This is a genomic window from Kitasatospora sp. NPDC001660 (genome assembly GCF_053596725.1).
The window spans coordinates 115,344-158,033 of sequence record NZ_JBSFGU010000016.1; the positions used below are offsets into that span (position 1 = coordinate 115,344).

The following is a 42,690-nucleotide window of genomic DNA, read 5'->3' on the forward strand; positions in this document are numbered from 1 at the left end:
CCTTCCCCGGGCTGCGGCTGGACTGGCGGCCGGTGCTGTGGGGCGTCGCGATCCTCACCATGGTGGTCGGCGCGGTGCTCGCGGTCACGCAGCAGGACGTCAAGCGCCTGCTCGCCTACTCCTCGATCGCGCACGCCGGGTTCATCCTCACGGGTGTGATCGCCACCAGCAAGCAGGGCCTCGGCTCGGTGCTGTTCTACCTGCTGGCGTACTCCTTCGTGACGCTGGGCGCGTTCGCCGTGGTCACGCTCGTGCGCGATTCCAAGGGCGAGGCGACCCACCTGTCCAGCTGGGCCGGTCTCGGCCGACGCTCCCCGCTGGTCGCGGCGGTGTTCGCGCTGTTCCTGCTGGCCTTCGCGGGCATCCCGCTGACCTCCGGGTTCACCGGGAAGTTCGCGGTCTTCCAGGCGGCGGCGGCCGGCGGCGCGACGCCGCTGGTCATCGTCGGTGTGCTGAGCTCGGCGGTGGCCGCGTTCTTCTACATCCGGGTCATCGTCCTGATGTTCTTCTCCGACCCGCAGCCCGGCGGCCCGACGGTCGCGATCCCGAGCGCCTTCACGGCGACCGCGATCGGCGTCGGCGTGCTCGTCACGCTCGTCCTCGGGCTGCTGCCGCAGTACTTCCTGGACCTCGCGTCGAAGGCCGCGCTCTTCGTCCGCTGAGCGTGCAGGAGTGCAGGAGTCGGGGGAGACTCCGCAGCGTCCGGGCCACCCCTCGCGGGGCGCGGTCCGGACGCGGCGTTCCCGCCGCCGCCGTCCTTTATTTCCAGCCGAATTCACATCCGGGGCCCGAGTGCTCCCACAGCCGCCCTGACCTGGGACTCCAGCCCGATCATGACAGGATCCGCACGCCCGTGCAGTGATCCACTCATGACCGGATACCCTGCCTGTATGGCCAGCGGCGGCACTCAGGGACCAGGCCGCTAGAACGACCAGGGACAGAGGAGTGGTCTTCGTGACCGTCGTGGGACCCTTCGGGCTCAGCGTGCAGGACCGCGACCTGACCCGGGACGTCCAGGCCGGGCTGGACGCGGTGGAGGCGGCGCTCGCCGAGGCCGTCAAGAGCGACGTCCCCTTCATCACCGTCACCGCCAGCCACCTCATCGAGGCCGGCGGCAAGCGCTTCCGCCCGCTGCTCCTGCTGCTGTCCGCCCAGTTCGGCGACCCCGGCGCGCCCGGTGTCGTGCCGGCTGCGGTCGTCGTCGAGCTCACCCACCTGGCCACGCTCTACCACGACGACGTCATGGACGAGGCCCCGGTGCGCCGCGGCGCCCCCAGCGCCAACTCCCGCTGGGACAACTCGGTGGCCATCCTCACCGGCGACTTCCTGTTCTCCCGCGCCTCCCAGGTCCTCGCCGACCTCGGCCCCGAGGCCGTCCGGCTGCAGGCCGACGCCTTCGAGCGGCTGGTCACCGGCCAGATCCTGGAGACCCAGGGCCCCGGTCCCGACGGCGACCAGCTGACCCACTACCTGGACGTGCTCGCCGGCAAGACCGGATCGCTGATCGCCGCCTCCTGCAAGATAGGAGCGCTGATGGCCGGTGCCGAGCCGCGTGTCGTCGACACCCTCAGCGAGTTCGGCGAGCGCATCGGCATCGCCTTCCAGCTCGCCGACGACGTGCTCGACATCGCCAGCGACGGCGACGAGTCCGGCAAGACCCCCGGCACCGACCTGCGCGAGGGCGTGCCGACCCTGCCCACCCTGCTCCTCCAGGGCATGGCCGCCGACCCCGCCGATCCCGAGGACACCCGGCTGCGCGAACTGCTCGCCCAGGACCTCGCCGACGACGAGCTGCACGCCGAGGCGCTGCGCCTGCTGCGCCACCACCCGGCGCTGGAGCTCGCCCGGCGCGAGACCCTGCGCCAGGCCGAGGAGGCCCGCGCCCTGCTCGCTCCGCTGCCGCGCTGCCCGGCCAAGGACGCGCTGGAGGCGCTCTGCGATTCGGTGGCCATCCGCACCATGTGACGGGCCGGGAGGCGCGCCGGGCAACAGCCCCGGCGCGCCACCGCCCGGGCGCGCCACCGCCCCGATAGGGAAGACTGGCCCCGTCAGCTCACGCCTGCCGGGAAGGTCGCCATGCGTCGCGTCGTCATCGCCGAGGACTCCGTACTCCTGCGGGAGGGCCTGACCCGGCTGCTCACCGACCGCGGCCTGGAGGTCGTCGCGGGGGTCGGGGACGGCGACGCGCTGCTGAAGACCGTCCACGACCTGGCCGCCGGCGGCGACCTGCCCGACGTCGTCGTCTCCGACGTGCGGATGCCCCCCTCCCACACCGACGAGGGCCTGCGCGCCTGCGTCGAGCTGCGCGGCCGCTACCCGCAACTGGGTGTGCTGGTGCTGTCACAGTTCGTGGAGGAGCGCTACGCCTCCGAGCTCCTGGCCGGATCCACCCGGGGCGTCGGCTACCTGCTGAAGGACCGGGTCGCCGAGGTGCGGGAGTTCGCCGACGCGGTGCTGCGGGTCGCCGAGGGCGGCACCGCGCTCGACCCGGAGGTCGTGCAGCAGCTGCTCAGCCGCAGCCGCAAGGGCGACGTCCTGGCCAATCTGACCCCGCGCGAGCGCGAGGTGCTCGGCCTCATGGCCGAGGGCCGGACCAACGCGGCGATCGCCAGGCAGCTCGTGGTCTCGGACGGCGCGGTCGAGAAGCACGTCAGCAACATCTTCCTCAAGCTGGGCCTGGCCCAGAGCCCGGAGGACCACCGCCGGGTGCTCGCGGTGCTCACCTACATCAACTCCTAGTGCCCCTGCCGATTCGTGGTCGCGGAGCCCGGGCCGGAATGATCTCCGGCCGCCGTGCGTTGAAGATCCTGTGGGCGTGAACCGGTCATTTCCCGCCGCACGCGGGAGTTCCGGCCCGGGCAGGTAAAGCCCGCATAGGATGCGAGAGGTGCACCAGGCGGACGGGGCACAGGGTCACGCCCGCGGTGGCGTGCCCACGAGGAGGTCCGCGGCAGTGACCAGTCAGGTCGATCAGTCAGAGGCAGTGGACGGCCCGGAGGGCGACGAAGGCCGCGCGGGTTCCGGTGGCGGCCGCTCCGGCACGGCCGCGCCGGCCGGTGCGCAGCGCAGACCCGCCAAGCCGATCCGCCGCCTGGACCGGGTGATCATCCGGTTCGCCGGCGACTCCGGCGACGGGATGCAGCTGACCGGTGACCGGTTCACGTCCGAGACGGCGTCCTTCGGCAACGACCTCTCCACCCTGCCGAACTTCCCGGCCGAGATCCGGGCCCCGGCCGGTACCCTGCCGGGCGTCTCGTCCTTCCAGCTGCACTTCGCCGACCACGACATCCTGACGCCCGGCGACGCCCCGAACGTCCTGGTCGCGATGAACCCGGCCGCCCTCAAGGCGAACCTGGCGGACCTGCCGCGCGGCGCCGAGATCATCGTCAACACCGACGAGTTCACCAAGCGCGCGCTCGCCAAGGTCGGCTACGCCGCCGACCCGCTCGGCGACGGCTCGCTGGAGGCCTACCACCTGCACAAGGTGCCGCTGACCACGCTGACGCTGGAGGCGCTCAAGGACAGCGGCCTGGCCCGCAAGGACGCCGAGCGCGCGAAGAACATGTTCGCCCTCGGCCTGCTGTCCTGGATGTACCACCGGCCGACCCACGGCACCGAGGTCTTCCTGCGCAGCAAGTTCGCGAAGAAGCCGCAGATCGCCGAGGCCAACATCAGTGCGTTCCGGGCGGGTTGGAACTTCGGCGAGACCACCGAGTCCTTCGCCGTCTCCTACGAGGTGGCCCCGGCGAAGCTGCCGGCCGGGCGCTACCGCAACATCTCCGGCAACCTGGCCCTGTCCTACGGCCTGATCGCCGCGTCCCAGCGCTCCGGGCTGCCGCTGTACCTCGGCTCGTACCCGATCACCCCGGCCTCGGACATCCTGCACGAGCTGAGCAAGCACAAGAACTTCGGCGTGCGGACCTTCCAGGCCGAGGACGAGATCGCGGGCATCGGTGCCGCCCTGGGCGCGGCCTTCGGCGGCTCGCTGGGCGTGACGACGACCTCGGGCCCGGGCATCGCGCTCAAGAGCGAGACGATCGGCCTGGCCGTCTCGCTCGAACTCCCGCTGCTCGTCGTGGACATCCAGCGCGGCGGCCCGTCCACCGGCCTGCCGACCAAGACCGAGCAGGCCGACCTCCTCCAGGCGATGTTCGGGCGCAACGGCGAGGCCCCGGTGCCGATCGTCGCCCCGGCCACGCCTGCCGAGTGCTTCGGGGCGGCGCTGGAGGCGGCCCGGATCGCGGTCACCTACCGCACCCCGGTGTTCCTGCTCTCGGACGGCTACCTGGCCAACGGCTCGGAGCCGTGGCGGATCCCCGGGGCGGACGAACTTCCCGAGATCGACCCGGACTTCGCGACCGGCCCGAACCGCGAGGACGGTGCCTTCTGGCCCTACCAGCGCGACCCGAAGACGCTGGCCCGCCCGTGGGCGCTGCCCGGCACCCCCGGCCTGGAGCACCGCATCGGCGGCATCGAGAAGCAGGACGGCAGCGGCAACATCTCCTACGACCCGGCCAACCACGACTTCATGGTCCGCACCCGGCAGGCCAAGGTGGACGGCATCGTCGTGCCGCCGGTCGAGGTGGACGACCCGAGCGGAGAGGCCCGGGTGCTGGCGCTCGGCTGGGGTTCGACGTACGGGCCGATCACGGCGGCGGTGCGCCGGGTGCGGGCCGACGGCGGCGAGATCGCCCAGGCGCACCTGCGCCACCTGAACCCGTTCCCGGCCAACCTGGGCACGGTGCTGAGGAGTTACGACAAGGTCATCGTCCCCGAGATGAACCTCGGCCAGCTGGCGCTGCTGCTGCGCGCCAGGTACCTGGTGGACGCGGAGTCCTACAACCAGGTGCGCGGGCTGCCGTTCAAGGCGGCGCAGCTGGCGGACGTGCTGTGGGCGGCGATCGGCACCCTGGACGAGGAGGACCACCGATGACCGAGCAGTTCCCCTCGCTGCGCCTGGTGCCGAAGGCCGAGGAGCGGCAGAGCGCGAAGGACTTCAAGACGGACCAGGAGGTGCGCTGGTGCCCGGGCTGCGGGGACTACGCGATCCTGGCGGCGGTGCAGTCGTTCATGCCGGAGCTGGGGATCAGACGGGAGAACACCGTCTTCGTCTCCGGTATCGGCTGTTCGTCGCGTTTCCCGTACTACATGAATACCTATGGGGTGCACTCGATCCACGGGCGGGCGCCGGCGATCGCGACGGGTCTGGCGTCGTCGCGGCCGGACTTGAGCGTGTGGGTGGTGACGGGTGACGGTGACGCGCTGTCGATCGGCGGGAACCACCTGATCCACGCGCTGCGCCGAAATGTCAATCTGAAGATCCTACTGTTCAACAACCGTATCTACGGCCTGACCAAGGGTCAGTACTCGCCGACCAGCGAGCTCGGCAAGATCACCAAGTCGACGCCGATGGGTTCGCTGGACGCGCCGTTCAACCCGCTGTCGCTGGCGATCGGCGCGGAGGCCTCGTTCGTCGCGCGGACGATCGACTCCGACCGCCAGCACCTGCAGTCGGTGCTGCGGGCGGCGGCACAGCACGAGGGCACGGCGCTGGTGGAGATCTACCAGAACTGCAACATCTTCAACGACGGCGCGTTCGAGGTGCTGAAGGAGCCGGGCACCCGGGACGAGGCGCTGATCCGGCTGGAGCACGGCGCGCCGGTGCGCTTCGGGGCGGACGGCGGCCAGGGCGTGTTCCGCGGGCCGGACGGCGAGTTGTTCACGGCGGCGGTGACGCCGGAGAACGAGGGGTCGGTGCTGGTGCACGACGCGCACGCGGCGAGTCCGGCGGCGGCGTTCGCGCTGTCGCGGATCGCGGACGCGGACACGCTGCACCACACGCCGATCGGCGTGCTGCGGGACGTGCGGCGGCCGGTGTACGACGAGTTGATGGCGAACCAGCTGGCCACGGCGGTCGCGCACCGGGGTCCGGGCGATCTGGCCGCGCTGCTCGCGGGCAACGACACGTGGACGGTCGACTGACGTTCTCCGTGCCGTAGCGGCGCCCCCTCGCTGAACTGCCGAGGGGGCGCCGTCGCGTGTTCCTGCTGCCGGACCCACCCCGGAAGGCCCGAAGGCGGGGCTCCCGGGGTGGGAGCCCCGCCTTCGGCGCGGTGGGTGAGGTGCGTCAGAAGACGCAGGGGATGCCGCCGTCGGAGGTCGCGTCGACCCCCGGGCCCTGCATGGGCAGGTTGGCGGCCGGGTCGGACGGGGCCTGGGGGGCGCCGGCGCCCGGGGCGGCGGCCTTGTCACCGGCCGGGCCGGTGAAGGACGTGCCGAGGGTGACGGTGACGTGGTCGGCCGAGGAGGCGGCCGACTCCGTGGCGGTCACGCCGTAGCGGGCGGCGATCTGGTCGGCGGCGTCCTTGGCGCCCTTGCCGTAGACCACGGTGGTGGCCTTCGGCTTGGTGGCCGCGCGGTCGACCTTGCCCTCCTTGAAGCCCATCGCCACGAGCGCCTTGGACTCCGAGGTGGCGGCGCCCTTGACGGAGGAGGCGTCGTAGACGTTCACCGTCGCGGCCGAGGCGGCCTTGGCAGCGGGGGTGGTGGGCGCCTCCGTGGGGGCGGGGGCCTCGGTGGTGGGCGCGTCGCCCGGGGCGTCGCCGGGGGCGGGCGCGGAGGAGTCGGCGTAGCCGAAGACCTGCTTGACGACCTTCTGGACCTTCGACGGGGTGACGAGGTTGACGTCCTGGCCGTTCCTGGTGGCGAAGCCGTCGAACGTCAGGGTGTTGAACTCGACGTTGCCGCCGGCCAGGTTGGGGGCCTGCTGGGCGAAGTCGAGGACGTTCCACTCGTTGTCGATGACGAGGTCCTTCTGGATCACGCCGAACAGCGACTTCAGCTTGCCGATGTCGCTGATGATGCCGTCCTGCTTGAGCTTGTGCACGACGGAGGAGATGAAGGCCTGCTGGCGGTGGGTGCGGGCGAAGTCGCCGCTGTTGCCGTGGCCGTCGTCCAGGTTGTGGCGCTGGCGGACGAAGGCGAGCGCCTGCGAGGCGTTGAGGTGGTTGATGCCCTTGTGGAAGTCGGCACCGGAACCCTGGCCCTCCTCGGCCGGGTCCTTGGTGTCGTGGGTGAGGCAGACGTCGATCGGCTCGACGGCCTTCGCGATGTCGTAGAAGCCCATCAGGTTGACCTCGGCGACGTGGTCGACGGGCTGGTCCAGGAACTTCTGGACGGTGCGGATGGTGGCCGCGCGGCCCGCGTCGCGGCCGGCCTTCTCCAGGTCCGCGCCCTTGAGGCCCTTGGCGGCCAGGCTCGGGTTCACCTTCTCCTTGGCGATCCCGTAGGCCTCCTTGATCTTGTGCATGCCCTGCTGCGAGCCGTCGCCGTTGTAGGTCATGACGTAGTCGTCGCGCGGGATGGAGACCGCCTGCACCTTGCCGCCGCCCGCCGGTATGTGCAGCAGGATCAGCGAGTTGGTGTTGTAGCCGCCGATGTCGGAGCTGTGGCCGGCGTGGAGTTCGTCCTGGACGAACTCCGGGGGCAGGTCCGAGCCGTCCATGTTCTTGCGGCTGTCGAGGCCGATCAGCAGCAGGTTGACCGAGTTGTCCAGGTGCTTGGGCGCGTCCTTCTTCGTCTCGGCGATGACGTTGGTCGTGGTCATGCCGTCGGTGAGGGACGTGTACTCGTACCAGACCACCCCGCTGGAGACGAACACCGCGAGCGCCATCGAGACGGCCACCGTGCGGCCGGCGATGAGCAGTGGGGAACGCCGCGTGACCGGGGTCTCCGGGGCCTGCGCGGCACGTCGGGCGGCGGCGCGGCCGCCGTCCCGGTTCTCGCCGCCGCCTGCGTTCTCAGCCATGGTGTTTCCTCCTGTCCAGGACCACCCGGACCACGATCACCAGCACGGCAGCCCCTGCGGCTGCGGCCATCACGGGAAAGCCGTGGACGACCCACTTCGCGGAGCCGGTCGCCAGGGCCTTGCCCTTGTACGCGTCGCCGTTGGCCGCCAGTTCGGCGGCGGCCGTCACGCCGAGGACGAGCAGGGGAGAGGCACACAGCACCCACCACCAGCCGCTGCGGCTGCTGAGCGCTGCCGCCAGGCCCGTCCCGAGGACGGCGCCGGCCGCGAACGCGAAGCCCATGCCGGGGCCGGAGAGCTCGTCGACGCCCGCGCCCAGCGCGGGCAGTACGACGGCCAGCGCCGCGGGCAGGAGAGCGCCGCCGGGGCGGGTCCGCGCCGGTTCGGCGCTCCGCGCGGGTGCCGCGGCCCGCCCGGGCGGCCGCTCCGCTTCCTGGGTGGAGGACGTCCGTCCTCGCTTTCCAGCCACGCACTCACCCCCGGTGTCTTCCGCGCCCGTGCGTCATGGCGGCGGCCTCAGCCGTTCCTCGGCGGGACGGCGTCGTGGTCGCTGTCGATGATCTGGACGTCGGGTTCGGCCGGCCGGTTCCCGCTGTCGGTCGGGGGCAGGCTCGCATACAGGTTTCCTCTACACGGGTGTAGAGATCGAGCGCAGCATATAGCACCCCTGTTCGGCGCAGGTTTCGGACTGTGGCTTCCCGGCGGCTTCCCGGCGGCTTCCTCATGGGGCGCGGCGGGTGCGTGGTGGGTGCGCGGCGGGCGTGCGGCCGATTGTCGCGGATGAGAAGGCGGTGAGAAAAGCGGTTCCCGGAAAAATGCCTCTGACCTGCGATGATGCCGGTTCTTCGGGGCCGTTCGGGGCCGTTCGCGGGCGCCTCGGGCGGCGGGCTCAGGACTTGTTGAAATCCGGACAGCACAATGGCGCTCCTCGACGGCACCCGGAGGCGAGAGGAGGGCGCGCAATGGCGACCACGGTCACATCCGCGCCGCCCGCAACGGCCCGGCCCGGCGTCCCGGACGGCCTGGTCCCCGGCGCGGTGCTCGCCGCCGTCGCCCTCGGCGCGTTCGGCGTGCTGGCCCTGTGGTGGCGGGACACCGCCTTCGTGTCCGGCGCGGCGGCCTGGCTGACCGGGGCCGGGCGGATCACCGGCCTGCTCGCCGGGTACGCCGCACCCGTCCTGCTGCTCCTCATGGCCCGGATCCCGCTGCTGGAACGGGAGGTCGGGGCCGACCGGCTGGCCCGCTGGCACGCCTTCGGCGGCCGGTACCTGGTCGGCCTGGTCACCGTGCACCTGCTCACGATCATCTGGGGCTACGCGCTCACCGACGGGCGCGGGGTGGTGGGGGAGGGCGTGCAGATCGTCTTCCACTATCCCGACATGCTCAAGGCCACCGCCGGGACGCTCCTGCTGCTCGGTACCGGCGCGGTCTCCGCCCGGATCGCCCGCCGGCGCCTCGGCTACGACGCCTGGTACTACCTGCACCTGGCCACCTACCTCGCCGTCGCGCTCGCCTTCGCCCACCAGCTCACCACCGGCGCCGACCTCGGCGAAGGCCCCGCCCGGCTCGCCTGGTACGCGCTCTACCTGGGCACCCTCGCACTGCTCGGCTGGTACCGGCTGGCCCTGCCCTACCTGCGCGACCGGCGGCACCGGCTGCGGGTCGCCGAGGTGCGGCAGGAGGGCCCCGGCGTGGTCTCGGTGTTCCTGGTCGGCGAGCAGGTCGAGCGGCTGCGGGCCGAGCCCGGGCAGTTCTTCCGGCTGGAGTTCAAGGCGCCGAGCCTGCGCTGGGCGGCCAACCCGTACTCGCTGTCCGCGCCGGTGCGACCGCCGTTCCTGCGCTTCACCGTCAAGGACCTCGGCGACCACAGCGCCGCCGTGGCCCGGTTGCGGCCCGGCACCCCGGTGCGGGCCGAGGGCCCGTACGGGGCGTTCACCGGGCGGCGGCAGCGGCGGCGCAAGGTGCTGCTGCTGGCGGCCGGGGTCGGCATCACACCGCTGCGGGCGCTGTTCGAGACGCTGCCGGGGCAGGTGACGCTGGTCCAGCGGGCACGCCGGCCCGAGGACCTGCTGTTCCAGAAGGAGCTGGCCGAGATAGCCGCCCGCCGCGGGGCCGCCGTGCACGCGGTGGTGGGCTCCCGGGCCGAGGTCGGCGACCTCGGGAGGGTGCTGCGGCGCCTCGTCCCGGACCTCGCCCGGCACGAGGTGTTCCTCTGCGGCCCCGAGGACTTCTCGGCGGACGCCGTCGAGGCGCTGCGCGGGGCCGGGGTGCGCCGGATCCACCACGAGGCCTTCGGCTTCTGACCGTCCTTCATCCGACGAGCAAGGAGAGTAGTCACCGTGCGCAGAGCCGTCGTCGCCGGCAGCGCCACCGCCGCGGGCGTGATCCTGCTGCTGTCGCTCAAGCCGCACCAGGGCGCCGCGAGCGCCGCCGCCCCGATCAGTTCGGGGGCCTCCTCCACCGACGCCCCGTCGACCACGCGGGCCACGGACGCGTCGGCCTCCCACGCGATCACCGGGGACTCGATCGACACCCGGTACGGGCCGGTCCAGGTCAAGGTGACGCTCGCGGGCAAGAAGATCACCAGGATCGACGTCGTCAGGTACCCGACCGACAGCGGGCGGGACCGGTCGATCAACAGCTACGCGCTGCCGGTGCTCAACCAGGAGGCGATGTCGGCCCAGAACGCCCAGATCGACGTGGTCTCCGGTGCCACCTACACCAGCGACGGCTACACCCGCTCGCTGCAGAGCGCCCTCGACAAGGCGGGCGCATGAGCGGGCGTAGGGAGCGAATCATCGAGAGGTGCGCGTGGGCGAATGCCCCTGCCGGGCGCAGCGAGCTGGGCGCATGAGCACCGCGGCCGTGCCGGACAAGGTCCGCCGGCACGCCGAGCACGTGATGGGGACGGTGTTCTCGTTCGCCGTGCACGGCGGCGGGCGGAGGCTGGACGACGTGCTGGCCCGGATCGTCCTGCGGCTGCACCGGATCGACGAGGTGTTCTCCCCCTACCGGGAGGACAGCGACATCAGCCGGTTCGGGCGCGGGGAGATCGGCCTCGGCGGGTGCGACCCCGAGGTGGCGCAGGTGCTGGCGCGTTGCCGCGAGGTGGCGGCGCAGACGGACGGCTTCTTCACCATGCGGCCCGGCGGGGTGCTCGACCCGAGCGGGTGGGTCAAGGGCTGGGCGGTCGAGGAGGCCTCGCGGGAGCTGCGGGAGGCCGGCTTCGAACGGCACTGCGTGAGCGGCGGCGGCGACGTGCAGACGGCGGGCGGGCCCTGGCGGGTCGGCATCGCGCACCCGCTGCGGCCGGGGGAGGTGGTCGCGGTGGTCGCCGGGAGCGACGTCGCGGTGGCGACCTCGGGCGTCGCCGAGCGCGGCGCCCACGTCGTCGACCCGTACCGGGGCCGCCCGGCGGAGGGGCTCGCCTCGCTGACGCTGGTCGGTGAGGGGCTGGCGAGCGTGGACGCGTGGACGACGGCGGCTTTCGCGATGGGCCCGGACCGCGGTCTCGCCTGGGTGTCCGCGCGGCCGGGCGTCGAGGCGCTCGCAGTCCTGCCGGACGGTGGCACACGGTGGACGCCGGGCTTTCCGACGTACGTGGAGGCGGCCCGTGCACTCGGCTGACACCCCCCCCCGGCCCACCGCCACCCCGGCCGCCCCCGGCCGTTGTACACTGCACCGGCTAGTTTCAGAGCTCGGGAAATGGAGTGGCCGTGGCGGTGACGGGCGGATCGGGTCGGCCGGAGAAGCGGGTGGCCATCACGCGGGCCGCGACGGCGGTGTTCGGGCGTGAGGGGTACGTCCGCGCGAGCATGGACGCGATCGCCGCGGAGGCGGGCGTCTCGAAGCGCACGGTGTACAACCACTTCGCCGACAAGGAGACGCTCTTCCTGTCGGTCGCGCTGGAGAGCTCCGGCGAACTGACGGGCAGGATCCGCGAGTTGGTCGACCGCCACCTCGGCAAGATCGTCGACCTGCGCCAGGACCTCACCGACTTCGCCGTCGACCGCGCGCACGCCGTCCTGTCCGCCGGTGACCACGGCGCGCTCGGCCGGGCCATCCGCGCGGAGGTGGCCAACATCCCCGCGGACGTCCTGGAGGCCTGGCTGGAGGCCGGCCCCATCGCCTCGCTGCGCGACATCGCCGGGAAGTTCACGGTCCTGGCGGATCGGGGGCTGCTGGCGATCGACGATCCGGCGCTGGCCGCCGAGCAGTTCACGCTGCTGACGTTCCACGGCGTGGCCGACCGCTCCTTCTGGGGCGCGCTGCCGGTGCCGGAGGCGGAGGTCGAGCGGATCGCGGCGCTCGGGGTGGACGCGTTCCTGAAGGTCTACGGGGTGCCCGCGGGCACCCCGTAGACCGGGAGCGTCACTTCCAGTCGACGCCCTTGCCCAGGGTGTACGGGTCGGCCCAGTACTCGGCGCCCGCGACCTTGGAGGCCGCCGGGGCGAGCGACACCTGGCAGCCGGTGGCGGACTGGCCGTTGGTGAAGCCGCTGGGCAGCGACCTGGCCGTGCACTTCGGGAAGGAGCCGAAGAGCGCCACGTCCTGTGCGCCGGAGCCGTCCGCCAGGAGCCCTCTGATGCTGGTCAGGCTGGAGTACGACAGGTCGGTGGCGCCGACGTTGGTGAACGTGTAGTGGATGTAGTACGGCACCATGCCCTTGGCCTTGTCGCCGAGCTTGAGGCTGTCCAGGTCGGCCTGGGTGCCCTGCTCGATCGAGGTGATGGTCAGGGTGATGTCGCCCTTGGTGCTGCCGGAGCTGAACGGGACCTGGACGGTGTCGCCGATCTTGGCGGTGGTTCCGGGCGCGGCGTCCTTGCCCGTACCGGCACCGGCACCGCCCCCGGCCGCCGGGGCGGAGGTGGCGGGCGCGGCGGCCGAGCTGGTGGGTGCGTCGGCGCTCGGGGTGGCGGACGGCGCGGCCGGGGTGCCGGCCGGGGTCGCGGTGGTCGGTGCGGCCGGCGCGGCGGTCTTCGCCGTGTCGGACGAGGAGTTGTCGTTGCAGGCGGTCAGCGTCAGCACGCCGACCACGGCCAGTCCGGCCAGTGCGCGCACGCTCGTTCTGGTGGCGAAGGTGTTCATGTGACGTCCCCCGTGGCTGCGGACCGTCGGACGGCGGCCCTCTCGGTGAACGTTGATAGCGCACGCCGGGTCGCGAACACCACGGCTTTGACGGCCTTTTGACCTCGCCGTGACAGGTTGGGGATGCGGTTGGCGCAACGCGCGACCTGGCGAGCGGGGTGGTGAACACCCCGCTCCCGTAGGCAGGTTACGGCAGCGTGGCGTGCTCGGCCCGGCTGGCGGCGAGCCGCTGCGCGGCGAGAGCGCGGGCCTGCTCGGGGTCGTCCCCGGTGACCCGGGCGAGGATCGCCGCGAGCGGTCTGACCTGCCCGGAGGCGCCCCAGTGGCCCTCCGGGATCTCGGTGGGGAACACCCAGACGCGGCCGGGGTCGCGCGGCCAGGCGCCGTCCTCGGCGTCCAGGACCGCCTCCGTGACGTCGGCGATGACGCCCGCGCGGATCTTCGCGCCGAACTGCCCTTCGGGGACGGACGGGACGACCCGGTAGCGCGGCGCGTCCGCGGGCTTGCCGCCGACGTGGACGGCGGCGGGGCGGTGCAGGAACAGCCAGGACACCTCGCGGACGGCCGGGTCGGCCGGGATCGGCGCACGCCGAGGCGCGGGGGTGTGGGGATCGTCACCGTTACGGTCGGATGTTCGGGCCCCTACGATCGCGAGCGTGACCGACAGCTATTTCGAGCGCACCGGCGAGCGTTGCTTCAAGCCCACGGTTCATGCGGGCGGCGCCTGGAACGAAGACGAACTGCACTTCAGCCCGGTGGGCGGCCTCGTCGTCCATGCGATGGAGCGGCACCGCGCGGAAGCGGGAGCGGACAGCGGGCTGGCGATGGCCCGGATCAGCTTCGACATCCTGGGCCGGATCGCCGTCGACGAGTGCGAGATCACGGTGGAGACGGTCCGGCCGGGGCGGACGGTCGAGCTGGTGGAGGCAGTGCTGGTCATCGGTGGCCGGGCGGTGATCCGGGCCCGGGCGTGGTACCTGGCTTCCCTCGACACGGCGCTCGTGGCCGGCAGCCCGGTGGAGCGGCTGGCCGCGCCGGAGGAGTTCGAGCCGTGGGCGATGAGCGAGCTGTGGGACGGGGGGTACATCGCCTCGATCGACGTCCGGCGCCGGGAGTTGGCGCAGGGCCGGTCCCAGGCCTGGATCAGCAGCGGGGTCGAGTTGGTGGCCGGGGAGGAGATCAGCCCGCTCGCGTCCTTCGTGGCGCTGATCGACACGGCGAACGGGATCGCCGCGCGCCAGGAGCCCACGGAGTGGATGTTCCCGAACGTGGACCTGACCATCCACCTGCACCGGCAGCCCGAGGGCCGCTGGACGGGGATGGACACGACCGTCAGCTTCGGCCCGGCGGGTCACGGCCTCACCGGCACCGTCCTGCACGACGTCCACGGTCCGGTGGGCTCCGCGCAGCAGGCGCTCACCGTGCGGCCGCTGGGGGCGTGAAAACCGCTGGGTGTTCGGCGGCCGTCGACCTACCATCGCGCGAATGATCACTCATGAAGCGATACTCGACGCCGCCCTCGCCCGGATCGCCGCCGGCTACGTGTTCCCCGAGAAGACGGACGCGATCGAGGCGGCGATCCGCGGCCGGCTCGCCGAAGGCGCGTACGAAGGGCTGGACGAGCGGCAGTTGTGCGAGCGGGTCACGGAGGACCTCCAGGAGGTGTGTCCGGACAAGCACCTGCGGCTGTTGTGGAGCGAGGAGCCGCAGTCGATGGACGAGGAGCCGGAGGACGTCGCCCGCGAGCGGTTCGCCCGGTACGCGCGGGAGGCGAACTACGGCGTCCGGCGGGTGGAGCAGCTCGACGGCAACATCGGGTACCTCGACCTGCGCATGATCCCGCCTGCCGGGCTGGGCGGTCCCGCGATCGCTGCCGCGATGCAACTGCTGGCGCCGACCGAGGCGTTGGTGATCGACCTCCGGAAGTGCAGCGGTGGCGCGCCGGAGGGTGTGCAGCTGTGGTGCAGCTACTTCTTCGCCGACGACGAGGTGCACCTCAACGACATCTACGACCGGGCGACGGGCGTCACGCGCCAGTTCTGGACGCTCGGCGACCTCGCCGCGCCGCGCTACCTGGACCGCCCTGTCGCCGTGCTGACCAGCGACTTCACGTTCTCTGGCGGCGAGGAACTGGCCTACAACCTGAAGGCGTTGAAGCGCGCCACCCTGGTCGGAGAGGCGACCCGCGGCGGTGCCCACCCGACGGCCCGCATCCCGGTGGCCCCGCACGTGACGGTGACCGTGCCGGCGGCCCGCGCGATCAACCCGGTGACGGGCACGAACTGGGAGGGCGTCGGCGTCGTGCCGGATGTGGCGGTCGCGTCCGAGGACGCCCTGGAGCGGGCGCTGAACCTCCTGCGCTGAGTTCCGTCCCCGGCTGTCGGCTCGCCGCCGACAGTCGGGGCATAGCGTTCACGTTCAATACATTGCAACGAACGGGGCCCATCGTTGCATTACTCTTCAGGGTCTCTGCAACGATTTAGTGGCTCTCACCTGCGATGATGCTGATTTCTCGCAACAAGTGTGTTGTCTGGTATTGGAAAGCAACGTAGCTTTTCCGTCATAAGAAACGGCGGGCCGACAAAGTGCCTGCCGCAGAGACAGGGAGAGCACGATGCAGAAGTTCGACACCCCCGCCCCGGTCGCCGCCGTCCTCGACGTTCCGGCGGGCCGGATCCGGTTCATCGCCGCCGACCGCGCCGACACGACCGTCGCGATCCTGCCCGCCGACGCCTCGAAGAGCCGTGACGTGAAGGCGGCCGAGCGGGTCGAGGTCGCCTTCGCCGACGGCGTCCTGCGGATCGAGGCCCCGGAGGCGAAGAACCGGGTCCTCGGCAACTCCGGCTCCGTCGAGGTGACCGTCCAGCTGCCTTCCGGTTCCCGCGTCGAGGCGAAGGCGGCCGACGCCGAACTGCGCGGTGTGGGACGGCTCGGCGACGTCGTCTTCGAGGGCGCCCGGGCCACGGTCAAGCTCGACGAGGCCGCCGAGGCCCGCCTCACCGTCCAGGCCGGCGACGTCACCGTCGGCCGTCTCACCGGCCCGGCCACGGTCACCACCCAGAAGGGCGACATCCGCATCGCCGAGGCCGTGTGCGGCGCGGTCGTGCTGAAGACCCAGTCCGGCGAGATCGCGGTCGGTGCCGCCCGCGGAGTGTCCGCCTCGCTCGATGCCGGCACCTCCTACGGCCGGATCCACAACGCGCTCCGGAACACCGACGGCGCCGCCGCCGGCCTGCACATCCAGGCGACCACCGCCTACGGCGACATCACCGCGCGCAGCATCTGAACCGCACCCGCTCCCACAAGACCACGTCCGAACTCCCCGAAGCGAGGCACGCCATGAGCAGCAACCACTCCGCCTGGACCGGCATGGTGCAGGTCGAGGACACCGCCCTGGCCGTCACCGACACCGGCGGGTCCGGCACCCCGGTGGTCTACCTGAACGGCTCCTACGCGGACCAGTCGCACTGGCGGCGCGTCATCGCCGAACTCGGCCCGGGCTACCGGCACATCACCTTCGACGAGCGCGCCCGCGGCAAGTCGAAGCAGTCGACGGACTACTCGTTCGAGGCGTGCCTGCGCGACGTCGACGCCGTCCTGAAGGCGCGGGGCGTGGAGCGGCCGATCCTGGTGGGCTGGTCCTACGGTGCGCTGATCGCGGTGAACTGGGCCGCCCGCAACCCCGAGCGCGTCGCGGGTGTGGTGTCGGTGGACGGTGCCATGCCGAGCCCGAGCGATTGGCTCGACGACGCCATGCGGGAGAAGATCCGCAAGCTGTTCCGCCGGCTCAGCCCGCTGTTCCCGATCTGCCGCCCGCTCGGGATGGCCGCCCGAATGGACGCCGCCCAGCACGCCGACATCAACTTCCAGGCCATCGAACTCTGCGCGCCCGCCGCCCTCGACCCGGTCCTCGACCGCCTGACCGCACCGACCCGCTACGTGGTCGCCTCCGGCGGCAACCTCGGCGCCAAGGAGAAGGACATCGAGCAGTTCCGCGCCAACCTCGAACCGGTGCTCGCCCGCAACGAGAACATCAAGGTCAGCGCCAAGGTTGCGAGCAACCACTCCAAGATCCTGCGCAAGGACTTCCGGGCCGTCGCCGACACGGTGCGGGAGCTCGCCACCGCCCACATGACCGCATGACACGGACGGAGTTCTACGACGACGATGTTCGGCAGATACCCCCCGGTGGCGATGCCCCGGGGGGTAGGGCCGGTCTCAGGTCAGATGGTCGAACTCGCCGGCCTTGGCTCCGAGGATGAGGGTTCGGAGCTTGGCAGTGGATGTGGTGATGACGACCTCGGGGGCGTCGGACTCGCGAAGATGGCAGACAACGTCGGCGCCGCTTGCCAGCTCTAGGCACGCGTTGCCGGCATCTCCGCCGCTGAACGAGGACTTCTGCCAAGAGAGTTCAGACATGGTTGGCGCCTCTCATGCGCGTAGCGGGTACAGGAGGTATTGGAGAAGTCCCCACGAGTTCTGAGAGTCCTGCCGGTATGACGTCGCAGCGTCGATGGCAGGCAAGGCGATCTCACTCAACTGCTGGAACTTCCAGTTGTATGCCGCAATGCTCTCAGGGGAGCCGTCGTGCTTCGCACTCCCAGGGAGGTCCAAGACGATCGTCGAGAGGTCTGTACACCCGGGATTGCACAGGACGAAGCCGCCTGCCTGAGACGGCTTCCTGGTCGCTGCGAATGGGAGGATCTGGATATCTACGTTGGGACGTTCGGCCATGTCGAGCAGATGGATCAACTGGGCCCTCATGACCGACTCGCCGGGAAACAACATCCGCAGTGCAGCCTCGTGGATAACGAACCGGAACTTCCGTTGACCCTCGTCCAGGATGCGCTGGCGATCCGTGCGGAACTGGACTGCCGTTGCCAGGTCCCACAGACCGTTGCGATATGAATCCTTGTAGATCGCCTCTGCGTACGCGGGAAGCTGAAGTAGCCCGGGGATATAGAGCGTTTCGTAGTTGTCGAGGTAGACCGAGCGGTCTTCGAGCTCTGCCAGATCGAGCGACAGATCCGGAACCTTGCCCTTGAACTTGGTCCACCAGCCCTTGCCGTCACTGGTGCCGAGGTCATGCAGCAGCGTGGCGTAGGTCTTATCCGTGCACCCGTAGCCGTCGAGCAGGATCGCCAGCCGTTCCGGGTCGAGTGATGTGCGTGCAGCCTCGATGTGGCTCAGCTGCGGGCCGACGATGCCGATGAGGGCGCCGGCATCCTTGACCGCGAGTCCGGCCGTCTCGCGCAGTCGCCTCAGCTCGGCGCCGAACCGCCGCTGACGTTCGCTGATTTGGGTCCTGAGTGCCAAGGGGGATTCCTTCCGTGTCGGGCCAGTCTCCACCCACACGGGTGAGCCTATCCAAGCCGTGAGGGCCATCTTCGCGATTGGGTTGCACGCGTAAGACCTTCGGCCCTACTCTCAGTGTTGCACCGATCGCATGACGGAGCGTCAGTAATGCCTGCTTCCGCACCGCAGAGCAACCTCTTTTCCGGCCTGGCTCACGGTGACTCTCCGCCGATCACCCCTCCTCCTCTCCTGGGGTCTCCCATGCGTGCCCTCAACCCTCCCGACTGGACCTCCGCCAGGCTCGAACTCCGCGATCTCCTCGCCTCCTCCGGCTGGCCGCCCCCCACCATCTCCGACGCCGAGCTCGCGTTGCACGAACTGATCGTCAACGCCTGGATGCACGCGGGAAACCCCGCGCCCCTCGTCGTCCTCTCCCTCATCCCCACCCGCCTCCGCGTCTCCGTCTGCGACGACAGCCCCGCGCTCCCCGACCCGCGCCCGCCCGCCGACTTCTCCGAATCCGGGCGAGGGCTCCACCTCGTCCGCTCCCTCACCCACCGCTTCGGCACCGACCCGCGCAAGCAGGGCAAGGCCGTCTGGTTCGAGATGGATGCCGCGTGAACAGCCGCCACCCGATGAAGCCGACGGACCCCCGCGTCCGGCACTACACCGAGTCCCAGATCCGCTCACTCATCGCCGAAGTCCACGAGCGCGGACGGAAGTTCGGCCTCGTCTGGCCCTCGGCCGACACCGACACGACCCTCGACGGCCGCGTGCTCGTCCGCTTCAACACCGCGCCCGTCACCACTCTCCTCAACCTCCTCTCCCTCCTCCTCGACGCCGAGCGAGAGTGCGACGAGCCGCCGTGCGCTTCCTGATCGGCGCCGCCTTCGCCGCCCTCCTCGCCCTCGCGATCGCCACCGTCGCCCTCGGTGTCATCACCGCTCTCAACGTTGCAAAGCCCGACGAAGAAGAGACCCGCGAAGATGCCTGACTCCCTCCCCAACGCCCTCGCCGCGACCAACTACGCCGTCGCCACCGCCTTCAACGCCATCAGCCCCGGCCTCGTCACCTCCGCCCCGCCCGACGACTTCGACTGGCCCGAACTCGAAGCGTTCATCTACCGGCTCGGCTTCGCGGCCGACCACTCCGAGGTCGCCCTCAACCTCTACCGGCTCCTCCTCGCCGTCCAGCGCATCGCCTACCGCGAGGCCGCCGGCCGCAACCCCACCTGGGACCGGGCCCGCCTCAACCCCCGCCCTGGGTGCGCCACCTAGAACACTTTTCGGTCCAACGTCAACGGCGGCACCCTGGCCGTGGTGAACTTCCACAGCGGCCTCTTCCTCGACGTCGCCGGCGCGAACCAGGCCGACGGCACCCCGGTGATCCAGTGGTCCGCGCAGAACAGCGTGAACCAGCGCTTCAGCCTCAACCCCGTCGGCTGACGCCGCGAGAACACCTGCGCGCGCAGGAAGTCGGCCCGTCCGACTTCCTGCACCGCCGACGGACCGGATCTCGGCCTTGGGGGCGCACGGTAACCTCCGCAAGCCGCGAGGAGTCGGGCGACGGATCAGAGGCGGAGCGTCGAGCCGGATACTGACCCCATGAGCGATGACGTGGAGAGCAAGCCCGCCTTCGAAGCCTTCCGACTCCTCTGCCCCAACTGTTCCGGGGGTGTCTGCCACCGGTCCCGCATGGGCGTTCGCGACGGCCAAGCCGGAACCGGCCACGTCGCCGAGACCTGTCCGGACTGCAAGGGTGCCGGGTGGCTCCCGCTCGGCAACGGGGAGTGGAAGGGGCACAGGCCCCACTGAGGAGCAGCGTTACCGACGCCGGCTCACGAACGCGCGGCCCCCTGAGCCGCCGCTACACCGCGCGCAGCAGCAGGTGCCCCCGCCGGAAGCGCTCGTTCTCGCCCGGCTCGCGCAGCATCCGGCCGACCTCGGCGAACCCGGCAGCGCCCGCCAGCGCGGCCATCTCGTCGATCGGCCACCGGTAGGCCGTCGTCACCTTGTGGTCGAACGGCGCCACCGGCTCGCCCTCGGCCTCGAAGAACCCGAGCAGCGCGTGCCCGCCCACCGCCAGGACCCGCCGGAACTCGGCCAGGTACGAAGGAACATCCACCGGCGGCGTGTGGATCAGCGAGTACCAGGAGACGACCCCGGCCAGTCCCCCGTCCGCCGTGTCCAGCGCGTCCATCGAGCCGACGTCGAACCGCAGGCCCGGGTACGTCTCGCGGGCGATCCCGACGAGCTCGGGCGACAGGTCGATGCCGAAGACGTCCACCCCCAGCTCGCGCAGCAGCGCCGACACGTACCCCGGACCGCACCCGAGGTCCCCGACCGGGCCCGAGGCGCCCGACGCCCGCACGACGTCCGCGAAGGCGGTGACGAACGAGCGGTCCAGCGGGAGGCTGGCCAGCCCGTCCTTCACGAGGGCGGCGTACCGGACGGCGACGGCGTCGTACGCGCCGGCGGTGGTCATCTGATGTGACGATAGTTCAGGCATGGGGGACGACCCTAGACCATGCGGCGCTCAGCGCCTGGCGTGCCGGACCTTCAGCCGCCCGTACCCCATGGCTCCGGTGATCCGAATCGTCGGGCCGCCCCCGCGAGATCCCCGCGGTGCTCGGTAGAGCGTGTCCTTCCACCCGCTCTTCAGGCCCTCGATGTCGACGACCGCGTCCCGGGGGACCGTGATCCGGGCCCGGCCGGTGCCGAGGTTCAGCTCGATGTCGACCACCGGGTGCTCGAAGACCGCCCGGGACAGGTCCAGGTGCACCCGGCCGAGCGCCGACTCCACCTTGAGCGTCCGGGGCACCCGCCACATGCCGCGCCGGATGATCCGGCCGCTGATGGCGCCGATCGTGGACGTGGTGCCCGCGCTCTCCTCCGGGAGCGAGCCCATGGCCCGCACGAGCTCGCCCTCCGTCCGGGCGGCGAGCACCAGGTCGAGGCGCTCGTCCATCTCCTCGTGCGAGATGTACCCGCCGGCGAACGCCTCCTGGAGGCGCTGCACGGCCGTGTCGCGGTCGCCGTCGCCGATCAGTGGGGATGGTTCCTGCGGCAGAGAGGTCACCGTTCCACTCTAACGGCGGTTCTGCTCAGGAAGTCGGCCCGGCCGACTTCCTGAGTGGTCATCAGGCGAGATCGGCAGGAGATGTCGCCCGGGCCGACGTCCGTCCCGAGGGCGCCGACGAAATTCTTGCGGAGGTCGATGCGGACGTTGCGGTCGTCGGGGTGATCGCCGTTTCGTCGGATGAGCGGGATAGCCTCGTCCGCGCACATCGGAGAACGGCACGACGGGGGATCGGACCATGGAGCACACGGACGACGGCGACGAACGGCTCGCGGCGGAGGGGGAGGTGGCGGTCGCCCGCCTGGCGATCGACTCCGGGGACCTCCCGCACGCCGCCGACCACCTGGCCGACGCGATGATCAACGATCCCCAACTGCCCGAGCTGCACGAGGCCCTGGCCGAGCTGTGCGCCGCCGCAGGCGGCCCGGCCGCCGCCCGCGAACTGTTCCCGCTCGGCGGCCAGGTCTTCCTCGGCACCGTCGTCTGCCGGGCGTACGTCGAGGCGGCGGCCGGCGACTGGGACGCGGCGATCGGCATGCTCGCCTCCGCCGTCCAGTTCGAGCCCGCCAAGCCCTGGGCGCACGCCGCCTGGCTGGCCCGCGAGGACCTGCCCGGCCTGGTCGACCCGGACGTCGTCGCCCAGGCCGTCGCCCGCGCCGCCGGCGGGCTGCCCGACCCGCTGCCCGCCGAACTCGCCGACGCCGTCAGCCCGTTCGACGCCTTCGTGCAGGCCGTCGTGGACCGCCATCCCGACCACGCCCTGCTCCTCGCGATGGCCTCCGGCCTGACCCGCCGCCTCGGCACCACCGCCCGCGCCGTCGAACTCGCCGAGCACGCCCACCGCCTGGCCCCCGGCTACATGCCGTCCGTCATGCTCGGCAACGCCCTGCGCGCGCACGGCCGGCCGGAGCAGGCGCTCGCCGTGTGGGAGGCCGAACTGCGCCGTGTCGAACCGGCCCAGGACAACTCCAGCAGCTACCTCGCCGTCGACGTCGCCGAGCTGTACGGCGCGCTCGGCCGCCCCGCCGACGGCCTGCCCTGGCTGGAGCGCGTCCTCGCGGCCGACCCCGACCACCCCAAGGCCGGGCCGGCGATCCACGGGCTGCGCCACACCGTCGACGGGGAAACCGCCCACCTGCTCGCGCTCGCCGACCACCACCGCGCCCACCCCGACCACGACTACGCCCAGGAGCTCCTCGAACGACTCAGCCACCGCGCACCCTGGCTCGGTCTGGTCCCCGGCGCCACCGAGGCCACCGTCAACGTGCTCCACCAGGTGCTGGAGACGCCCGGCACCACGCGCGACACCGAGATCGACTGCACCGCCTCCACCGTCGAGCCGCCCAGCTCGCTGGCGGCCGTCCACCTCGCGCTGCCGCGCACCGCCGTCACCTACCGGTCCGTCGGCGAGCCCGACCCGCGCGTGCCGCTCACCGAGCCCACCACCACCATCTGGACCTGGGACGGCACCGACCCGCGCCCGGCCGTCGACCCGCCCGCTCCCGCGAGCGCCGAACTCGTCCGGGCCACCGCCGAACTCGTCTGGCCGACCGTCCCCGCCGCCTACGACCACGCCGTCCGGCTCGCCGGCCTGCCACTCGACGACCTCGTCGGCGTCCTCGCGCACCCGCCCGCGCCGCGCGAGGACGAACTCGGCCGGGCACTGCTCGCCCACCAGCCCGAGCTGTGGGTGCGCGCCGTCCAGACCTTCGCGTGCCTCGGCATCGCCCACCACCGCACCGACCAGCCGTGGGCCGGGTCCGACCGCCGCCGCGTCCTGCTCGACCTGCTGCTCGGGCCGGAGGACTGGGTCGTCGAGGCAGCCGGGTTCGCGCTGGTCGCGATCGGCTGGACGCACCCCGAGGCGCGCGCCGACATCGCCGCCCAGCTCGGGCGACGGCTGCGCTACTGCGAGGAGGCGGACCGCACGCGGGTGGTGACGATCCTGCGCTCGGTCGGCCAACTGGCGCTCGCCGCGCCGTGGCTGCCGACGGACGAGCTCGACCGGGCGCGGCGGTTCGTCGACGGCGAAGCGGACGGTGTGCCCGCGTCGCCCGCGCCCTCAAAGCCGGAGCCCGGGCCCGAAACCCGGCCCGAACCGCGCCCTGGCTTCCTGCGGAGACTCTTCGGACGCGGCTGAACCCCACTCGGGCGCCCGGCCGCTCCAGGCACACGTGCGCGTCGGGAACCGATGAACTAGACCCCGGGAAGCGGCTCCTGGTCGACGTCGTGCCGTGGGACGCGCTCGGCGGGGTCGCGGCACTCGGGGCCGAGCCGCAGGATGCGGGACTCCGGGTCGTGCAGCGGCCGGTGGCAGCGGCGGCAGGTGACGCGGTGACGGACGGCCTCCGGGGTGTCCGTCCCGGGCAGCGGCTCGGGGGAGTTGGTCATGAGGAGACGGTAACGAAGCGGATCACGACGGCACAGCGCGCCCGTCGTACTCCTCGCGCGCGGTCATGACCTCGGGCACCCGCCGCTCGGACCAGTGCGCGAGCGCCACGACCACCTCGGCGGCCTCGCGACCGAGCGGCGTGAGGCTGTAGTCGACCCGGGGCGGGATCACCGGGTGGGCCTCGCGGAGCACGAAGCCGTCCCGCTCCAGCGGCTGGCCGGTGGCACCGGTGACGCGGCGGTCGCCGTCCTGCTCGGCGAGGGCCACGAGGGCCGGGGGTACGAGCTGGGCGGCGACACCGCGTGGAGCCTGCCCGAGCTGGCCGCCGAGCTGGCCGCGGCCTCCGGCCGGCCGGTCGGGCACCGCGACGTGACCCCGGCCGAGCACCGCGACGTGCTGGTCGGTGCGGGCCTGCCGGAGGGCTTCGCCGAGGTCCTGGTGGACGTCGACGCGGGCATCGCGCGCGGCGAGCTGGCCGGCACCCCCGGCGACCTCGCCCGGCTGATCGGCCGCCCGACCGTCCCGCTCGCCGAGTCCGTCCGTGCCGCTCTGCGGGCCTGAGTCCGCCCGCCGAGCACTGTCATGACCAAAATCCGTAAACGGAGATGACATCCTGCCCTCCCGCCAGCTACCGTCACCTCGACATACGCGCGCGCGGAGGGCAGGCGGCAGATGCCGGACACAACGAAGCAGGAGAGCGGCCGGGGCCTCTGGTACGGGGCCGCGGCCTACGGCATCTGGGGGCTCTTCCCGCTGTTCTGGCCGCTGCTGGAGCCCAGCGCCGCCGACGACATCCTCGTCAACCGGATGGTCTGGTCCCTGGTCGCGGTGGTGCTGCTGCTCACCGTCCAGCGGCACTGGGGCTGGATACGCCCGCTGCTGCGCCAGCCCCGCCGGGTCGCGATGCTGGCCGGCGCGGCCACCGTGATCTCGGTCAACTGGGGCGTCTACATCTGGGCGGTCAACAACGGCCACGTCGTCGAGACCAGCCTCGGCTACTTCATCAACCCGCTCGTGACGATCGGCTTCGGCGTCCTCGTCCTCAAGGAGCGGCTGCGCCCCGCGCAGTGGACGGCGGTCGGCATCGGCGCGGCGGCGGTCGCGGTGCTCAGCGTCGCGTACGGGCAACTGCCCTGGATCGCGCTCACCCTGGCGCTCTCCTTCGCCACCTACGGCCTGCTGAAGAAGACGGTCGGACTGAGCGGCGTGGAGAGCCTGGCGGCCGAGAGCGCCTTCATGTTCCCGTTCGCCCTGGCCTACCTGGTCTACCTGGAGGTCAGCGGGCGCGGCACCCTCGGCCACACGGTGGCCGGCTCGTACGGCTGGGGCCACTCCGGCCTGCTGATGCTCAGCGGTGGCATCACCGCGATCCCGCTGCTGTGCTTCGGCGCGGCGGCCGTCCGGGTGCCGCTGACGATGCTCGGGCTGCTGCAGTACCTGGCGCCGGTGTTCCAGTTCCTGATCGGCGTGGCGGTGTTCCACGAGTCGATGCCGCCCGCCCGCTGGGCCGGCTTCGCCCTGGTCTGGGTGGCGCTCGCGGTGCTCACCTGGGACGCGCTGCGCCGGGTGCGGGCCGACCGCGCGGAGCGGGCGGCCGCGGGGCGGGCGCCGCGACCGGCCCCCGCCCCGGCGGCCACCCGGTAGACAGGCCCTCCGCTGCTCAGGCGCTGATGTCCCGGCTGGAGAACCGCGCCCAGGCCGCCGAGCCGAACACGGCGACGTAGCCGGCCTGCAGGGCGAGGTCCTTCAGCACGCCGTCCCAGTACATCGGCTCACGCAGCAGGTCCGCGAAGCTGAGCCAGTAGTGGGTGAACAGGAACGGCCGGATCGCGTCCAACTGCGGGAAGCTGTCCAGGATCTGGACGGTGATCACCAGCACCACCGTGGCGGCCATCGCCGCGATGCCGCTGCCGGTGAGCGTCGAGACGAACAGCCCGATCGCCACCAGCCCGGCCAGCGAGAGCGCCACCACCGCGGCCACCAGCAGCGCCCGCGGCAGCGCGTCGCCGAGGCCGATGGTGTCGCCGGACAGCAGCGTGACCTTGCCGAGCGGGAACAGCGCGGCACCGGTGGCCAGGGCCGTCACCGCGACGGCCGCGGTGGCCGCCAGGCAGAAGGCGATCCCGGCGGTGAACTTGGCGGCCAGCAGCCTGGTCCGCCCGGCCGGCGCGACCAGCAGGTAGCGCAGCGTCCCGGTGGCGGCCTCGCCGGCCACCGAGTCCCCGGCGACGACGCCGACCGTCATCGGCAGGAAGATCGGCAGTGCCACCGCCAGCGCGGTGAACACCAGGAACAGGCCGTTCTGGGTGGTCTGCGCGATGAAGCTCGGACCGCCGTCGCCGTGCGGGCCGTCCGTGTTGACCTTGATGACCACGCCGATCAGGACCGGCAGCGCCGCCAGGATCGCCAGCAGCACCAGGGTCCGCATCCGGCGGAAGGTCAGGTGCAGCTCGTTGCGGAACAGCGCCAGGAACCCGGACGCCGTCTGCGGCCGCCGCCCGGAGACGAGCCCGGTCCCGACCGCCACCGCCTCAGCCCGCGACATCGAAGCCCTCCCCGGTCAGCGCCACGAAGGCGTCCTCCAACGTGCCACGCTCCAGCCCGAACCCGTGCACCCGTACGCCGGCCTCGACCAGCGCCGAGCACAGCTTCGGCAGCGCCGAATCGTCGACGGCGCCGAGCTCGCCGTCCACCCGCTCCTCGCCGCGCACGACGTCCACGACCTGGTGGGCCGCGAGCACCTCGGCGGCCCGGGCGACGTCCGGCGTGCGGACCACCAGCCGGCCCTGCGCCCGGGCGGCCAGCTCGGCGACGGTGCCCTGCACCACCAGCCGGCCGCGGGACATCACCGCGGCGTGGGTGCAGACCTGCTCGATCTCGTCCAGCAGGTGCGAGGAGAGGAACACCGTGGTGCCCTCCGCCGCGACCTCCCGCACGAGCGTCCGGATCTCCCGCATGCCCTGCGGGTCCAGGCCGTTGGTCGGCTCGTCCAGCACCAGCAGCTCACGCGGCTGCAGCAGCGCCGAGGCGAGGCCGAGCCGCTGCTTCATGCCGAGCGAGTACGCACGGGCCTTCTTGCCGGCCGCCGCGGTGAGCCCGACCCGCTCCAGCGCCTCGTCGACCCGGCGGCTGCGGGTGCGCGGGTCGGCCGTCGGGTCGGCGGCGTCGAACCGGGCGAGGTTGTCGCGGCCGGAGAGGAAGCCGTACAGCGCGGGACCCTCGATCAGCGCGCCCACCCGGGGCAGCACGGTCGCGACGGACTGCGGCATCGGCTCGTCGAGGACGGTCGCCATGCCCGAGGTGGGCACGATCAGGCCCATCAGCATGCGGATGGTGGTGGTCTTGCCGGAGCCGTTGGGGCCGAGGAAGCCGAAGACCGAGCCGCGCGGGACGGCCAGGTCCAGCCCGTCGACGGCGAGCTGGCCGCCGCGGAAGCGCTTGGTCAGGCCGCGCGTGCGGATCACATCGTCAGAGCCGGTGCGGGAGGGGGCGGCAGCGGGAACGGGGGCCGGGCGCGCCTCGGCGCCCCGGCCCCCGGCCGACTCCGTAACGTCCCCCGTTACGGGAGCCTTGGTCATCCGCTACTTCACCCCGGCCGCGCTCTGCAGGACGGACTCGGTCACCGCGCCGGCGAACACCCGGCCGTCGTCGGTGATCAGGACGTTGAGCACCTTGGTGCTGACCAGGGTGCCGCCGGCGACCGGCTTGCCGAGCGACTTGACCAGGGCCGTCGGGTCCTGGAAGGAGCCCCGGCCGCCGTGCTTGCCGCCCTTCGCGCCGTCCTTCGCGCCGTTCTCCGGCGCGCCGACCGGTCCGCTGGGCAGGTGCGCGGAGACCACCGACGTCCAGCCCTCGCCGATCACGTTCGGCCTGCCGGCCTCGCCGCTCTCCTTCTTGCCGTCCGGGCCGCGCTTGGCGTCCGCCTTCGCGCCCGCCCGCTCGTCGTCCGCCTTGTGCTCCGTCACCTTGGCGCCCTTGGGCACGGTGAAGTCGAAGGTCTTGGCGGCCGGCTTCGCGAACGAGACGTCCGTGAAGTGCACGTCCAGCACGGTGCTGCCGTCGACGCCCTTCACCACCACCGCGAGCGGCACGCCGTTGTCGGCGGCCACCGCGATCCTGACCTCGGCGATCGTCGAGCCGGACTGGGTCGGCTTGACGCTCAGCTGGTAGGCGTTCTGCCCGGCCACCTTGGCGGTGCCGGCCACGGTGACGGAGGTGGTGCTCGCGCTCTCGGTGAGGAACTGCCGGGCGGCCTCCTGCGGCGTGGTCGGCACACCGGCCAGCGGCGCCTTCGGGTGCTCGGCGCCGGTGTGCCGGGCGGCCTGGCCGGTCAGGTGCACGGCCTGGTTGGTCGAGCTGTCCCAGGCCCAGCCCTGGTCGCCGTTGTGGACCAGGGTGTAGCCGGCCATGTTCTCCAGCAGGTCGAGCCGCTGACGGTCCGGCCCGTCCACCGCGACCCGCAGCGTCTGGTCGCCGCCCAGCAGACCGAGCAGCTTGGTCTGCGGATCCGCGGCCGACGAACCCTGCCCGCCACCCTGCCCGCCGCCGTGTCCGGCCGCGGCGCCGAGGCTGCCGGCCGCCGCACCGAGCAACTGGCTGGGCACACCGAGGTCGGTCGAGAGCGAGACCGTCCCGGAGAGCGCCTGGGTGTCCGAGCCGAGCGCCTTGGCCACCACCTGCTCCGCCGTCAGCGAGGGCAGGTCCGGCGGCGAATCGGCGGCCAACGCGGGCACCAGCCCGACGCCCGTGGCGATCGCCGCGGCCACCGCCAACGGCACGCCCGCCCGCATCAGGGTGCGCCGCCGTGAGCGGTACGGTGCGCCGCCGTCCACGTTCCCCCCAGCCGCCGTCTCATTGGTCATGGCGTCATCAACTCCTCTGCGAACCCGGCCGAATGCCTGTGCCATTCCATTAGAGACCCGCCCCGCGCGCGCGTCATCGACCTGCAGGGCCACTTCGGGGTAAACCTCGCGGGTACGTCAACCCTGAGACGTCCTCAGGGTTGGCTCCTCCCGGCGTACAACTCCTGGCGTAGTGTCGCCGCATGGACGCAACCGCCGACGACCGCACCAACTCCCCGACCGCGCAGCCCCCGACCGCCAACGCCATGCGCCGCGCCCTGCGCCGCGCGCGGGACGGCGTCGCGCTCGACGCCGCCGAGGCGGCCGTGCTGCTGCAGGCCAGAGGCGAGGACCTGCGGGACCTCTGTGCGAGCGCCGCCCGGGTGCGGGACGCCGGCCTGGAGGCCGCCGGCCGCCCCGGTGTCATCACCTACTCCAAGAGCGTCTTCATCCCCCTCACCCGGCTGTGCCGCGACAAGTGCCACTACTGCACCTTCGCCACCGTCCCCGGCAAGCTGCGCCGTGCCGGCCACGGGATGTACATGTCCCCCGACGAGGTCCTCGCGGTGGCCCGCCGCGGCGCCGAACTCGGCTGCAAGGAAGCCCTGATCACGCTCGGAGACAAGCCCGAGGACCGCTGGCCCGAAGCCCGCGAGTGGCTGGACGCGCACGGCTACGACGACACCGTCGCGTACGTCCGCGCGATGTCCATCCGCATCCTGGAGGAGACCGGCCTCCTCCCGCACCTCAACCCCGGCGTGCTGAGCTGGACGGACTTCCAGCGCCTCAAGCCCGTCTCCGCCTCCATGGGCATGATGCTGGAGACCACCGCCACCCGCCTGTGGAGCGAGCCCGGCGGCCCGCACCACGGCTCCCCGGACAAGGAGCCCGCCGTCCGCCTCCGCGTCCTGGAGGACGCGGGCCGCAGCTCCGTCCCCTTCACCAGCGGCCTGCTGATCGGCATCGGCGAGACGTACGAGGAGCGCGCCGAGTCGCTGTTCGCGCTGCGCAAGGTCTCCCGCGCCTACCACGGGATCCAGGAACTGATCCTGCAGAACTTCCGCGCCAAGCCGGACACGGCGATGCGCGGCATGCCCGACGCCGAACTGGACGAGCTGGTCGCCACGGTGGCGGTGGCCCGGCACATCATGGGCCCGTCCGCGTGCCTCCAGGCGCCGCCGAACCTGGTGGACGGCGAGTACGAGCGGCTGATCGGGGCCGGCATCGACGACTGGGGCGGCGTCTCCCCGCTCACCCCGGACCACGTCAACCCCGAGCGCCCGTGGCCGCAGATCGAGCGCCTGGCCGAGCGCTCCGCGGCGGCCGGCTTCGAACTGCGCGAGCGCCTGGCCGTCTACCCCGAGTACGTGCTGCGCGGCGAGCCCTGGCTGGACCCGCGCGTCCTGCCGCACGTGCGCGCGCTGGCCGACCCGGCGACCGGGCTCGCGAACCCGGACGCGGCGGTCCTGGGCCTGCCCTGGCAGGAGCCCGAGGACCTCCCGGAGTCGTACGGGCGGACCGACCTGCACGCCACCATCGACACCGAGGGCCGCACCGGCGACCGCCGGGCCGACTTCGAGGACGTCTACGGCGACTGGGAGGCGCTGCGCGAGCAGGTCCTCGCGAAGGGCGCGCCGGAACGTCTCGCCGGGGACCTCCGCGAGGCGCTCGCGGTGGCCGCCGACGACCCGACCAGGCTCACCGACGACCACGCGCTCGCCCTGTTCCACGCCGACGGCCCCGCCCTGGACGCGCTGTGCCGGATCGCCGACGCCGTCCGCCGCGACGCGGTCGGCGACGACGTCACCTACTGCGTCACCCGGAACATCAACTTCACCAACGTCTGCTACACCGGCTGCCGGTTCTGCGCCTTCGCCCAGCGCCGCACCGACGCGGACGCGTACACGCTCTCGCTCCAGCAGGTCGCCGACCGGGCCGCGCAGGCGTGGGAGGTGGGCGCCACCGAGGTCTGCATGCAGGGCGGCATCCACCCGGACCTCCCCGGCACCGCCTACTTCGACATCGCCCGCGCGGTGAAGGAGCGCGTGCCCGGCATCCACGTGCACGCGTTCTCGCCGATGGAGGTGGTCAACGGCGCGACCAGGACCGGACTCTCGATCCGCGACTGGCTCCAGCGAGCCAAGGAGGCGGGCCTGGACACCATCCCGGGCACGGCCGCCGAGATCCTCGACGACGAGGTCCGCTGGGTGCTCACCAAGGGCAAGCTGCCGGCCGCCACCTGGGTCGAGGTGGTCACCACCGCGCACGAGCTGGGCATCCGCTCCTCGTCCACGATGATGTACGGGCACGTGGACACCCCCGGGCACTGGCTCGGACACCTGCGGCTGCTCGCGGAGATCCAGCAGCGCACCGGTGGCTTCACCGAGTTCGTCACGCTGCCGTTCGTCCACACCAACGCGCCGGTCTACCTCGCCGGCATCGCCCGGCCCGGCCCGACCGCCCGCGACAACCGCGCGGTGGTCGCGATGGCCCGGCTGCTGCTGCACCCGCACATCCCCAACATCCAGACCAGCTGGGTCAAGCTGGGCGCCGAGGGTGCGGCCGAGATGCTGCGCTCGGGCGCCAACGACCTCGGCGGCACGCTGATGGAGGAGACCATCTCGCGGATGGCCGGCTCGGCGTACGGGAGCTACAAGTCGGTGCGCGACCTCCAGGCGATCGCCGAGGCCGCGGGCCGCCCGCACCGCCAGCGCACCACCACCTACGGCGAGGTGCCCGCCGAGCGCCGGGCCGCCGCGCTCGCCTCGGACGGCCACCTGCCGGAGCTGCTGCCGGTCCTGGACTGAGGCCCCAGCTCGACGACGCGGGGCCCGGACGCTGCCCGCGCAGCGTCCGGGCCCCGCCGTCCGTGGCAGCGGGACGGCACGGCGGCAACGGTTTGTTGAAAGACTGGTGTGCGACGGAACCCGCCGGTCCGCACGGGTCTTCGCATAAGGTGCCAGGGCGCGCGACCGGCCCGAGCGTCGCGCCGCCCCGTTCCCCGCCGTTCCCGGACGAAAGGCGCACCCGTCGTGATGCCACTGTGGTCACGCGCACAGCAGCAGGACTTCCGCAGCCGGGTGCGGGGCTGTCTGCTCGGCGGCGCGATCGGGGACGCGCTGGGCGCCGCCGTGGAGTTCGAGGCGCTGGACAAGATCGTCGCGCAGCACGGCCCGCAGGGCGTGACCGGCTACGTCCCCGCGTACGGGCGGTCCGGCGCGATCACCGACGACACCCAGCTGACCCTCTTCACGGTCGACGGCCTGATCCGCGCCCACATCCGCCGGGACACCGGCAGCTGGCACCCGCCCACCGACCTCCACCTCGCCTACCTGCGCTGGGCCGCCACGCAGCGCGACTGGGGCCCGGACGAGCGCCGCCCCGACCTCGGCTGGCTCGGCCGCGAGGAGTGGCTGTACGCCCAGCGCGCCCCCGGCCAGGGCTGCCTCACGGGCCTGAGCGGTCCGGACGGCGAGCGGCTCGGCACCCTGGAGCACCCGAAGAACCCGCACTCCAAGGCCTGCGGCACGGTGGTGCGGGCGGCGCCGTTCGGGCTCCTCACGACGTGGGAGCCGGGCCTGGTGTTCCAGCTCGCGGTGGAGTGCTCGGTGCTCACCCACGGCCACCCGACGGGCTACCTCGCGGCGGGCGCGTTCGCGGTGATCGTCCAGAGCATCGCCCGCGGCGGCACCCTGGAGGAGGGCGTCCACCTCGCGCTGGCGCTGCTCTCCGAGCGGCAGGCGCACGAGGAGACGACCGCCGCGCTGCGGGCGGCGCTGGACGCCGTCCGGGCGGGCGAGCCGTCGGCGGTCCGGGTGGAGGCGCTGGGGGAGGGCTGGGTCGCCGAGGAGGCGCTGGCGATCGCGGTGTACTGCGCGCTGGTGGCGCACGACGTGCGGTCGGGCCTGCTGCTCGCCGTCAACCACTCCGGGGACAGCGACTCCACCGGCGCGATCTGCGGGAGCCTGCTCGGTGCGCTGCACGGCGACACCGCGTTGCCGCCGGGGCTGGTGGCCGGCCTGGAGGGGCGCGGCGCGATCCTCGAACTCGCCGACGACTTCGTGCTGGAGCTGGTGCACGGTGCCGAACTGCACGGCCGGGACACCCCGGAGGGTGTCGCGTGGTCGGCCCGGTACCCGGTGCACTGAGGGCCGTCCGGCCAACGGCTTCCTGGAGAAACACAGTTGCCCGTAGCCGTGTCCGCCGCCGCGGGGGCGACGGGCACCGCTACGGGCAACTGGGCCGAGAGCGGCCCGGGTTCAGGCTGCGCCGAATGCCCCTGGGCCGAACGCCCCTGCTCCGGCGGCGGCGGCGAACGCGTTCCAGGCCTCGGCGGAGAAGCGCAGTTGCGGGCCGTGCGGGTCCTTGGAGTCCCGGACGGCGACCACCCCCGCGGTCGGCGTGGCGATCTCCACACAGGCGCCGTTGCCACCGCTGTGACTGCTCTTCCGCCAGCGTGTGCCGCTCTCGATGGTGGTGCTCATGTGTGGAATCCCTCTTCAATCTCTGCTATCAGTGTCCGGCTCTCCACCACACCGAGCGCCGCCGCCCTCAGGTGGTCGTAGAGACTGGTATAGCGGCGCACATCGGCCTCCTTCTCCAGGTAAAGATCACTCGTCACCCCTTCGAAGTAGACAACCGTGGAATCGGCTGACTCGGGGAACTCGAGCAGGGAGAATGTCCCGGTCATACCGGGGTGGGCACCGGCGGAGAACGGGATCACCTGGATCGTGATGTTCGGGCGCTGGCTCAACTCCAGCATGTGCTTGAGCTGGTAGGCCATCACCTCGCGGCTGCCGACCTCGCGGCGCAGCACCGCCTCGTCTATGACGGTCCACAGGCTGCCCAGCTGGTGTTCGCCGTGGACGCGGTCCTGGCGCTTCATCCGCACCTGCACCCGGCGCTGGACGGCGAGGGCGTCGGTGTCCGGCTGGGTGCCCTCGACGACGGCCTGGGCGTACTGCTCGGTCTGCAGCAGGCCGGGCACGAAGGAGGACTCGTACGCGCGGATCGACGAGGCCTCGGCCTCCAGGCCGATGTACACGCTGTACGGCGTCGGCATGTCGTTGAAGTCGTGCCACCATCCGCGCTGGCGCGACTCCTTGGCCATCTCCATGAGGCTGTTGCGCATCTGTTCGTCGGACACGTTGTAGACGTCGCAGAGGTCGCGGACGTCCCGCTGGTTGATGCTGCGGCGGCCGTTCTCCAGCCGGCTGATCTTCGACTGGGAGACCATCAGCCGGCCGGCCACCTCCTCCGCGGTCATCCCGAGGCCCTCGCGGAGCTTGCGCAGCTCCGAGCCGAGGCGCCGCCGGCGCACGGTGGGATTGATGTTCGCGGACACGTCGACCTCCGGCCGGACCTCTGGTGATCGTTGGAACGGCAGTCCTAGGAACACTTCGGACATTGGGACCAACCCCCCTGACTCGGAGCAGCATGTCACCTTGGGCCAGGTCGGCGCCGGGGAATCACAGCAGCGCAATAGAGCGGATCATCGGAAAAGCGCTTCTGCGAGACGGCGAAGCCCCCCAGGTGGTAATGCGGCTCAGCGGATCGAACCGGTACTGCCACCGGTCCTGGTTCACGTGGGCTCCCGGCGGCGCACGTGCTGGTGGCACATGCTGCGGCAGGCTCCCACGGGCTCTCCCCGAGCGGCCCGGGGGCGCTCGGGGACGGCAGAGGGGCGGTCGCCGGGCGACTTCCGTCGCGGGCGACCGCCCCTCCTCGCTCCTGGTACTGCTGGTGGTGCGTCGGGTCGTTCGGCGCTCACGGGCGGCGCGAACGATGTGGCGCGCGCCGTCGGGTGTGTCGACGGACGTGTCGCCGGCCGGGTCATGGCGTGTCGTCGTGCCCCGGCGGACCGGCCGTCAGCGGACGCCGACCCGGGGCGCGGCCACCCGGCCGCCGGTGCCCCGGCCCGCCGCGCGGGCGCCGGAGGACCGTCCCGTGCCCGTCCCGGACGCACCCTGGGGCGAGCGGCTCTGCTGCGTCGGCAGGCCGTTCTGCACGTCCATCACGGCGTGCGCGACCATCCCGCCGAGCGGGTCGTACCGGATCAGGTCGCGCAGCCGCGACCGCGAGGACCGGCCCTCGTTGCCCGGGTACAGATGCTTGCCCAGCCCCACCGAGTGGGCCAGCGCGGCGAGCGCGGCCGTCCGCGGGTCCGGCGGCACGCCGGTGCGGATCGCGGTGTCCAGCCGCTGCTTGATCGCGGCGTTGGTGCAGTCGTCGGACGCCTGGTAACGCGTCGTCGGCAGCACGCCGCACACCTGGCCCGGCACGGCGGTCACCATGCCGCAGCGCTCCAGGTGCGCCAGGTACGTCTGCCGCAGCCCCAACCGGGGCCCGCCGATCCAGTGCGCCGCACGGACCGGACTGCCGCGCCGGCGCAGCAGTTCCAGTGCGTGGTCCAGAGTCGGGTCGCCGGTCGGCCGTGCGAGCACGACGGCGATCCGGTCTCCCTCCGGTACGATCCGTCCGGCCAGGGACAGCTCGACGAGCTGCGCCCCGGCGAGTCCGAGGTCGAGGGTCTGCGGCTGCGCCGTGGTACCCGTGGTCGGGTCCAAAGCGAGCAGCAAGAGTTCCTCGGGAACAGTTCTGCGGCTCTTGCCCATCCAAGCCTCCCCGCGTGGATGAGAGACAGGGTGACGCCTCTCACACGGGCTTGTCGAGTACGCCTCCGAATCGTGACCTTGCGGTGAAGGCCTGGAACCGGGGGCCGCGGGGCGGGCGTCTGTTCGGTGAACGGACCGCGGTACGGCCGTGTGACGGCAATAAGCGCCGGTCGGGCGGGGTGTGGGCGGCCGGATCGGCCGACGGTGGCGGAGACTGTACAGGTACACGGGGCGGGGCGTCGGCTTCCCGAAATCGGGTCTGCCGGTGCCCCGCCGGGCGTTGAGGAGGCTGGGTTACGTGGGCGAGTCCCCCGACAGGGTGCTGCGGGACGGCGAGCGGAAGCAGGACCGGGAGCGCGAACGCGCCGGATCGACCGCTGCCGCCGGAACGGCCGCTGACGGCGCCTCCGCCGACGCGACCCGCGACACGCCGAAGAAGGGGGCCGCGAGCGGCTCGACCGTGCAGCTCCGCGTCCGGGATGTGGACAGCAAGACCACGATGCTGCGGCTGCCGGTGGACAACCGCACGACCGCGCTGCGGCTGCCCGACGAGCTGGTGAAGCCGGTCGGCGCCGGGAGTTCCGCAGGTGAGGCGGCCGAGCCGGCCGACGAGGCGTCGGACGAGGGTGCGAAGCCGTCCTCTGACCGGCCGTCGGGCGCCGACCCGCGTCTCGGCATGCGGATGGCAGGCGGGAAGAAGCAGGAGGGGAAGGGGGAGGCGGCCGCCGAGGACCCGGCGGAGGACGCCGAGCCCGCGGCCGAGGACGACACGCCCGAGGATGACGCGGCGGGGGAGGGCGCGGTCGAGGCCGACGCCCCCGTGGTGTCGGTGAAGCTGACCAAGACCGTGGCGCCCCCGACCGCCGTGCAGCCGAAGAGAGCTGACGAGGCCGCGGACACCGAGGAGCCCGGGGAGTCAGGGGACGCCGAGGAGCCCGCGAGCGCCGAGAAGGCCGCGCGCACCGAGAAGGCCGCGGGCACCAAGAAGGCCGAGGGCGCCCCGAAGGCCGCCGGTGCCGAGAAGGCCGACGCCACCGAGCAGCCCGAGGACGCCGAGAAGGCCAAGGCCACCGGGAAGGCCGCGGGCGACGCGAAGCCCGAGGACGCCGAGAAGGCCAAGGCCGCCGGGAAGGCCGCGGGCGACGCGAAGGCCGAGAAGCCGGAGAAGCCCGCGCCGCGCCGCACGCCCCTCGCCGCCGCTCCCGCCGTCGCTCCCGCCCCCGCCGCCGGCACCGTTCCCGAGCCCCCGGCCCCCAGCCCGCTGCCCGAGCCGCAGCCCGTCCCGGATCCGGGGCCCGAGCCGCACCCGGCGCCCAAGCCCCTCCCCGAACCCGAACCGCAGCCCGGCCCGGAGCCGCTGCCGAAGCCGGCCCCCACCCCGAAGCCCGGCCCCGCCCCGGCCCCCGAGCCGCTGCCCACGCCGGACCCGCGGCCGGTGTCGCCCGTCCCGCCGCTGCCGAAGCCCGAGCCGCTGCCCGTCCCCGAGCCGCTGCCCTCGCCGGAGAACACCGCCGAGGCGATGGAGGTCCTGGCGACCCTCAACGCCCGCCCGGTCTCCCCGCTGCGGCGCGCGCTCAAGCGGGTCACCATCTGGACGGTCTTCCTCGCCGTGGTGCTCGGCGCGGCGGTCGTGGCCCAGCTGCTGCGCCCGCTGCCGGACGCGAAGGTGCGGATGTCCGCCGCCGGCAGCTACAACTTCGGGGGCGACCAACTCGACCTCGCGTGGCCGGCCAAGGGCCAGTCCGCGGCCGAGGTGGTCGGCGTCGGCAGTCTCGGCAGCTCCGGCCCGGAGACGCCGGCCTCGATCGCGAGCGTCACCAAGGTGATGAACGCCTACCTGATCCTGCAGAAGTACCCCCTGAAGAAGGGGGAGGCCGGTCCGAAGATCACCGTCGACAAGCAGGCCGCGCAGGAGTCCGGCAACGTCGACGAGTCGAAGGTGACGCTCACCGAGAACCAGGTGCTCACCGAGTACCAGGCGCTGGAGCTGCTGATGCTTCCGTCGGCCAACAACGTGGCCCGGCTGCTCGCCCGCTTCCACTCCGGTTCCGAGGCGGAGTTCGTCAAGCTGATGAACGAGACCGCGGCCAAGTTCGGCATGACCAACACCACCTACGCCGACCCGGCGGGCTACATCGCGGACACCAAGAGCACCGCCAAGGACCAGCTGAAGCTGGCCGAGCAGGTCATGCAGGACGAGGTCTTCCGGCAGATCGTGTCCACCCCGGACACCACCTTCAACAACCAGAAGATCCCCAACACCAACAACCTGATCAACCCGAAGACCGGGGTCATCGGCGTCAAGACCGGCTCCAGCACCCCGGCCGGCGGCTGCCTGATGTGGGCCGCCTACAAGGAGGTCGGCGGCGTGAAGCGGCTGATCCTCGGTGTCACCCTCGGCCAGCAGGCCACCTCGCCCAACCCCGGCGACGGGATCCTGCCGACCGTGCTGAAGGTCAGCGGCAAGCAGATCCAGGCCGCGCAGAACGGCGTGACCGGCCAGACCGTCGTCAAGAAGGGCGACGTCGTCGGCTACGTGGACGACGGGCTCGGCGGCAAGGTCCCCGTCGTCGCCACCAAGGACCTCGTGGTGGCCGGGTTCCCCGGCATCACCGGCACCGTGACCCTGGTCGCCGGCAAGGTCGGCCACCACGTCACGGCCGGCACCGAGATCGGCGTGCTGCGCGTGGGAGAGGGCGACGACAAGACGGAGGTGCCGGTTGCCCTCCAGTCGGACGTCAACCCGCCGTCCATCCAGTCCCGGCTGACCCGGACGCTCTGAGCCCGGGACACCGAAGGGGGAGCCGGTTGTCCGGCTCCCCCTTCAGCGCGTTCCGGGCCCGAGCCACCGCGCGAGCGGCTCCTCCTCCGTCAGCACCCGCCCGAGCGCCAGCGCCACCGTGTACGCGGCGAAGGTCGCGATCAGCCACGACAGCCCGGTGAACACCACCCCGTACGCCCCGAACCGCGCCACGCTGTGCGCCATCGCGCGCGGCAGGTAGATCCGCCCGGCCACCCCGAGGCCGACCACCGCCACCCCGCACAGCAGCGCGCCCGGCAGCAGCGGCGGCCAGCGCACCCGGGCACCCAGCAGCAGGTGCTGCGTCCACCACCAGAGCGCAGTCGAGCCGACGAAGGTCAGCGGCACGCCGAGCCACCGGCCCGCCCCGAAGCCGTCCCACAGCGGCGCCAGGAAGACCAGCCAGGCCAGCCACACCAGCAGCCAGACCAGCCAGCGCCAGGCCGCCAGCCCGGTCCCCGCGCGCGGCAGCTCCCAGCAGCGCTCGCACACCCGCTGGATCGCCCGGCTGAGCGCCGTCGCCGACATCAGGGTGAACAGCGCGCCGAGCACCCCGAAACCGGTCTCGTCCCGCCCGCTCGACAGCACCTGCTCCACCGACTGCTCCGCCTCGCCCCGGATCCCCAGCTCGCTGCGCAGCGCATTCAGGACGTGGTCACGGACGGCGGTCGGGGCGAACACCGACACCACGAACAGCGCCGGCAGCGAGCTCAGGAACGCCTGCGCGGCCAGCCGGGTGGCGCAGTCCAGCAGGTTCACCCGGACCAGCTGGCGGACCGCCCGTCCGACCAGCGGCACCTGCTCGGGCAGCCCCCGCGCGTACCGGGCCGCCCAGGCCCCGCGCTCCTTGAGCCGGGCCGTCCGTCCCCCGCGGCGGCCGCCCTCCGCGGGTGGTCCGGTCGGCCGGTCTCTCACGGGTGCCCTCCTCGGTCACGGTCGCCGAAGTTCCCCCGGGCCGGCGGCCGGGAGGTGCCCCCATCCGCCGCGTTGCGACGCACGCACCCGGCACCGCCGCGCCCGCGCTCCGGGCGGACGGGGGAGTGTGAGAACAGGCCCATGGTCACCCGGACCCGGTGCGGCCGCATCCGGGGCCGGCGGGTTCAGCACCACCACCGGCCGCAGTGGCAGTGCCGCCACCGGCACCGGGTCCTGCCACAGCAGTCGCCGGTCCGCCGCCCGGCGTGGGCGCCACAGGTGCAGCAGCACGACGGCGGCCTGCCCGGTCACCGTGCTGAACGAGACCAGGTGCCCGACACCCGCCACGGCCATCGCCAGAAGTTCGAATACGTTCCAAGGGCTACGTGACCCCTCCTGACACTCCGTCGGCACCCGTCCCGTCGTCCACCGCTCCGCCTCCACCCCTGATCCGGTACGCTGTGGACGGCCTTGTCACCACACGGCCCCGCCTCAGTAGCTCAGGGGATAGAGCACGGCTCTCCTAAAGCCGGTGTCGCAGGTTCGAATCCTGCCTGGGGCACAGTGCGCCGAGAGGCCCCCGACCCGTACGGTCGGGGGCCTCTCGGCGTTCCGGGCCGCTCGTGCGGGCCCGCCCGGGCCGCGTCGGCGCGTCGGCGGCTGAGGCGGGATCAGGCGAGGGTGTGCTCGGCGCGGGGGACGGGCGTGGGGTTGGCGGCCAGGTCGGCGAGCAGGGTCTCGGTCTCCCGGGTGGTGCGCAGGACGGCGGGGTCGAGGTCGGCGAGGACGATCTCGCGGCGGTCCTCGCCCGCCTCGGCGATCAGGTGGCCGTCCGGGCCCCAGACCGCGCTGCCGCCGCAGGTGTGCCAGCCGCCGGTGGTGCCGATGTGGTTGGCGAGCACCGTGTAGAGGGTGTTGTCGAGCGCGCGGGCCGGGAACCAGGTGCGGGACTCGTGGTGACCGTGGCCCACGCTGAAGAGGGCGCCGACCAGGTAGGCGTGGCAGCCGTCCAGCGCGGCGGCGCGGGCGTGCTCGGGGAAGCCGGAGTCGTAGCAGATGCCGAGGCCGAGCCGCCAGCCGTCGAGCTCCAGGCTGCAACCGACCGTCCCGGGGCGGTAGTAGCCGCGTTCGGACTTGAACAGGTGCTGCTTGTCGTAGCGGGTGACGACCGCGCCGTCCGGGCCGAACACGAGCGCGGAGACGCGCAGGTCGGACCCGTCCTGCGCGGCGGCGCCGACCACGGCGGCGGTGCCCGTCTCGCGGCAGGCCTCGGCGATCGGCGCGAGGCGCGGATCGCCCGGCTGGACGGCGCACTTGAGCGGATCGGAGCTGATCAGGTCGGGCTCGTAGCCGGCGAGGAACTTCTCCGCGAAGAGCACCAGCCGGGCACCGGACGCGGCGGCCTCGCGGATGAGCTCGGCGGCGGTGGCCGCGTTGGCGGGGATGTCGCCCGCGACGGCTTGGGCCTGGACGGTGGCGATCCGCAACGGACGCTCGGGGTAACGGGCGTGGGCCGCGGACTCGTGGGGGACTTCCTGGATGCGGGACATGCCCGACACGCTAGACCGCGGCTAGCGGACGGCCTCGTCGGGGCGGTCCACGCCGTCGCCCGGGCGGTCTGCGCGGGCCGGGCGGAACGAGGGCGCGACGACGCGCTGAACCCTGGGTCTGGTCCGCCAGTTGACCCGCCGGATGTCGCGTGCCAGGGAGCCCGGGCGCCAGAGTTCGATCGTCGCGGTGACGGCGCCCAGCACGCAACCGGCGGCCAGCCAGCCGCCGAGCACGTCGCTCGGCCAGTGCACGCCGAGCGCGATCCTGGTCCAGCCGATGGCCAGCGCGGTGGCCGTCGCCACCGCGCAGGCCGCGATCCGACCGGAGCGGCCGGCCCGGGGCCAGAACAGGCCGACCAGCACCGCGCAGGTGATCGCCGAGGCCATCGCGTGCCCGGAGGGGAACGCCGGGCCGCCCGCGTGCGAGACCGGGTCGGTGAAGGACGGCCGCTGGCGGCCGAAGGCGAGTTTCAGCGCCCACTGGGCGCCCCAGCCGACCAGGGCCTGCGCGGCGGCCCACCCGGCGAGCACGCGGGCGCCGATCAGCCAGAGCCAGCAGGCCGCGAGGCCCAGCAGGACACGCATCGTGACCGTGCCACCGATGTCGGAGAGCGTCTGCACCGCGGCCGTCCAGGCCCGGTGCTCCCGGGCGTAGGAGTGCGTTTCCGCGATCCAGTCGCGATCGAACCGGTCGAGGGGTTGCCAGTGTCGGATCACCACGACGGCCAGCAGGCCGAACAGCAGGGCACAGCCCGCCGCCAGCGCCGTGCCCCGCAGGACACGGCGGTGACGCACAGTGATGGATGGCGCGCCATTGGTCAGGTGCATGCCTGACACCTTCCCAGCGTCCTGTGCCGATCGGGCGCTGGAGTGATAGCGATTCCGCATCATTTGTGCGGAGGATCTGCGTGCGTCGGGGTGCGGGGGCGAGGGTAAGTCGGGGCGGTCGGGAACGCGCGCGGCAGCCCGCGGGTTCACCAGGTGTCCGGTCCGAGACGGTCGCGCGGCGCGCACCGCAGGTGCCCGGCTGATCACCCTGCGTCCAGAACCGGGGTGAAAACCGGCAGGATACTGCATCGCTGGGAAGAATCTGAACGACTTGGGAATGTTGTCCGGAATCTGTTCGTTGGATCGTTACGTGTGAGCCCTTGCGGGGCCCGCATTTCTTGCCCGCTCGGGGCAGGCAGGCAGACCTCGGCAACACCAGCAAAGGGAGCAAGCATGGCCACCCGTGCCGTCGTTCGCGACAGGGCCGACCGGACTCGCGCGGCCCGCCCGACCAACCTTGAGGCTGACCGTGACCTGGTCGGCATGTACCTCGACGAGATCGCCAGGACCCCCCTGCTCGATGCCGCCGAGGAGGTCGAGCTCTCGCTGCGGATCGAGGCCGGCGTTTACGCCCAGCACCTGCTGGACGAGAGCGAGCTCCCCGAGGGCGTCACGCGCGAGGAGCTGGAGGCGATAGCCGACGACGCCGAGCGCGCCAAGGACGTCTTCATCCGCTCCAACCTCCGGCTCGTGGTGGCGGTCGCCCGCCGGTACCCGCGCAGCGGCCTCCCGCTGCTGGACCTCATCCAGGAGGGCAACGCGGGCCTCGTGCGGGCCGTCGAGAAGTTCGACTACGCCAAGGGGTTCAAGTTCTCCACCTACGCCACCTGGTGGATCCGGCAGGCGATCACCCGGTCGATCGCCGACCAGTCCCGCACCATCCGGCTGCCCGTCCACCTGGTCGAGGAGCTGGGGCGGATCCGGCGGGTGCAGCGTGAGAAGTCCAAGGAGCTGGGCCGCGAGGCCGAGCCGGCCGAGATCGCGGCCGAGCTGGACACCACCGAGGCCCGGATCAAGGACGTGCTGGACTGGGCGCGCGACCCGGTCAGCCTGAACATGTCGGTCGACGACGAGGGCGAGACCCAGTTCGGCGACCTGGTCGAGGACACCGGGGCGACGTCCCCCGAGGACGCCGTGATGGTCATGCTCCGCCGCGAGGAACTGGACGATCTGATCGGGCGGCTGGACGACCGCACGGCCTCGATCATCCGCTCCCGCTACGGGATGGAGGACGGCCGCGAGCGCACCCTCACCGAGGTGGGCAAGCAGCACGGCCTGACCCGCGAGCGGATCCGGCAGATCGAGAAGCACGCGCTGGCCGAGCTGAAGAAGATCGCCGACCACGCCGGCTTCGAGGCGGCGTAAGGGGAATTCGAGTCCTGAGCCGGGCCAGGATGCGGAGCGCTCCGCATCCTGGCCCGGCGGGGGGGGGCGGGCGGGTAGGGGGGTGGGGCGGGGGGTCCGGGGCGGGCAGCGGGGGGT

44 protein-coding genes, 1 tRNA gene and 2 pseudogenes (1 of these 47 cut by a window edge) are annotated in these 42,690 nt (G+C 72.5%); 27 read left to right on the top strand and 20 right to left on the bottom strand.

Features of this window, described 5'->3' with window-relative positions:
- The 5 genes from nuoN to ACWCXH_RS19575 form a co-directional block, all read left to right on the top strand.
- Window positions 1–662, top strand: the final stretch of a protein-coding gene (gene nuoN / locus ACWCXH_RS19555; protein ID WP_449802724.1) for an NADH-quinone oxidoreductase subunit NuoN. It extends 961 nt beyond the left edge of the window; 662 of the gene's 1,623 nt are visible here — the last part of the coding sequence; its start codon lies off the left edge, out of view; its stop codon occupies window positions 660–662.
- Between the two features lie 292 nt (window positions 663–954).
- Entirely contained in the window at window positions 955–1,965 is a 1,011-nt protein-coding gene (locus tag ACWCXH_RS19560) for a polyprenyl synthetase family protein (RefSeq protein WP_449802677.1), read from the top strand.
- Between the two features lie 111 nt (window positions 1,966–2,076).
- The gene (locus ACWCXH_RS19565) at window positions 2,077–2,739 is read left to right on the top strand and encodes a LuxR C-terminal-related transcriptional regulator (RefSeq protein ID WP_449802678.1); all 663 of its coding nucleotides are present in this window, start codon (window positions 2,077–2,079) and stop codon (window positions 2,737–2,739) included.
- Window positions 2,740–2,953: 214 nt separating this feature from the next.
- A complete protein-coding gene (locus tag ACWCXH_RS19570) occupies window positions 2,954–4,933 on the top strand; it encodes a 2-oxoacid:acceptor oxidoreductase subunit alpha (protein WP_449802679.1) in 1,980 nt (659 codons plus the stop codon).
- On the top strand, window positions 4,930–5,982 hold the full coding sequence (locus tag ACWCXH_RS19575; RefSeq protein ID WP_449802680.1) for a 2-oxoacid:ferredoxin oxidoreductase subunit beta: 1,053 nt from the start codon (window positions 4,930–4,932) through the stop codon (window positions 5,980–5,982). The genes ACWCXH_RS19570 and ACWCXH_RS19575 overlap by 4 nt, the downstream gene beginning before the upstream one ends.
- A 145-nt stretch (window positions 5,983–6,127) precedes the next feature.
- Here ACWCXH_RS19575 and ACWCXH_RS19580 read toward each other — a convergent pair whose 3' ends face one another.
- A complete protein-coding gene (locus ACWCXH_RS19580; RefSeq protein WP_449802681.1) occupies window positions 6,128–7,807 on the bottom strand; it encodes an LCP family protein in 1,680 nt (559 codons plus the stop codon).
- Window positions 7,800–8,276 (bottom strand): DUF6542 domain-containing protein, encoded by a 477-nt coding sequence (locus ACWCXH_RS19585; protein WP_449802682.1) that lies wholly within the window; start codon window positions 8,274–8,276, stop codon window positions 7,800–7,802. Before ACWCXH_RS19585 ends, ACWCXH_RS19580 begins: the two co-directional genes overlap by 8 nt.
- 493 nt (window positions 8,277–8,769) lie before the next feature.
- Between ACWCXH_RS19585 and ACWCXH_RS19590 the strand changes: the two genes are divergently transcribed.
- The 4 genes from ACWCXH_RS19590 to ACWCXH_RS19605 all read left to right on the top strand — a co-directional run bounded on the left by ACWCXH_RS19590 (window position 8,770) and on the right by ACWCXH_RS19605 (window position 12,168).
- Complete coding sequence (locus tag ACWCXH_RS19590; protein WP_449802683.1) at window positions 8,770–10,110, top strand: ferredoxin reductase family protein; 1,341 nt, start codon at window positions 8,770–8,772, stop codon at window positions 10,108–10,110.
- Between the two features lie 36 nt (window positions 10,111–10,146).
- On the top strand, window positions 10,147–10,584 hold the full coding sequence (locus ACWCXH_RS19595) for an FMN-binding protein (protein WP_449802684.1): 438 nt from the start codon (window positions 10,147–10,149) through the stop codon (window positions 10,582–10,584).
- A gap of 73 nt (window positions 10,585–10,657) precedes the next feature.
- Window positions 10,658–11,434: an FAD:protein FMN transferase gene (locus ACWCXH_RS19600; protein ID WP_449802685.1), complete on the top strand. Its 777-nt coding sequence runs from the start codon at window positions 10,658–10,660 to the stop codon at window positions 11,432–11,434.
- A gap of 128 nt (window positions 11,435–11,562) precedes the next feature.
- Entirely contained in the window at window positions 11,563–12,168 is a 606-nt protein-coding gene (locus ACWCXH_RS19605; RefSeq protein ID WP_449802686.1) for a TetR/AcrR family transcriptional regulator, read from the top strand.
- A 10-nt stretch (window positions 12,169–12,178) separates the two neighbouring features.
- Here the strand turns inward: ACWCXH_RS19605 and ACWCXH_RS19610 are convergent, their stop codons facing one another.
- Both ACWCXH_RS19610 and ACWCXH_RS19615 read right to left on the bottom strand, forming a co-directional pair.
- Entirely contained in the window at window positions 12,179–12,895 is a 717-nt protein-coding gene (locus ACWCXH_RS19610) for a hypothetical protein (RefSeq protein ID WP_449802687.1), read from the bottom strand.
- A gap of 187 nt (window positions 12,896–13,082) precedes the next feature.
- Complete coding sequence (locus ACWCXH_RS19615; RefSeq protein WP_449802688.1) at window positions 13,083–13,448, bottom strand: hypothetical protein; 366 nt, start codon at window positions 13,446–13,448, stop codon at window positions 13,083–13,085.
- Between the two features lie 103 nt (window positions 13,449–13,551).
- On the opposite strand from ACWCXH_RS19615, the gene ACWCXH_RS19620 reads away from it, so the two are divergent.
- From ACWCXH_RS19620 to ACWCXH_RS19635, 4 genes are all read left to right on the top strand, one after another.
- A complete protein-coding gene (locus tag ACWCXH_RS19620) occupies window positions 13,552–14,337 on the top strand; it encodes a thioesterase family protein (RefSeq protein WP_449802689.1) in 786 nt (261 codons plus the stop codon).
- 43 nt (window positions 14,338–14,380) lie between these two features.
- Window positions 14,381–15,259, top strand: coding sequence for a S41 family peptidase (locus tag ACWCXH_RS19625; protein WP_449802690.1), 879 nt, complete (start codon window positions 14,381–14,383; stop codon window positions 15,257–15,259).
- 250 nt (window positions 15,260–15,509) lie between these two features.
- On the top strand, window positions 15,510–16,181 hold the full coding sequence (locus tag ACWCXH_RS19630; protein WP_449802691.1) for a DUF4097 family beta strand repeat-containing protein: 672 nt from the start codon (window positions 15,510–15,512) through the stop codon (window positions 16,179–16,181).
- A gap of 53 nt (window positions 16,182–16,234) precedes the next feature.
- Window positions 16,235–17,038: an alpha/beta fold hydrolase gene (locus ACWCXH_RS19635; protein ID WP_449802692.1), complete on the top strand. Its 804-nt coding sequence runs from the start codon at window positions 16,235–16,237 to the stop codon at window positions 17,036–17,038.
- 75 nt (window positions 17,039–17,113) lie between these two features.
- Here the strand turns inward: ACWCXH_RS19635 and ACWCXH_RS19640 are convergent, their stop codons facing one another.
- Window positions 17,114–17,314 (bottom strand): DUF397 domain-containing protein, encoded by a 201-nt coding sequence (locus ACWCXH_RS19640; protein ID WP_449802693.1) that lies wholly within the window; start codon window positions 17,312–17,314, stop codon window positions 17,114–17,116.
- A 12-nt stretch (window positions 17,315–17,326) separates the two neighbouring features.
- A complete protein-coding gene (locus ACWCXH_RS19645) occupies window positions 17,327–18,211 on the bottom strand; it encodes a helix-turn-helix domain-containing protein (RefSeq protein WP_449802694.1) in 885 nt (294 codons plus the stop codon).
- A gap of 240 nt (window positions 18,212–18,451) precedes the next feature.
- On the opposite strand from ACWCXH_RS19645, the gene ACWCXH_RS19650 reads away from it, so the two are divergent.
- The 6 genes and pseudogenes from ACWCXH_RS19650 (at window position 18,452) to ACWCXH_RS19675 (ending at window position 20,004) form a co-directional block, all read left to right on the top strand.
- Window positions 18,452–18,811, top strand: a complete 360-nt coding sequence (locus ACWCXH_RS19650; protein WP_449802695.1) for an ATP-binding protein — start codon at window positions 18,452–18,454, stop codon at window positions 18,809–18,811.
- Entirely contained in the window at window positions 18,808–19,068 is a 261-nt protein-coding gene (locus tag ACWCXH_RS19655) for a hypothetical protein (RefSeq protein WP_449802696.1), read from the top strand. Before ACWCXH_RS19650 ends, ACWCXH_RS19655 begins: the two co-directional genes overlap by 4 nt.
- Window positions 19,056–19,184, top strand: a complete 129-nt coding sequence (locus ACWCXH_RS19660) for a hypothetical protein (RefSeq protein ID WP_449802697.1) — start codon at window positions 19,056–19,058, stop codon at window positions 19,182–19,184. The genes ACWCXH_RS19655 and ACWCXH_RS19660 overlap by 13 nt, the downstream gene beginning before the upstream one ends.
- Window positions 19,177–19,467, top strand: a complete 291-nt coding sequence (locus ACWCXH_RS19665) for a hypothetical protein (RefSeq protein WP_449802698.1) — start codon at window positions 19,177–19,179, stop codon at window positions 19,465–19,467. The genes ACWCXH_RS19660 and ACWCXH_RS19665 overlap by 8 nt, the downstream gene beginning before the upstream one ends.
- A 27-nt stretch (window positions 19,468–19,494) precedes the next feature.
- A pseudogene (locus tag ACWCXH_RS19670) lies at window positions 19,495–19,635 on the top strand (RICIN domain-containing protein); the annotation flags it as partial.
- A 159-nt stretch (window positions 19,636–19,794) separates the two neighbouring features.
- The gene (locus tag ACWCXH_RS19675) at window positions 19,795–20,004 is read left to right on the top strand and encodes a hypothetical protein (RefSeq protein ID WP_449802699.1); all 210 of its coding nucleotides are present in this window, start codon (window positions 19,795–19,797) and stop codon (window positions 20,002–20,004) included.
- 52 nt (window positions 20,005–20,056) lie between these two features.
- Here ACWCXH_RS19675 and ACWCXH_RS19680 read toward each other — a convergent pair whose 3' ends face one another.
- The 3 genes from ACWCXH_RS19680 to ACWCXH_RS19690 are packed head-to-tail and all read right to left on the bottom strand — an operon-like array spanning window position 20,057 to window position 21,477.
- Window positions 20,057–20,698: a class I SAM-dependent methyltransferase gene (locus ACWCXH_RS19680; protein ID WP_449802700.1), complete on the bottom strand. Its 642-nt coding sequence runs from the start codon at window positions 20,696–20,698 to the stop codon at window positions 20,057–20,059.
- Window positions 20,699–20,725: 27 nt separating this feature from the next.
- On the bottom strand, window positions 20,726–21,268 hold the full coding sequence (locus ACWCXH_RS19685) for a DUF1707 SHOCT-like domain-containing protein (protein ID WP_449802701.1): 543 nt from the start codon (window positions 21,266–21,268) through the stop codon (window positions 20,726–20,728).
- Window positions 21,265–21,477 (bottom strand): hypothetical protein, encoded by a 213-nt coding sequence (locus ACWCXH_RS19690; RefSeq protein WP_449802702.1) that lies wholly within the window; start codon window positions 21,475–21,477, stop codon window positions 21,265–21,267. The genes ACWCXH_RS19685 and ACWCXH_RS19690 overlap by 4 nt, the downstream gene beginning before the upstream one ends.
- A gap of 29 nt (window positions 21,478–21,506) precedes the next feature.
- On the opposite strand from ACWCXH_RS19690, the gene ACWCXH_RS19695 reads away from it, so the two are divergent.
- Window positions 21,507–23,408, top strand: coding sequence for a hypothetical protein (locus ACWCXH_RS19695; RefSeq protein ID WP_449802703.1), 1,902 nt, complete (start codon window positions 21,507–21,509; stop codon window positions 23,406–23,408).
- A gap of 56 nt (window positions 23,409–23,464) precedes the next feature.
- Here the strand turns inward: ACWCXH_RS19695 and ACWCXH_RS19700 are convergent, their stop codons facing one another.
- Together ACWCXH_RS19700 and ACWCXH_RS19705 are read right to left on the bottom strand one after the other, a co-directional pair.
- A complete protein-coding gene (locus tag ACWCXH_RS19700) occupies window positions 23,465–23,659 on the bottom strand; it encodes a DUF6011 domain-containing protein (RefSeq protein ID WP_449802704.1) in 195 nt (64 codons plus the stop codon).
- Between the two features lie 22 nt (window positions 23,660–23,681).
- Window positions 23,682–23,882, bottom strand: a pseudogene (locus ACWCXH_RS19705) (winged helix-turn-helix transcriptional regulator); the annotation flags it as partial.
- Here ACWCXH_RS19705 and ACWCXH_RS19710 point away from each other — a divergent pair.
- Window positions 23,835–24,221, top strand: coding sequence for a hypothetical protein (locus tag ACWCXH_RS19710; protein ID WP_449802725.1), 387 nt, complete (start codon window positions 23,835–23,837; stop codon window positions 24,219–24,221). The pseudogene ACWCXH_RS19705 and the gene ACWCXH_RS19710 overlap by 48 nt on opposite strands.
- A 111-nt stretch (window positions 24,222–24,332) precedes the next feature.
- Window positions 24,333–25,304 carry an EamA family transporter RarD gene (gene rarD, locus ACWCXH_RS19715; RefSeq protein WP_449802705.1) on the top strand — a complete coding sequence of 324 codons (972 nt, stop codon included), beginning with the start codon at window positions 24,333–24,335 and terminating at the stop codon, window positions 25,302–25,304.
- A gap of 16 nt (window positions 25,305–25,320) precedes the next feature.
- Here rarD and ACWCXH_RS19720 read toward each other — a convergent pair whose 3' ends face one another.
- From ACWCXH_RS19720 to ACWCXH_RS19730, 3 genes are read right to left on the bottom strand one after another with little or no spacing between them, the layout of a single operon-like run.
- Window positions 25,321–26,205: an ABC transporter permease gene (locus ACWCXH_RS19720; protein WP_449802706.1), complete on the bottom strand. Its 885-nt coding sequence runs from the start codon at window positions 26,203–26,205 to the stop codon at window positions 25,321–25,323.
- Window positions 26,192–27,238: an ATP-binding cassette domain-containing protein gene (locus ACWCXH_RS19725; RefSeq protein WP_449802707.1), complete on the bottom strand. Its 1,047-nt coding sequence runs from the start codon at window positions 27,236–27,238 to the stop codon at window positions 26,192–26,194. Before ACWCXH_RS19725 ends, ACWCXH_RS19720 begins: the two co-directional genes overlap by 14 nt.
- Before the next feature lie 3 nt (window positions 27,239–27,241).
- Entirely contained in the window at window positions 27,242–28,522 is a 1,281-nt protein-coding gene (locus tag ACWCXH_RS19730) for a LolA family protein (RefSeq protein WP_449802708.1), read from the bottom strand.
- A gap of 182 nt (window positions 28,523–28,704) precedes the next feature.
- Here ACWCXH_RS19730 and ACWCXH_RS19735 point away from each other — a divergent pair, with 182 nt between their 5' ends.
- Together ACWCXH_RS19735 and ACWCXH_RS19740 are read left to right on the top strand one after the other, a co-directional pair.
- Window positions 28,705–31,308, top strand: a complete 2,604-nt coding sequence (locus tag ACWCXH_RS19735; RefSeq protein WP_449802709.1) for a bifunctional FO biosynthesis protein CofGH — start codon at window positions 28,705–28,707, stop codon at window positions 31,306–31,308.
- Window positions 31,309–31,536: 228 nt separating this feature from the next.
- Window positions 31,537–32,649, top strand: coding sequence for an ADP-ribosylglycohydrolase family protein (locus ACWCXH_RS19740; protein ID WP_449802710.1), 1,113 nt, complete (start codon window positions 31,537–31,539; stop codon window positions 32,647–32,649).
- A gap of 111 nt (window positions 32,650–32,760) precedes the next feature.
- On the opposite strand, the gene ACWCXH_RS19745 is transcribed toward ACWCXH_RS19740, so the two are convergent.
- The 3 genes from ACWCXH_RS19745 to ACWCXH_RS19755 form a co-directional block, all read right to left on the bottom strand.
- Complete coding sequence (locus tag ACWCXH_RS19745) at window positions 32,761–32,985, bottom strand: DUF397 domain-containing protein (RefSeq protein ID WP_449802711.1); 225 nt, start codon at window positions 32,983–32,985, stop codon at window positions 32,761–32,763.
- Window positions 32,982–33,845 carry a helix-turn-helix domain-containing protein gene (locus ACWCXH_RS19750; RefSeq protein WP_449802712.1) on the bottom strand — a complete coding sequence of 288 codons (864 nt, stop codon included), beginning with the start codon at window positions 33,843–33,845 and terminating at the stop codon, window positions 32,982–32,984. The genes ACWCXH_RS19745 and ACWCXH_RS19750 overlap by 4 nt, the downstream gene beginning before the upstream one ends.
- Window positions 33,846–34,368: 523 nt before the next feature.
- Window positions 34,369–35,115 (bottom strand): GOLPH3/VPS74 family protein, encoded by a 747-nt coding sequence (locus ACWCXH_RS19755; RefSeq protein WP_449802713.1) that lies wholly within the window; start codon window positions 35,113–35,115, stop codon window positions 34,369–34,371.
- Window positions 35,116–35,413: 298 nt separating this feature from the next.
- Between ACWCXH_RS19755 and ACWCXH_RS19760 the strand changes: the two genes are divergently transcribed.
- Window positions 35,414–37,897: a hypothetical protein gene (locus ACWCXH_RS19760; protein ID WP_449802714.1), complete on the top strand. Its 2,484-nt coding sequence runs from the start codon at window positions 35,414–35,416 to the stop codon at window positions 37,895–37,897.
- Between the two features lie 42 nt (window positions 37,898–37,939).
- Here the strand turns inward: ACWCXH_RS19760 and ACWCXH_RS19765 are convergent, their stop codons facing one another.
- Complete coding sequence (locus ACWCXH_RS19765; protein ID WP_449802715.1) at window positions 37,940–38,830, bottom strand: YhjD/YihY/BrkB family envelope integrity protein; 891 nt, start codon at window positions 38,828–38,830, stop codon at window positions 37,940–37,942.
- A gap of 489 nt (window positions 38,831–39,319) precedes the next feature.
- Between ACWCXH_RS19765 and ACWCXH_RS19770 the strand changes: the two genes are divergently transcribed.
- Window positions 39,320–39,392 (top strand) — tRNA-Arg (locus ACWCXH_RS19770).
- 109 nt (window positions 39,393–39,501) lie between these two features.
- On the opposite strand, the gene ACWCXH_RS19775 is transcribed toward ACWCXH_RS19770, so the two are convergent.
- Together ACWCXH_RS19775 and ACWCXH_RS19780 are read right to left on the bottom strand one after the other, a co-directional pair.
- A complete protein-coding gene (locus ACWCXH_RS19775; protein WP_449802716.1) occupies window positions 39,502–40,380 on the bottom strand; it encodes a carbon-nitrogen hydrolase family protein in 879 nt (292 codons plus the stop codon).
- A gap of 21 nt (window positions 40,381–40,401) precedes the next feature.
- Window positions 40,402–41,208: a phosphatase PAP2 family protein gene (locus ACWCXH_RS19780; protein WP_449802717.1), complete on the bottom strand. Its 807-nt coding sequence runs from the start codon at window positions 41,206–41,208 to the stop codon at window positions 40,402–40,404.
- Between the two features lie 393 nt (window positions 41,209–41,601).
- Here ACWCXH_RS19780 and ACWCXH_RS19785 point away from each other — a divergent pair, with 393 nt between their 5' ends.
- A complete protein-coding gene (locus ACWCXH_RS19785) occupies window positions 41,602–42,573 on the top strand; it encodes a sigma-70 family RNA polymerase sigma factor (RefSeq protein WP_449802718.1) in 972 nt (323 codons plus the stop codon).
- Window positions 42,574–42,690 lie beyond the last annotated feature (117 nt).

What these genes read in the sequence shown, in the direction of transcription:
- ACWCXH_RS19565 (WP_449802678.1), top strand. Translation starts at nt 2,077, where the DNA reads ATGCGTCGCGTCGTCATCGCCGAGGACTCCGTACTCCTGCGGGAGGGC.
- ACWCXH_RS19575 (WP_449802680.1), top strand. Translation starts at nt 4,930, where the DNA reads ATGACCGAGCAGTTCCCCTCGCTGCGCCTGGTGCCGAAGGCCGAGGAG.
- ACWCXH_RS19580 (WP_449802681.1), bottom strand. Translation starts at nt 7,807, where the DNA reads ATGGCTGAGAACGCAGGCGGCGGCGAGAACCGGGACGGCGGCCGCGCC.
- ACWCXH_RS19590 (WP_449802683.1), top strand. Translation starts at nt 8,770, where the DNA reads ATGGCGACCACGGTCACATCCGCGCCGCCCGCAACGGCCCGGCCCGGC.
- ACWCXH_RS19600 (WP_449802685.1), top strand. Translation starts at nt 10,658, where the DNA reads ATGAGCACCGCGGCCGTGCCGGACAAGGTCCGCCGGCACGCCGAGCAC.
- ACWCXH_RS19610 (WP_449802687.1), bottom strand. Translation starts at nt 12,895, where the DNA reads ATGAACACCTTCGCCACCAGAACGAGCGTGCGCGCACTGGCCGGACTG.
- ACWCXH_RS19625 (WP_449802690.1), top strand. Translation starts at nt 14,381, where the DNA reads ATGATCACTCATGAAGCGATACTCGACGCCGCCCTCGCCCGGATCGCC.
- ACWCXH_RS19630 (WP_449802691.1), top strand. Translation starts at nt 15,510, where the DNA reads ATGCAGAAGTTCGACACCCCCGCCCCGGTCGCCGCCGTCCTCGACGTT.
- ACWCXH_RS19635 (WP_449802692.1), top strand. Translation starts at nt 16,235, where the DNA reads ATGAGCAGCAACCACTCCGCCTGGACCGGCATGGTGCAGGTCGAGGAC.
- ACWCXH_RS19640 (WP_449802693.1), bottom strand. Translation starts at nt 17,314, where the DNA reads ATGTCTGAACTCTCTTGGCAGAAGTCCTCGTTCAGCGGCGGAGATGCC.
- ACWCXH_RS19650 (WP_449802695.1), top strand. Translation starts at nt 18,452, where the DNA reads ATGCGTGCCCTCAACCCTCCCGACTGGACCTCCGCCAGGCTCGAACTC.
- ACWCXH_RS19665 (WP_449802698.1), top strand. Translation starts at nt 19,177, where the DNA reads ATGCCTGACTCCCTCCCCAACGCCCTCGCCGCGACCAACTACGCCGTC.
- ACWCXH_RS19675 (WP_449802699.1), top strand. Translation starts at nt 19,795, where the DNA reads ATGAGCGATGACGTGGAGAGCAAGCCCGCCTTCGAAGCCTTCCGACTC.
- ACWCXH_RS19680 (WP_449802700.1), bottom strand. Translation starts at nt 20,698, where the DNA reads ATGCCTGAACTATCGTCACATCAGATGACCACCGCCGGCGCGTACGAC.
- ACWCXH_RS19690 (WP_449802702.1), bottom strand. Translation starts at nt 21,477, where the DNA reads ATGTGCGCGGACGAGGCTATCCCGCTCATCCGACGAAACGGCGATCAC.
- ACWCXH_RS19695 (WP_449802703.1), top strand. Translation starts at nt 21,507, where the DNA reads ATGGAGCACACGGACGACGGCGACGAACGGCTCGCGGCGGAGGGGGAG.
- ACWCXH_RS19700 (WP_449802704.1), bottom strand. Translation starts at nt 23,659, where the DNA reads ATGACCAACTCCCCCGAGCCGCTGCCCGGGACGGACACCCCGGAGGCC.
- rarD (WP_449802705.1), top strand. Translation starts at nt 24,333, where the DNA reads ATGCCGGACACAACGAAGCAGGAGAGCGGCCGGGGCCTCTGGTACGGG.
- ACWCXH_RS19720 (WP_449802706.1), bottom strand. Translation starts at nt 26,205, where the DNA reads ATGTCGCGGGCTGAGGCGGTGGCGGTCGGGACCGGGCTCGTCTCCGGG.
- ACWCXH_RS19725 (WP_449802707.1), bottom strand. Translation starts at nt 27,238, where the DNA reads ATGACCAAGGCTCCCGTAACGGGGGACGTTACGGAGTCGGCCGGGGGC.
- ACWCXH_RS19730 (WP_449802708.1), bottom strand. Translation starts at nt 28,522, where the DNA reads ATGACCAATGAGACGGCGGCTGGGGGGAACGTGGACGGCGGCGCACCG.
- ACWCXH_RS19735 (WP_449802709.1), top strand. Translation starts at nt 28,705, where the DNA reads ATGGACGCAACCGCCGACGACCGCACCAACTCCCCGACCGCGCAGCCC.
- ACWCXH_RS19740 (WP_449802710.1), top strand. Translation starts at nt 31,537, where the DNA reads ATGCCACTGTGGTCACGCGCACAGCAGCAGGACTTCCGCAGCCGGGTG.
- ACWCXH_RS19745 (WP_449802711.1), bottom strand. Translation starts at nt 32,985, where the DNA reads ATGAGCACCACCATCGAGAGCGGCACACGCTGGCGGAAGAGCAGTCAC.
- ACWCXH_RS19755 (WP_449802713.1), bottom strand. Translation starts at nt 35,115, where the DNA reads ATGGGCAAGAGCCGCAGAACTGTTCCCGAGGAACTCTTGCTGCTCGCT.
- ACWCXH_RS19775 (WP_449802716.1), bottom strand. Translation starts at nt 40,380, where the DNA reads ATGTCCCGCATCCAGGAAGTCCCCCACGAGTCCGCGGCCCACGCCCGT.
- ACWCXH_RS19780 (WP_449802717.1), bottom strand. Translation starts at nt 41,208, where the DNA reads ATGCACCTGACCAATGGCGCGCCATCCATCACTGTGCGTCACCGCCGT.
- ACWCXH_RS19785 (WP_449802718.1), top strand. Translation starts at nt 41,602, where the DNA reads ATGGCCACCCGTGCCGTCGTTCGCGACAGGGCCGACCGGACTCGCGCG.